Annotated in this window: 53 protein-coding genes and 1 riboswitch (1 of these 54 only partly in view); of the genes, 29 read left to right on the forward strand and 24 right to left on the reverse strand. The window is 62.7% G+C overall.

Going from position 1 to position 56,232, the window contains the following annotated elements; translation table 11 throughout:
* The 3 genes from dnaB to RCH91_RS21090 form a co-directional block, all read left to right on the forward strand.
* Nucleotides 1–940 (forward strand): replicative DNA helicase (gene dnaB / locus RCH91_RS21080; protein WP_306537412.1); only part of this gene is annotated, 940 nt, incomplete at its 5' end.
* A complete protein-coding gene (lpxA, locus tag RCH91_RS21085) occupies nt 930–1,739 on the forward strand; it encodes an acyl-ACP--UDP-N-acetylglucosamine O-acyltransferase (protein WP_306537414.1) in 810 nt (269 codons plus the stop codon). The genes dnaB and lpxA, both read left to right, overlap by 11 nt.
* 95 nt (nt 1,740–1,834) lie before the next feature.
* Complete coding sequence (locus tag RCH91_RS21090) at nt 1,835–3,142, forward strand: hypothetical protein (protein WP_306537416.1); 1,308 nt, start codon at nt 1,835–1,837, stop codon at nt 3,140–3,142.
* Nucleotides 3,143–3,230: 88 nt separating this feature from the next.
* Here RCH91_RS21090 and RCH91_RS21095 read toward each other — a convergent pair whose 3' ends face one another.
* The 4 genes from RCH91_RS21095 to dusB are packed head-to-tail and all read right to left on the reverse strand — an operon-like array spanning nt 3,231 to nt 7,354.
* Nucleotides 3,231–3,794 (reverse strand): hydrolase, encoded by a 564-nt coding sequence (locus RCH91_RS21095; protein ID WP_306537418.1) that lies wholly within the window; start codon nt 3,792–3,794, stop codon nt 3,231–3,233.
* 16 nt (nt 3,795–3,810) lie between these two features.
* Entirely contained in the window at nt 3,811–5,253 is a 1,443-nt protein-coding gene (locus RCH91_RS21100; RefSeq protein ID WP_306537420.1) for a sigma-54 dependent transcriptional regulator, read from the reverse strand.
* Between the two features lie 38 nt (nt 5,254–5,291).
* Nucleotides 5,292–6,383, reverse strand: a complete 1,092-nt coding sequence (locus RCH91_RS21105) for a nitrogen regulation protein NR(II) (protein ID WP_306537422.1) — start codon at nt 6,381–6,383, stop codon at nt 5,292–5,294.
* On the reverse strand, nt 6,380–7,354 hold the full coding sequence (gene dusB / locus RCH91_RS21110) for a tRNA dihydrouridine synthase DusB (protein ID WP_306537424.1): 975 nt from the start codon (nt 7,352–7,354) through the stop codon (nt 6,380–6,382). The genes RCH91_RS21105 and dusB overlap by 4 nt, the downstream gene beginning before the upstream one ends.
* 205 nt (nt 7,355–7,559) lie before the next feature.
* On the opposite strand from dusB, the gene RCH91_RS21115 reads away from it, so the two are divergent.
* Nucleotides 7,560–7,751: a hypothetical protein gene (locus tag RCH91_RS21115; protein WP_306537426.1), complete on the forward strand. Its 192-nt coding sequence runs from the start codon at nt 7,560–7,562 to the stop codon at nt 7,749–7,751.
* A 22-nt stretch (nt 7,752–7,773) separates the two neighbouring features.
* Here the strand turns inward: RCH91_RS21115 and RCH91_RS21120 are convergent, their stop codons facing one another.
* Nucleotides 7,774–9,435 carry an HD domain-containing phosphohydrolase gene (locus RCH91_RS21120; RefSeq protein ID WP_306537427.1) on the reverse strand — a complete coding sequence of 554 codons (1,662 nt, stop codon included), beginning with the start codon at nt 9,433–9,435 and terminating at the stop codon, nt 7,774–7,776.
* A 226-nt stretch (nt 9,436–9,661) separates the two neighbouring features.
* Between RCH91_RS21120 and RCH91_RS21125 the strand changes: the two genes are divergently transcribed.
* The 9 genes from RCH91_RS21125 to RCH91_RS21165 all read left to right on the forward strand — a co-directional run bounded on the left by RCH91_RS21125 (nt 9,662) and on the right by RCH91_RS21165 (nt 19,604).
* Nucleotides 9,662–10,432, forward strand: a complete 771-nt coding sequence (locus RCH91_RS21125) for an enoyl-ACP reductase (protein ID WP_306537429.1) — start codon at nt 9,662–9,664, stop codon at nt 10,430–10,432.
* Nucleotides 10,433–10,598: 166 nt separating this feature from the next.
* Nucleotides 10,599–12,149, forward strand: a complete 1,551-nt coding sequence (gene hflX / locus RCH91_RS21130; RefSeq protein WP_373694421.1) for a GTPase HflX — start codon at nt 10,599–10,601, stop codon at nt 12,147–12,149.
* A 92-nt stretch (nt 12,150–12,241) separates the two neighbouring features.
* A complete protein-coding gene (locus RCH91_RS21135) occupies nt 12,242–13,765 on the forward strand; it encodes a lytic transglycosylase domain-containing protein (protein ID WP_306537431.1) in 1,524 nt (507 codons plus the stop codon).
* Between the two features lie 42 nt (nt 13,766–13,807).
* Nucleotides 13,808–14,539, forward strand: a complete 732-nt coding sequence (locus tag RCH91_RS21140; protein WP_306537433.1) for a M48 family metallopeptidase — start codon at nt 13,808–13,810, stop codon at nt 14,537–14,539.
* A gap of 78 nt (nt 14,540–14,617) precedes the next feature.
* Nucleotides 14,618–15,832, forward strand: a complete 1,215-nt coding sequence (locus tag RCH91_RS21145; RefSeq protein ID WP_306537435.1) for a DUF401 family protein — start codon at nt 14,618–14,620, stop codon at nt 15,830–15,832.
* 64 nt (nt 15,833–15,896) lie between these two features.
* Nucleotides 15,897–16,766, forward strand: coding sequence for an OmpA family protein (locus tag RCH91_RS21150; protein WP_306537437.1), 870 nt, complete (start codon nt 15,897–15,899; stop codon nt 16,764–16,766).
* Nucleotides 16,767–16,797: 31 nt separating this feature from the next.
* Nucleotides 16,798–17,526: a Smr/MutS family protein gene (locus RCH91_RS21155; RefSeq protein ID WP_306537439.1), complete on the forward strand. Its 729-nt coding sequence runs from the start codon at nt 16,798–16,800 to the stop codon at nt 17,524–17,526.
* An 8-nt stretch (nt 17,527–17,534) separates the two neighbouring features.
* The gene (locus RCH91_RS21160) at nt 17,535–17,957 is read left to right on the forward strand and encodes a hypothetical protein (RefSeq protein ID WP_306537441.1); all 423 of its coding nucleotides are present in this window, start codon (nt 17,535–17,537) and stop codon (nt 17,955–17,957) included.
* A 6-nt stretch (nt 17,958–17,963) separates the two neighbouring features.
* Nucleotides 17,964–19,604, forward strand: a complete 1,641-nt coding sequence (locus RCH91_RS21165; RefSeq protein ID WP_306537443.1) for an aspartate:alanine exchanger family transporter — start codon at nt 17,964–17,966, stop codon at nt 19,602–19,604.
* Between the two features lie 6 nt (nt 19,605–19,610).
* On the opposite strand, the gene RCH91_RS21170 is transcribed toward RCH91_RS21165, so the two are convergent.
* The 5 genes from RCH91_RS21170 to RCH91_RS21190 all read right to left on the reverse strand — a co-directional run bounded on the left by RCH91_RS21170 (nt 19,611) and on the right by RCH91_RS21190 (nt 25,071).
* Nucleotides 19,611–20,813, reverse strand: a complete 1,203-nt coding sequence (locus tag RCH91_RS21170; RefSeq protein WP_306537444.1) for a methionine adenosyltransferase — start codon at nt 20,811–20,813, stop codon at nt 19,611–19,613.
* Nucleotides 20,814–20,959: 146 nt separating this feature from the next.
* The gene (locus RCH91_RS21175; protein ID WP_306537446.1) at nt 20,960–21,184 is read right to left on the reverse strand and encodes a hypothetical protein; all 225 of its coding nucleotides are present in this window, start codon (nt 21,182–21,184) and stop codon (nt 20,960–20,962) included.
* Between the two features lie 33 nt (nt 21,185–21,217).
* Nucleotides 21,218–21,451, reverse strand: a complete 234-nt coding sequence (locus tag RCH91_RS21180; RefSeq protein ID WP_306537448.1) for a hypothetical protein — start codon at nt 21,449–21,451, stop codon at nt 21,218–21,220.
* Nucleotides 21,452–21,812: 361 nt separating this feature from the next.
* Nucleotides 21,813–22,637 carry a hypothetical protein gene (locus tag RCH91_RS21185; protein ID WP_306537450.1) on the reverse strand — a complete coding sequence of 275 codons (825 nt, stop codon included), beginning with the start codon at nt 22,635–22,637 and terminating at the stop codon, nt 21,813–21,815.
* Nucleotides 22,638–22,659: 22 nt separating this feature from the next.
* Entirely contained in the window at nt 22,660–25,071 is a 2,412-nt protein-coding gene (locus RCH91_RS21190) for an Rne/Rng family ribonuclease (protein WP_306537452.1), read from the reverse strand.
* On the opposite strand from RCH91_RS21190, the gene RCH91_RS21195 reads away from it, so the two are divergent.
* From RCH91_RS21195 to RCH91_RS21245, 11 genes are all read left to right on the forward strand, one after another.
* A complete protein-coding gene (locus RCH91_RS21195) occupies nt 25,052–25,264 on the forward strand; it encodes a hypothetical protein (protein ID WP_306537454.1) in 213 nt (70 codons plus the stop codon). The genes RCH91_RS21190 and RCH91_RS21195 overlap by 20 nt on opposite strands.
* 86 nt (nt 25,265–25,350) lie before the next feature.
* A complete protein-coding gene (locus RCH91_RS21200) occupies nt 25,351–27,270 on the forward strand; it encodes an ATP-binding cassette domain-containing protein (RefSeq protein ID WP_306537456.1) in 1,920 nt (639 codons plus the stop codon).
* Nucleotides 27,271–27,409: 139 nt separating this feature from the next.
* Nucleotides 27,410–29,734 (forward strand): endopeptidase La, encoded by a 2,325-nt coding sequence (gene lon, locus RCH91_RS21205; RefSeq protein WP_306537458.1) that lies wholly within the window; start codon nt 27,410–27,412, stop codon nt 29,732–29,734.
* Complete coding sequence (locus tag RCH91_RS21210) at nt 29,731–30,492, forward strand: ABC transporter permease (protein ID WP_306537460.1); 762 nt, start codon at nt 29,731–29,733, stop codon at nt 30,490–30,492. The genes lon and RCH91_RS21210 overlap by 4 nt, the downstream gene beginning before the upstream one ends.
* A 4-nt stretch (nt 30,493–30,496) precedes the next feature.
* The gene (locus tag RCH91_RS21215) at nt 30,497–31,288 is read left to right on the forward strand and encodes an ABC transporter ATP-binding protein (protein ID WP_373694420.1); all 792 of its coding nucleotides are present in this window, start codon (nt 30,497–30,499) and stop codon (nt 31,286–31,288) included.
* Nucleotides 31,285–32,367: an MlaD family protein gene (locus RCH91_RS21220; protein ID WP_306537462.1), complete on the forward strand. Its 1,083-nt coding sequence runs from the start codon at nt 31,285–31,287 to the stop codon at nt 32,365–32,367. Before RCH91_RS21215 ends, RCH91_RS21220 begins: the two co-directional genes overlap by 4 nt.
* 35 nt (nt 32,368–32,402) lie before the next feature.
* Entirely contained in the window at nt 32,403–33,893 is a 1,491-nt protein-coding gene (locus tag RCH91_RS21225) for a pitrilysin family protein (protein ID WP_306537464.1), read from the forward strand.
* A gap of 19 nt (nt 33,894–33,912) precedes the next feature.
* On the forward strand, nt 33,913–35,352 hold the full coding sequence (locus RCH91_RS21230) for a pitrilysin family protein (RefSeq protein ID WP_306537466.1): 1,440 nt from the start codon (nt 33,913–33,915) through the stop codon (nt 35,350–35,352).
* Nucleotides 35,352–35,459: an RCKP-type rubredoxin-like domain-containing protein gene (locus RCH91_RS21235; protein WP_004514523.1), complete on the forward strand. Its 108-nt coding sequence runs from the start codon at nt 35,352–35,354 to the stop codon at nt 35,457–35,459. Before RCH91_RS21230 ends, RCH91_RS21235 begins: the two co-directional genes overlap by 1 nt.
* Nucleotides 35,460–35,477: 18 nt before the next feature.
* Complete coding sequence (locus tag RCH91_RS21240) at nt 35,478–36,662, forward strand: hypothetical protein (RefSeq protein WP_306537468.1); 1,185 nt, start codon at nt 35,478–35,480, stop codon at nt 36,660–36,662.
* Nucleotides 36,663–36,788: 126 nt separating this feature from the next.
* Nucleotides 36,789–37,379, forward strand: a complete 591-nt coding sequence (locus RCH91_RS21245; RefSeq protein WP_306537470.1) for an outer membrane protein — start codon at nt 36,789–36,791, stop codon at nt 37,377–37,379.
* A gap of 124 nt (nt 37,380–37,503) precedes the next feature.
* Here the strand turns inward: RCH91_RS21245 and RCH91_RS21250 are convergent, their stop codons facing one another.
* The 4 genes from RCH91_RS21250 to fusA all read right to left on the reverse strand — a co-directional run bounded on the left by RCH91_RS21250 (nt 37,504) and on the right by fusA (nt 42,361).
* Nucleotides 37,504–39,132, reverse strand: coding sequence for an ABC-F family ATP-binding cassette domain-containing protein (locus RCH91_RS21250; RefSeq protein ID WP_306537472.1), 1,629 nt, complete (start codon nt 39,130–39,132; stop codon nt 37,504–37,506).
* Nucleotides 39,133–39,242: 110 nt separating this feature from the next.
* Nucleotides 39,243–39,611, reverse strand: a complete 369-nt coding sequence (locus RCH91_RS21255) for a PilZ domain-containing protein (protein WP_306537474.1) — start codon at nt 39,609–39,611, stop codon at nt 39,243–39,245.
* 134 nt (nt 39,612–39,745) lie between these two features.
* A complete protein-coding gene (mscL, locus tag RCH91_RS21260) occupies nt 39,746–40,183 on the reverse strand; it encodes a large conductance mechanosensitive channel protein MscL (RefSeq protein ID WP_306537476.1) in 438 nt (145 codons plus the stop codon).
* A gap of 111 nt (nt 40,184–40,294) precedes the next feature.
* Nucleotides 40,295–42,361, reverse strand: coding sequence for an elongation factor G (gene fusA, locus RCH91_RS21265; RefSeq protein WP_306537478.1), 2,067 nt, complete (start codon nt 42,359–42,361; stop codon nt 40,295–40,297).
* Nucleotides 42,362–42,488: 127 nt separating this feature from the next.
* Between fusA and RCH91_RS21270 the strand changes: the two genes are divergently transcribed.
* Nucleotides 42,489–44,360: a DUF6600 domain-containing protein gene (locus tag RCH91_RS21270; protein ID WP_306537480.1), complete on the forward strand. Its 1,872-nt coding sequence runs from the start codon at nt 42,489–42,491 to the stop codon at nt 44,358–44,360.
* Nucleotides 44,361–44,461: 101 nt separating this feature from the next.
* A complete protein-coding gene (locus RCH91_RS21275) occupies nt 44,462–45,769 on the forward strand; it encodes a nitrite/sulfite reductase (RefSeq protein WP_306537482.1) in 1,308 nt (435 codons plus the stop codon).
* Between the two features lie 106 nt (nt 45,770–45,875).
* Here the strand turns inward: RCH91_RS21275 and RCH91_RS21280 are convergent, their stop codons facing one another.
* On the reverse strand, nt 45,876–46,328 hold the full coding sequence (locus tag RCH91_RS21280; RefSeq protein WP_306537484.1) for a cache domain-containing protein: 453 nt from the start codon (nt 46,326–46,328) through the stop codon (nt 45,876–45,878).
* A 327-nt stretch (nt 46,329–46,655) separates the two neighbouring features.
* Nucleotides 46,656–46,732: riboswitch (cyclic di-GMP riboswitch) on the reverse strand.
* A gap of 470 nt (nt 46,733–47,202) precedes the next feature.
* Here RCH91_RS21280 and RCH91_RS21285 point away from each other — a divergent pair.
* From RCH91_RS21285 to RCH91_RS21295, 3 genes are all read left to right on the forward strand, one after another.
* The gene (locus RCH91_RS21285) at nt 47,203–47,388 is read left to right on the forward strand and encodes a hypothetical protein (RefSeq protein WP_306537486.1); all 186 of its coding nucleotides are present in this window, start codon (nt 47,203–47,205) and stop codon (nt 47,386–47,388) included.
* 111 nt (nt 47,389–47,499) lie between these two features.
* The gene (locus RCH91_RS21290) at nt 47,500–47,664 is read left to right on the forward strand and encodes a hypothetical protein (protein WP_306537488.1); all 165 of its coding nucleotides are present in this window, start codon (nt 47,500–47,502) and stop codon (nt 47,662–47,664) included.
* A gap of 127 nt (nt 47,665–47,791) precedes the next feature.
* Nucleotides 47,792–47,971: a hypothetical protein gene (locus RCH91_RS21295; protein WP_306537490.1), complete on the forward strand. Its 180-nt coding sequence runs from the start codon at nt 47,792–47,794 to the stop codon at nt 47,969–47,971.
* 83 nt (nt 47,972–48,054) lie between these two features.
* On the opposite strand, the gene RCH91_RS21300 is transcribed toward RCH91_RS21295, so the two are convergent.
* From RCH91_RS21300 to RCH91_RS21340, 9 genes are all read right to left on the reverse strand, one after another.
* Complete coding sequence (locus tag RCH91_RS21300; RefSeq protein ID WP_306537492.1) at nt 48,055–48,621, reverse strand: hemerythrin domain-containing protein; 567 nt, start codon at nt 48,619–48,621, stop codon at nt 48,055–48,057.
* A 2-nt stretch (nt 48,622–48,623) separates the two neighbouring features.
* Nucleotides 48,624–49,082 carry an iron-sulfur cluster-binding oxidoreductase gene (locus RCH91_RS21305; protein WP_306537493.1) on the reverse strand — a complete coding sequence of 153 codons (459 nt, stop codon included), beginning with the start codon at nt 49,080–49,082 and terminating at the stop codon, nt 48,624–48,626.
* A 59-nt stretch (nt 49,083–49,141) separates the two neighbouring features.
* Nucleotides 49,142–49,363 (reverse strand): hypothetical protein, encoded by a 222-nt coding sequence (locus RCH91_RS21310; protein ID WP_306537495.1) that lies wholly within the window; start codon nt 49,361–49,363, stop codon nt 49,142–49,144.
* Nucleotides 49,364–49,500: 137 nt separating this feature from the next.
* On the reverse strand, nt 49,501–51,561 hold the full coding sequence (locus RCH91_RS21315; RefSeq protein WP_306537497.1) for an acetate--CoA ligase family protein: 2,061 nt from the start codon (nt 51,559–51,561) through the stop codon (nt 49,501–49,503).
* A gap of 128 nt (nt 51,562–51,689) precedes the next feature.
* The gene (locus RCH91_RS21320) at nt 51,690–52,253 is read right to left on the reverse strand and encodes a cohesin domain-containing protein (protein ID WP_306537499.1); all 564 of its coding nucleotides are present in this window, start codon (nt 52,251–52,253) and stop codon (nt 51,690–51,692) included.
* A 200-nt stretch (nt 52,254–52,453) separates the two neighbouring features.
* Entirely contained in the window at nt 52,454–53,617 is a 1,164-nt protein-coding gene (locus RCH91_RS21325; RefSeq protein ID WP_306537501.1) for a dihydrolipoamide acetyltransferase family protein, read from the reverse strand.
* Nucleotides 53,618–53,799: 182 nt separating this feature from the next.
* The gene (locus RCH91_RS21330; protein ID WP_306537503.1) at nt 53,800–54,762 is read right to left on the reverse strand and encodes an alpha-ketoacid dehydrogenase subunit beta; all 963 of its coding nucleotides are present in this window, start codon (nt 54,760–54,762) and stop codon (nt 53,800–53,802) included.
* Nucleotides 54,763–54,938: 176 nt separating this feature from the next.
* Nucleotides 54,939–55,997, reverse strand: a complete 1,059-nt coding sequence (gene pdhA, locus RCH91_RS21335; RefSeq protein ID WP_306537505.1) for a pyruvate dehydrogenase (acetyl-transferring) E1 component subunit alpha — start codon at nt 55,995–55,997, stop codon at nt 54,939–54,941.
* 30 nt (nt 55,998–56,027) lie between these two features.
* A protein-coding gene (locus tag RCH91_RS21340; protein WP_373694422.1) for an MATE family efflux transporter crosses the window boundary here: on the reverse strand, nt 56,028–56,232 show its end. Its footprint extends 1,190 nt past the window's final position; only the last 205 of its 1,395 coding nucleotides appear in the window; the start codon falls outside the window, past its right edge; it ends in the stop codon at nt 56,028–56,030.

The following is a 56,232-nucleotide window of genomic DNA, read 5'->3' on the forward strand; positions in this document are numbered from 1 at the left end:
CGAGGCCGAGGCCAAGGTATTTGCCATCGCCGAGTCGGGATTTCGTCACCAGAGCGGCTTCCAGCACATCAATCCGCTGCTGACGCAAGTGGTCGAGCGTATTCAGGAGCTGCATGACCGGGAAAACGCCTCGGACATCACCGGTGTGCCCACCGGCTACCACGACCTCGATGCGCGCACTTCGGGACTGCAGCCGGGTGACCTGCTGATCGTCGCCGGGCGTCCGTCGATGGGGAAGACTTCGTTCGCCCTGAACATGGGCGAACACGTGGCGATCGAGGTAGGCTTGCCGGTCGCTGTGTTTTCAATGGAAATGGGCGGTGCCCAGCTGGCCATGCGTATGCTGTCCTCGGTGGGCCGGCTCGATGCGCATCGCGTGCGAACGGGGCGCCTGAACGACGACGAATGGTCCCGTTTGTCCTTTGCGCTGGGCAAAATGCACGAAGCGCCGCTTTACATCGACGAGACTCCCGCGCTCAATCCGATCGACTTGCGCGCCAGGGCGCGCAGGTTGCACAGGCAGTGCGGCAAGCTCGGCTTGATCATCATCGACTACCTCCAGCTGATGTCATCGGCCAGTCAGGGAGGTGGGGAGAACCGGGCCACGGAAATCTCGGAAATTTCACGTTCGCTCAAGGGACTGGCCAAGGAATTGAGCGTTCCGGTCATCGCCCTGTCGCAGTTGAACCGATCATTGGAGCAGCGACCGAACAAGCGCCCGGTGATGTCCGACCTGCGCGAATCAGGCGCCATCGAGCAGGATGCCGACGTGATCATGTTCATCTACCGCGATGAGGTCTACAACCCCGACACGCCGGACAAGGGCACGGCGGAGATCATCATCGGCAAGCAGCGTAACGGCCCCATCGGAACAGTAAGGCTTCTGTTCAACGGCCAGTACACCAAGTTTGAGAGTCTGGAGAAACGTCATGACTACTAGCATCCATCCAACAGCACAAATAAGCCCCACTGCCACCATCGCCGACGGTGTGGAGATCGGCGCCAACGTCATCGTGGGTGATCAATCCTCTATCGGCGCCGGTACGAAAGTGATGGCCAACGCCGTGATCGGCCCCTGGACCCAGATCGGTGAGAATAACGTCATCCATTACGGCGCCATCGTGGGCCACGACCCCCAGGACTTCGGCTACAAGGGTGAGGAGAGCTGGACCATTGTCGGCAACGGCAACATCATCCGCGAAGGCGCCACCATCCACCGGGGGAACCGGCCGGGGACCAAGACGGTGATCGGCGACAACAACCTGTTCATGGTCAACTCCCATGTGGGGCACAACTGTGTGCTGGGAAACAACATCATCCTGGTCAATGGAGTGCTCCTTGCGGGGCACGTGGTGGTTGAGGACCGGGTCATTATCTCCGGCAACTGCGCGGTGCACCAGTTCTGCCGCATCGGGAAGTTCGCCATGATGCGGGGGATGTCCCGCTCCACCCGCGACGTCCCCCCCTTCTGTATCCTGGATGACACCAACACGGTGAGGGCACTGAATATCGTGGGGCTGCGGCGCAACGGTTTCGACCAGGGCCGTATCCGGGCCATCAAGAACGCCTTCAAGCTCCTCTTCCTCTCGGGGCTCAACATGCAGAACGCCCTGGCCGAAGCGGAGCGCACCCTCAATATAACCGACGACGTCCGCTATCTCCTGGACTTCATCAAGAGCTCCAAGCGCGGAGTCTGTTTCGGGCGCGGCGTGATCGTGGACGTGGAGGACAAGGAGTAGGGGCGAATCTTGTATTCTGTATTCGCCCTGCTCGCACCAATGGAAAAGGGCGATCACAAGGATCGCCCTTACAAAACCACCAATCGAGGAAAATCATGACCCCATATACACCCCTTGCACAGCTTCCTGAAGCCGCCGGCTATGGGAAAGGCGACGTCTTTGTCCTCTTCGGCGAGCTTTTCGGCCGGGGCTACGCCAACGGCATCGTCGACGAGGCCAGGAAGGCCGGCATGACCATCATCGGCGCCACCGTGGGGCGCCGCGACAACAACGGGCCGCTCCGCCCCCTCACGCCGGAGGAGCTTGCCGAGGCCGAGGCGAACCTGGGCGGCAGGATCATCAACGTGCCGCTGGAGGCGGGGTTCGACCTGGAGCCCGCCGCCGATGGCTTTACCCCCGCTGACCGCCTCAAGGGGGTGAAGCCCGACACGGTTGTGGAGACGAAGCTCGACATGGCCGCCATCGAGGAATCGCGCCGGAAGGGGCTCGCCCGCTTCCGGGAGAACCTGGCCCTCTTCGCGAAGGAGCTCGAAGGGCTCGTCCCGGCCGGGGCCAACGTTCTCGTGGCCCACACCATGGCCGGGGGAATCCCCCGGGTCCGGACCCTCATGCCGATCCTGAACCGGGTCTTCAAGGGGCAGGGCGACCGCTACCTGGCGTCGGAGCCCTTCTGGATATCCGACGTGGGGCAGCTCTGCTCCCTATCCTTCGACGAGGTGACCGCTGACACCTTCGGCGCCCTCATTGCCGCCACCGCCGGGCTCCGGAGCCGGGTGGAAGGGGCGGGGCGCCGCATCTCCTATTCGGCCTACGGCTACCACGGCTGCGCGGTGCTGATCGGCGGCGAGTACCGCTGGCAGTCCTACACCCCCTACCTCCAGGGGTGGGCCAAGATCCGCCTGGAGGAGGCTGCCACGAAGGCTTGGCAGGAGGGAGTGAAGGCCACGGTCTACAACTCTCCCGAAATTCAGACCAACTCCAGTGCCCTCTTCCTCGGGGTTGAGATTTCCCTCTACCCGCTGCTGGCGGCGCTGCGGAAGGAAGGTGTCGGCCCTGCCGCCACGGCAATCTGGGACGCCTGTCAGGGACTCCTGAAGGAGGGGGAGACCCTCGAGGCTCTCCTGGCCAGGGCCGAGGCCTACCTCTCGTCGCCGGTCCTGAAGCCCTTTGGGACCTACGATGAGTGGCCCCACCACAACACCGCCGAGCAGGCGGGCCTCATGCTCACCGTCTCCGACGAGCTCATGGCCATGAGCGCCGATTCCAAGAACGTTGTCTGTGCTGAGCTCTCGAAATCGGTCTTCCAGGTGGTGGGACGCCTCATGTTCGACCATTCCTGGAACCCCCAGGCACCGGTGCTGTGGCTGAACCACGATGTCATCGCCCGGCGGCTGGTTTCCTGACCGGCCGACGGATAGAAGCATAAGCACAAAAAAGGAGCCGTCCCGATCGGGGCGGCTCCTTTCATTATGACGGCTGTGATTCGTTTGTTTATCTCACGAGCTTCGACAGCTTCTTGAACTCCTCGGTCCCGGCCACCCGCAGCAGCTGGAAGAGGGCTGCCTCGGTGGAGGTGATGGCGGCGCCGGCCATGGCGGCGGTATTGAGGGCCACTTTCCAGTTCCCCTTCCTGCGGCTCATGACCGCGTCCTTCACCAGGTGGACGTGGTACCCCCGCTCCCGAAGCTCCAGGACCGTCTGGAGGACGCAGACGTGGGTCTCCATGCCGGTGACGATCACCTGCTTCCGCCCCAGTTCGGCCAGCCGGTTCAGGAAGGCCTCGTCGCCGCAGCAGCTGAAGGTCATCTTCTCGTAGGCGGTCCCCTCGAACTGCTGGCGCAGCTCCGGCAGGGTGCAGCCGAGCCCCTTCACGTACTGCTCCGTGGCCACCACCGGGATGCCGAGCTCTTTGGCGGCCTCCAGGAGGATGCCGGTGTTCTTCGTGAGCTGCGCCAAGACCTCCTGGTCCATGGCCATGCAGAGCTTCTCCTGCACGTCCACGACGACGAGTACCGCCTGGTTGCGATCGAGAAAAAACGTGTCCATGATGCCCATACGGTGATTCCTCCTTTCAGTCCTTCCTGATTTCGATCCCCAGTTCCTGAATCTTTTTGCGAAGCGTGTTACGGTTGATGCCGAGGATGTCGGCCCCCTTCACCTGGTTCCCCCGGGTCTTTTCCAGGACGAAGCGGATGAGGGGGCGCTCGATCTGCTTGAGGACCAGGTTGTAGATGTCGCCAGTCTCCATCTTGTCCAGGTTGGTGAGGCTTGCCCGAAGCTTCATGTCGACCAGGGCCTCCAGCGATAGCTCGTCGGTGGCCACGGCCTCGCCGGTGCGCTGGATGCGGAGTCCCGGAAAGTCGGCCGGGGTGAGGAGCGGGTCCGAGGAGAGGATCACGGCCCGCTTGATGGTGTTTTCCAGTTCCCGCACGTTGCCGGGCCAGGAGTAGGCGGTGAGGAGCGCCATGGTCTCGGGGGAGCAGGTCCTGCCGGGTACCTCCAGTTCGGCGCAGGTCTTGTGGAGGAAGTACTCCACCAGGGCCGGGATGTCCTCCTTGCGCTCCCGCAGGGGTACCAGCTGGATCGGCACCACGTTCAGGCGGTAGTAGAGGTCCTCCCGGAACTGCTTGGCGCGGGCCAGCTCCTCCAGGTTCTGGTTGGTGGCCGCCACGATCCGCACATCCACGGCGATGTTCTGGCTTCCGCCGGTGCGGGTCACCTCCTTCTCCTGGAGGACCCGCAGGATCTTCGCCTGGAGGTCCAGAGGCATGTCGCCGATCTCGTCCAGGAAGATGGTGCCGCCGTTGGCCTGCTCGAACTTGCCGAGCTTGCGCTCCACGGCGCCGGTGAAGGCCCCCTTCTCGAAGCCGAAGAGCTCGCTCTCAAGCAGTTCCTTGGGGATCGCCGCGCAGTTGAGGGCGATGAAAGGCTTGCCGAACCGCTTGGAGTTGAAGTGGATGGCCCGGGCGATGAGCTCCTTGCCGGTTCCCGATTCCCCCTGGACCAGCACCGTCACGTCGCTGGGAGCCACCTTGCCGATGGTCTTGTAGACATCCCGCATGGCCGGGGAGTTGCCGACGATGTTCTTCTCCAGAAGATAGCGATCCTTGAGCTCTTCCTTGAGGATCGACATCTGGGAGGTGAGTTCCCGCGCCCGGTTCACCTTCTCGATGATGGCATCGATCACGTCCAGGTCGAAGGGCTTGGTGATGTAGTCGTAGGCCCCCCGCTTCATGGCCTCCACGGCGTTCTTCATGCTCGCCTCGGCGGTCATGATCACCACAAGGAGGTCGCTTTTCAGCTCTTTGACCCTGTCCAGGAGGTCCAGCCCCGAGATGCCGGGCATCTTGATGTCGAGGATCGCCAGGTCGTAGTCGCCGGACTGGATGAGGCGCAGGGCCTCCTCCCCGTCCCGGGCGAGATCCACGGTGAATCCCTTTTTCCGCAGGGCCTTGGAGAGGACCCAGCGCATGCTTTCTTCGTCGTCGGCAACCAGTATGCGGTTGAGTAGCATAATAAAACCTCGGCTGAAGGCTGAAGGAGCCTGTTAATTTACTGTATCAACGGCAGCATCACCGTGAGCGTCGTCCCCTTGCCAGGGTCCGATTCTACTTTGAGCATTCCCCGGTGTTCGGAGACGATCTTCTGGCAGATGGCGAGGCCAAGCCCCGTTCCCTTCGCCTTGGTGGTGAAGAAGGGGGTGAAGAGCTGCTCGATCTGTTCCTTCGGGATGCCGGGGCCGTCGTCGCAGACATCGATGGCCACCATGCGTGAGCGCCGCTCCCCCTTCTGGGTCATGCTGTAGTCGGAGATGACCCGGCTCGCGACCCGGATGGACCCCCGCTCCTCCACCGCCTCCACGGCGTTCTTGATCAGGTTCAGGAAGAGTTGGGTCAGGAGCCCCTCGTCGGCCAGGATAGGAGGGATGCTCGGATCGAACTGTTGTTGAAACGTGACGGTTTTTCCTTCGGATGCCCGCTTTCTTAGGGTGATGATGTCGCCGAGCACCTTGTGGAGGTTCACCCTGGAGAGCTGGAGCTTCCGGGGCGATGCCAGCGCCAGGAGCTCCTCAACGATCCGGTTTACCCGGTCCACCTCCCTGACCACGATCCGGACGTTGTCCCGCAGCTCGCTGTCGGGGGGGAGTTCCATCTCCAGGAGCTGGGCCGCCCCCTTGATCCCTCCCAGGGGGTTCTTGATCTCGTGGGCCAGGCCCGCCGCCAGGGTGCCGAGAGTGGAGAGCCGGTCGGCGTGGCGCACCGCATCCTCCAGCTCACGGATGTTCGTCAGGTCCCGCAGCATGAGGATGGTGCCGATGGGCTCACCGTTCTGAAGCAGGAGCGGGAAGGTGGTGGCGGCGACAGGCGTCAGATGCTTCGCTTTCTTGATGACGATGTTCTCGTGGTCGGAAATAGTCATGCCGGTGGCGGAGGTTTTCGCGACCATCTCCAGCAGGATCTCCTTGCTGCCGAAAAGCGTCGCGAAGGGGTGTCCCAGGGCCTGGCGCCGTGAGACGGCGGTGATCTCCTCGGCCGCTGGGTTCATGAGGGTGACCCGCCCCTCCAGATCGATGACGATGACCCCGTCGCCGACGCTGTCGATGATGGTGGCAAAGAACGCTTCGTTGGTGTTTTCCGTGCTCATGGCGCCTCCGGCGCGAAGAAGCGGTGCAGCGCTTCGAGCAGGGCCTCCTTGCCCTCGATGATGTTGACGGCCTTGCGGAACTGGGCCGCACCGGCCAACCCGTGGGAATACCAGCCGAAGTGCTTGCGCATCTCCCGCAGGGCCACCCGCTCGCCGCTCAGCTCCGTGAAGAGCTCCAGGTGCCGGAGCGCGGCCCGGAGCCGCTCTTCGGGGGCGGGGGGGGCCGGCTCCCTGCCGTCGAGCATGGCGAGGGCCTGACTGAAGATCCACGGATTCCCCAAGGCGCCCCGGGCCACCATGACCCCGTCGCAGCCGGTTTCGGCCAGCATGGCGGTGACGTCGGAGGCGGTGAAGAGGTCGCCGCTGCCGATCACGGGGATCGTCACGCTCAGCTTCATCTCCGCGATCTTGCGCCAGTCGGCGTGCCCCTCGAACATCTGGGACCGACTCCGGGGGTGGAGAGAGATGGCGTCGCACCCTTCATCCTCGGCAATCCGGGCTATTTCCAGGAAGTTGGCCTCGTCACAGGCCCAGCCGCTGCGGATCTTGACCGTGAGGGGGAGGCGCGTGGCACGGCGCGTCTCGCGGATGATGGCCCGGACCTTTGCCGGCTCCCGCAACAGGGCGCTGCCGGCGCCGGTGCCGACCACCTTCTTGACCGGGCACCCCATGTTGATGTCGATGAGGTCGCCGTGCTCCTCCACCATCCTCGCCCCTTCGGCCAGAAGCTGCGGGTCGTCGCCGAAAAGCTGGATGCCGAGGGGGCGGTCCTCCGTCACGCTCCGCAGAAGCTCGAAGGTCTTGCGCCCTTCCCGCACGAGGCCGTTTACGCTCACCATCTCGGTGAAGCAGAGGCTTGCCCCCTCTCTCCGGGCCAGAAGCCGGAAGGGGAGGTTCGTGATCCCCGCCATGGGGGCGAGGATCAGGTTGTTAGCCAGTGTCAGAGAGCCGATGCTTATAGGTTTGAGCATTGATGATAATTCTTCGCGTGGACGATGGTGTGCTTAAAATTTAAGCATGGTACCACGGGGGGCGAAAAAGGCAAGGAAAATCTCCCGCGGAGGATGGGGGTGTCAAGCCGCGGCAATTGACATTTGGCGCGGCGGGAATTACCCTTTGGGAGCCGATTGTGTGCGGTGTTCCGCGTTGAAAGGCGAAGGTTTAAAGGGGGAGAGCATGGAAATCGTTGGTGGCTTCATGGTGATGATGTCGATCCTCGGCCTGTTCCTGACGGTCATCTGGCTCGTCATGCCGTTCGTGCTCTATGCCGTGAAGGAGAAAGTGGCGCAGAACCACGCCCTTCTGGAGTCCATCGACCGGAGGCTCGCCGCCATCGAAGAACGGCTTCGGGAGAGTGACCAGCCATGAAAGGCCTGGGCACGGGATCGCACTATTCTCCCGACACCTTCCGGAACGCTTGCGGAAAGATCGCGTAGAGTTCCCTCCCCATGGTCCGTTCCACGTAACGGGCGAAGCACTCCACCACCTTGGGATCGAACTGGTCCCCGGCCCCTCTGCGCAACTCGGCGATTGCCTCGCTGATGGAATACCCCTTCTTGTAGGGCCGCTCCGATACCATGGCGTCGAAGGAGTCGGCCACCGCCACGATCCGCGCCGCAAGGGGGATTTCCTCCTCCTTCAACCCCGTCGGATAGCCTCCTCCGTCATATCGCTCGTGGTGGTGGAGGATGGCGGGGAGAATGTCGTTAAGCTGTGCGATGGGGGAAAGGATGGCGACCCCTTTTTCAGGGTGGGCCCGCAGCGGAGGGAATTCGTCATCGGAGAGGACCGCCGGCTTTTCGAGGACCGCTTCGATTACCCCGATCTTGCCGATGTCGTGGAGGAGGCCGCCGAGCCGTACCCGCTCCACTTCCAGTTCCGAGAGACCCATTTCCTTGGCGATGCGGGCCGCGATGTGCATGACCCGCTCCGAATGCCCCTTGGTCCAGGGGCTCTTGGCGTCGATGGCGTTGGCAAGGCTTGCCACGGTGTTGATGAAGAGGCTTCGCATGTCCTCGTAGAGCCGCGCGTTTTCCAGGGCAACCGCCATCTGGGAGGCGATCTTCTCGATGGTGAAGGTTTCTCCACGGGCGAATTTCCCCGCCTCCGTATCACCCAGGAGCAGCACCCCCTTTACCTCGTCCCTGACCACCAGCGGGATGGCCAGAACCGACCGGATGCCGAGGGAGTAGAGGGCCCGGTCCACGGCGGCCAGGCTCTCGGCCTTTTCCATGTAGACTACACTCGTGCTTCGCCGGTTCCGGTAGGCGTTCCAGGCGGCACAGCGCCCCCGGGGGAGCCGCGCGCCGGTGCGCAGGGCGTCGGGAACCGGAAGCTCCCCCGCGTGGGATGCCATGACCGCCAGCTCGTTCCCCTCCACCTGGAGGATTGCTACGAACTCGCACCGGGTTATCCGCTCCACGTGCTCCATGGCGGTTCCCAGGATTTTGTCGCGGGAGAGGGACGAGGAGATCGCTTTGTTGATCTCGTCGAGGGTGAGGATCACGTCGATGCGCCCCGCAAGGTCCAGGGCCATGTCGAGGGATTCATCGAAGATCTGGATGTGGGAAACGATCAGGGCCGCGTGTGAGACCATGTCGCGGATTACCGCCACTTCGTCCGGGGAGAAGGGGGGAAGCTCCCTGGTCCGGGCGACGAAGACCGCGCCGATAACCTGATTGCGGGCCACCATCGGCACCGCCAGGAGCGTCAGGTTCCGCAGAAGTTTCCTCAGTTTGGGGGGGAGGAGGTCCGATGCGCCGGGGTCGGACAGGAGCAGATGCTGCTTCTTGCGGAGCATCCCCTTGAGAAGGGGGATCTTGTCGGGAACGAGGGGCATCTCCCGGAAGACGGGGACAAAGCGGGACGGGAGGCCATAGCTGCGGGCCGGGGCGAAATCTCGCCGCTCCCGGTCGAAGAAGTAGACGGCGATCCACCGGCTCTTGACGAGCTTCTTGAGGAGCCGGGACAGGTCCTTTACGACTTCATCCACGTCGGCAAGGCCGCTCAGGCGCTCGCTCCCCTCGATGACCTCATTGAACGTGTCGACCATGGTGCTCACCTCTTTGTGTAGTTTGCCACCAAATACCCCATATGTCTTGCCAAAAAAAGGTTTTTTTATTACTATCCTTCAGTTCTTCCGGCGCCGTGTCGGCAAAGGAAGATACTCCACGCCGAATCACCGGGCCGCTGCGGCCGGCCCCCGGATTCGCCACGCACGGTCAGCACGAAGGATGGCGCCATGATGCGCCGTCTCTGTTTTTCAGGAGGAATCTGTAATGGGTCTATTGGACGGCAAGAAGGCGGCCATTTTTGGCATCGCCAATGAGAAGAGCATCGCGTGGGCCATTGCCCAGGCGTTCCGGCGCGAGGGGGCCGAGCTGGCCGTAACCTACGCCAACGAGACGGTGGCAAAGCGGGTTATTCCTCTGGCGGAGAGCATTGGGGCATCGCTCGTGCTCCCCTGTGATGTGCGGAACGACGCAGAAATAAAGGATGTCTTCGCCGAGATAGAAAAAGCGTGGGGCGGAATTGACACCCTCGTCCATTCGATCGCCTTTGGCAGCAAGGAGGAGCTGAAGGGCTCATTCCTTAATACAACCCGCGAGGGGTTTGCCCTTGCCCTGGATGTCAGCGCCTATTCCCTCATCGCCCTCATGAAGGAGGCCCATCCCCTTATGGCGGGGAAGGGAGGGAGCGCCATCACGCTCACCTACTATGGGGGCCAGAAGGTTTTCCCGAGCTACAATGTCATGGGGGTAGCCAAGGCGGCCCTGGAGATGAGTGTCAGGTACTTGGCAGAGGCGGTGGGGGGGGATGCCATCAGGGTCAACGCCATTTCGGCCGGACCCTTGAAGACCCTGGCTTCGGCCGGCGTGGGGGGATTCAATCAGATTGCCGGTCATGTGGCCGAAAAGGCGCCGCTTCGCCGCAATATAACCCAGGAGGAGGTGGCCGGGGCGGCCGTCTACCTGGCAAGCTCCCTTTCGAGCGGTGTCTCCGGCGAGGTCCACTTCGTGGACAGCGGCTATAACATCATCGGGCTGTAACGAACCGGGACCGGGGATCCGGGACCGGGAAAGGCGGAGAACGAATATCAAGCAGCTGCACGGCAACCTCATCGGCCTGAAACCGAACCAGATCGCATCGCTGGAGCGGCTCTACCGGCGCCGCGTCCCCCCCGACGAGCTCCTTACCACCGAGCTGGCAGGGAGGATGATTGAGATCTCGCGGGAGATCCGGCGGCAGATCGGTGTTCTCATTGACCGTCACGGAGCCGTAGAGTACGTGATCGTCGGCGACGAGAGAGGGATCTTCATCCCCGAGCTCTCCGACTATCCCCTGGGGCGCCGCTTGCTGCGGGGGCTACGCTACATTCACACCCACCTCAAGGGAGAGTCCTTCTCCGAGGACGACCTGACTGACCTGGCGCTCCTGCGCTTCGACCTCATGGCGATCCTCCAGCTCCACCCCGACGACCGCCGCGTTGCCATCCAGACCGCCGCCCTCACTGCCGTCGTCGGCGCTGTCCACCCCTACCGGGTGGAGGCGTCCCAGCCTCTTGCCACCTTCCGGATGGACTTCGGTTTCTTCGTGTCACACCTGGAACGGGAGCTGGAGAAGGCTGTCGCCACCGAGGCCCGAGAAGTTGCGGCGGCGGGGGAGCGGGCGATTCTCATCTCCGTCACGAAGCAGTCCCGGGAGGAAGCCGAAGACTCCCTTGAGGAGCTCAAGGAGCTGGCCCGCACCGCCGGGGTTGCCGTCCTCGATGCGGTGATCCAACGCCCCCGGCAGTTCAACCCCCGCTACCTCATGGGTGAGGGGAAGATGCGGGAGGTGGTGATCCGGGCGCTCCAGCTGGGTGCCACGATCCTCATCTTCGACCAGGAGCTCTCCCCTGCCCAGGTCCGCTCCATCTCCGAGATGACCGAGCTCAAGGTCATCGACCGGAGCCAGCTCATCCTCGACATCTTTGCCCGCCGGGCCACGAGCCTCGACGGAAAGGTCCAGGTGGAACTGGCCCAGCTGAAATACATCCTGCCGCGCCTTACCGGACGGGGGGTGCAGATGTCGCGCCTCATGGGGGGGATCGGCGGCCGGGGTCCCGGCGAGACGAAGCTCGAAACGGACCGGCGGCGGATCCGCGACCGGATCGCCAAGCTGGAGCGGGAGTTGGAGGAGCTCTCCCGGGGGCGCCAGCAGCGCCGCCAGAAGCGGGTGCGGGCCGGGCTCCCCATCGTCTCCATCGTCGGCTACACCAATGCTGGCAAGTCGACACTTCTCAATGCCCTCACCCGGAGCCAGGTATTCACTGAAAACCTCCTCTTCGCCACCCTCGACACCTCGACCCGCCGGCTCCGCTTTCCCCGGGAGCGGGAGGTCATCATCACTGATACGGTGGGCTTCATCCGCTCTCTCCCCAAGTCCCTCATGGGGGCCTTCAAGGCGACCCTGGAGGAGTTGCAGGATGCGGATTTGCTGCTCCATCTTGTCGACTGCGCCAACCCTCGCGTGGATGAGCAGATCCACCAGGTGGAGACGATTCTGGAGGAGCTGAAGCTGGGGGACAAGCAACGGCTCATGGTCTTCAACAAGGTGGATCTGCTGCCGGAGCTCAAGAAGAAGAGTCCCCTCGACTTCATGAAGGTCCGCCAACTGGCTCGCCGCTTCAATGCCATCACCGTCAGCGCCGTCGATCAGGCAAGCCTCGAATCGCTCCTCCAGGAGATGGAGCGCCGTTTCTGGCCTTCACCCCCCCCACCTTGACACCGTCGCCCTAATCACCTATACTGCCCCCTCCATCCGGCACCGACTTCCCACATCCGGCCGCCTTGGCCATGCGCGGAAGGTATTCCCCCATGAAAAAAGCACTGCTCCTCCTGTCCATAAGTCTCTTGCCGGTATTCCCCGCCCGGGCATCGGAAACCCGCCTCTCACCCCTCAAGGAACTGGCTGCGCTGGGCAATACCGCCTCGCTCCCGGACCTCTCGGGTGTTGTTCCCGCGGGGTTCGACTCCCGGTCGAAGGGTGAAGCAGCCGGCAGTTCCGGCCGCAGATCCGGATACCCCGATCCGTCCATGGGCGAGTTGATTGTCATCGAGGATCAGCTCGCCTCCGATGGCGACTTTGAGCTGAAGCTCCCCGAAGAGCCGCTCCCCGATTCGGACATACCCCTTACCCTCAACGGCCAGGTGGAGTACTTCATCCGCTACTTCCAGACTTCCGGCCGCAAGGGCTTTGCCAAGTGGCTTTCCCGTTCCGAACGCTACATTCCGATGATGAAGGAGGTTCTGAAGAAGCACGAACTTCCCGAGGATCTGGTCTACCTGGCCATGATCGAGAGCGGCTTCACCCCCCATGCCGTGTCGGTGGCGAGCGCCGTGGGGCCGTGGCAGTTCATCTCCGGCACCGGCAAGCGGTACGACCTGCGGATCGACCAGTGGATCGACGAGCGGCGGGACCCTCTGAAGTCTACGGTGGCGGCCGCTCTGTACCTCAAAGAGCTCTACGCCATGTTCAACAACGACTGGTACCTGGCGGCGGCGGGATACAACGCGGGGGAGAACAAGATCCTGCGAGCCATCGATCGGTACAATACGCGTGACTTCTGGGAGATCTCCAAGGGGTCGTACCTGAAGCGGGAGACCAAGGAGTATGTGCCTAAACTCCTGGCCGCGGCCATCATCGCCAAGGAGCCGGCCCGCTACGGCTTCGCTGATGTAGCCTACCTCCCCCCCATCGAGTTCGACACGGTTGCCATCCCCTCGCGCACCGATCTGGAGGTGGCGGCGAAGCTCTGCAATGTGGACTATCAGGTTGTCAAGGAGCTGAATCCTGAGCTGCGCCGCTGGTGCACCCCGCCGGGCTACCCCGGCTACGAGCTGAAGATTCCCAAGGGGAAAAGAAAGGTCTTCGAGCAGGCCTATGCGCAGCTCTCCGAGGACCAGCGTTACGCCGAGCGGGTAGTCTACGCCCGTTACCGGGCCAAGAGGAAGGACACCCTCGCGGCGATTGCCCACCGTTACGGCACCACCCCCCATACCCTGGCCGAGGTTAACAAGCTGAAGGTCACCGCCAAGGTGCGGGGGCGGACCCTCCTTGTGCCGGTTGCAGCTGAGAAAGAGCCGGAGGTTCGGACCGCGAAGGCTGAGGCTCCCCGCAAGGAGAGCTCCAAGGAGTTCAACAAGTACTATACCGTGAAAAAGGGCGACACCCTCACGTCGCTTTCGAAGAAATTCAATATCTCATCCCGCATCCTTACCGCCTGGAACAACCTGAAGGATAAGATGGCGCTCCGCCCCGGCAAGCGGATCATCGTTGCAAAGTACGTGGAGAAGAAGGGTTCCATGGTGCCGGTGTCCGGCGGCAACGACAAGGGTTAATGGGCACCACGCTCCACCCAGCACGAAAGGACTGACTATTTCATGTATAATTTTCTGATTTCCGGCGGCATCGCACTTGCCTCGATACTCATCATTTTCCTCGTTGCAGGGCCTTCGTCCTGGTGGTGGGCAATCCTCGTGGGCCTCGTCCTCTTCGGCGCCTCATTCCTCCTCATTTCCCGGATTGTCATGAAGAAGATCCTGGTGATCATGGAGACTGCCAACCGCGACATACAGGCCCAGCGGGTAGACAAGGCCATCCGCGAGCTGAAGGAGGCATTCAAGTATGCCAAGTGGCAGATGTACGTGGAGGGACAGATCAACTCCCAGATCGGGATGATCTACTACCTGAAGCGGGATTTCTCCACCGCGTTTCCCTACCTGGAAAAGTCCTTTGCCAAGAACTGGGTCACCATGGGAATGCTGGCCGTCAGCTACATGAAGCGGAACAAGCGCGACAAGATGAAGGAGACTTTCGAGAAAGCGGTCCAGTGGTCCCCCAAGGAGTCGCTCCTCTGGGCGCTCTATGCCTACTGCTGGACCGAGTGCGACGACATCGGCCAGGCGAAGGCGGTTCTGGAGCGGGGGCTCAAGAAGCTTCCCGGCGACGAGAAACTGAAGACGAACCTGGAGTCGCTCCAGGAGACAAAGAAGATGAAGATGAAGGTCTACGGCGAGATGTGGCTCCAGTTCCACCTGGAGCGCCAGGGAGTCATCATGAAGCAGCAGATGGCTGCCATGGGCGGGGCTAAGAGGCGGGTGGTCAGGAGATAGGCCGCTATCGTCGGCATGCAGCGAGGTACGGAAAGGGACGGGTGTTCGTCCCTTTTTCAGTTTTGATCGGGGCAATGCATGATTGATCTCCTGAAAACCCTCGCCGTTCTCGCCGCCGTGGTTATCATGCTGCGCCGCAGGTGGCACCTGGGGATGGTCATGGCCCTGGGGGCGGTGCTCCTGGCGTTCTCCTACCTCACTCCGCCGCTCCGGTTCCTGGCCGGGGCATGGACTGCCCTCACCTCGGCCAAGGCCCTTGAAATGACGGCCACCCTCGTTTTCACCATGATCATGGAAAACATCCTCCGCACGACCGGCACCCTCAGGCGTATGGTGGCGAGCCTTTCGGAGATCCTCCCCGACACCCGGCTCATCATGGCCGCCATGCCGGCCATGATCGGGATGCTCCCCTCGCCGGGGGGAGCGGTCTTCTCGGCGCCCATGGTGCGGGAGTCGTCGGCCCACCTGGCGCTCCCCCCCGACCAGAAGGCCTTCATCAACTACTGGTACCGTCACATCTGGGAGTACGTCTCTCCCCTCTATCCCGGCATCATCCTGGTTGCGGGGCTCTCCCGCATCCCCTACCAGAAGATCGTCATGGCGAACGCCGTCTTCGCGGTGTCGGTGGTCGTCTGGGGAGCCCTTTTCTGCTTCCGGGGAGTCGGTCCTGCGCCGGTGCCGCGGGGGGAGACGGTCGGCAAGGGGCGGGCGCTTCGCACCTTCATCCTCTCGGTAGCGCCGATTCTTGCAACACTCGTCCTCGTGGTGGTGCTGCGGGTCAACCCGGTAGTGGCCATGGGGGGGATGACGGTGCTTCTCTTCATGGCCCACCGCTATGGACCGGCTAAAATCGTGACGACACTCCGGGAGAGTGTCTCCTTCAAGGCCCTGTCGCTCATCTTCGGCATCATGATCTTCCAGGAGACCCTGCGGCTCACCGGAGCCCTGGACGGCATTTCGCATTTTTTCGCGGCAAGCGGCCTGCCGACGCTCGTCATCATCACTGCCATTCCGTTTCTGGCGGGAGTCATGACGGGACTCACCGTGGCCTTCGTGGGGATTACCTTTCCTATCCTGATGCCGCTCATGGGGGGAGACATTCCGTCGCTGGGACTTATCTCCCTCGCCTTCGGCAGCGGTTTTGCCGGGGTGATGCTCTCGCCGGTCCACCTCTGTCTTGTGCTGACGCGGGAATACTTCGAGGCCGATATGGCAAGAGTCTACCGCCGTCTCTGGTTTCCCCAGGCCCTGGTGCTTGCGGCGGCCGCGGTGCCGGTGTATATTTTCTCGTAGCCGTGTATGCCGGGATGCGGTTCGCATCGCGGTTTTTTTTCTGTAATTGAAGGAGGTTTTCATCATGGCAAGACGGATCGTGTTTCTGATGTTGGTGGCGGTCACGGGTCTTTCCCTTTCCGGGTGCCTCGTGGCCGAGAGCAAATACCTGAAGAAAGTGGAGGAGGCCGATACCCTTGGGAGGGAGGCTGCCACCCTCCAGGAGATACAGCGGGAGCTGGCTACCGAGAACGGCGCCCTGAAGGCACAGCTTGCCAAGGTGAAGGAAGAGGCGGCCGGGCTTGCAAAGGACAAGGAGAAGCTCGGTGCCGACAACAAAGAACTGGAGCAGTCACTGCGGGCCAATACCGATTCCCTTTCCCAGAGCGTCGCCGACCTGAGGCAGAAGGTTGCGGACCTGGAGGCCGAGAACGTCCGGCTCAAGGCAGAGATTGCCTCCACCCAGATGGCCAAGGAGGAGAAGGTTCGCGAGGTGAGCAAAACCTATGAGGATCTCCTCGACCGTATGAAGGGGGAGATATCCCGGGGGCAGGTGACCATATCCGAGCTCAAGGGGAAGCTGACGGTCAACATGGTCGACGCCATCCTCTTCGATTCGGGCAGGGCGGAGGTGAAGCGGGGGGGGGAGGAGGTACTCGCGAAGGTGGTCGATATCCTGAAAGGTGTTCAGGACAAGGCAATCCGGATCGAGGGGCACACGGACAACGTCCAGATTGTCGGCAACCTGACCAAGCGCTTCCCTACTAACTGGGAGCTCTCCGCGGCCAGGGCCATCAACGTGACCCGCTACCTCCAGAGCCAGGGGATCGACCCGGCGGTCCTTGTGGCGGTGGCCAACGGCGAGTTCCGTCCGGTGGCTCCCAACGACACCGACGAGGGGCGGGCGAAGAACCGCCGGATCGAGATTGTCCTTGTCCCTCGGGACGCGCCGTGACGAGCCTTGAGAGGATGAAAACCGTTAACCCATGAAAAAGAAGAGTCCAAAAACCGAACAGAAACCAAAGGAGTTCGCGGCGCGTCCCTTTGCGGCCCTCAAGGGGGTCAGGGCCGATGATGCCCCCCCGCGGGAGACGGCACAGGCGAAGGCTTCCACCCCTGCACCGGCGAAACGTCCCGCCGACACGGACGATATCTCCCTCTTTTTCCGTGAAATGGCCGACGTGCGACGGCTCCAGCCGGCGGAAGAGCCGTTACGGAAGACGGGCGGTCAGAAGGTGCCGGACAGCTCCGAACTGGCAGAGGCAGCGGAAATCCGCCGTCGGCAGGAGGCCGAGGAGCTTCGGCTCTTTGCCGAAGCCATTACGAACCTGCGGCTTGACGTGACCTTCAGCGACCATGTTCCGGAAGGCGACGGGGAGCACCCCCGGCCGGTCAGCCGGCTCCGGCAGTTGAAGAACGGTCAGATCAGGATCGGCCTCGAACTGGACCTCCACGGCCTCACCCGGCAAGAGGCGCTGGAGAGTCTGGAACAGTTCATTGCCGGTGCCCACCGTCGCGACCAGAAGGCGGTTCTCGTCATCACTGGCAAGGGAAACAATTCACCGGGGGAGCCGGTCCTCCAGGGCGCTGTCCTTTCGTGGCTACGGGAGCGCGGCAAGGGGATGGTGGCCGAGTTTACTCCCGCGCCGCGGGAACTGGGAGGGGGGGGCGCCATCGTCGTCTTCCTCAAGTCGCCGGGGAAAAAGACCGGCTAGGAGACGCCATGTTCGGGCTGTTCAGAAAGAAAACCGGTGAGCCGATTGAGTTCGGAAGCAACGAGGCGGCTTTTGACTATGCCTGCCGTAACCTTGAGAACCTGATTCTTCTGGAGGCGGTCGTTCCAGCCCTGGTGGAGGAACGGCGAGGGACCGGCACGGAGGGAGAACAGCTTTTTCGTATTCGCCTGGCCAACCGCGAGGGGGGCAAAGTGATTGAGGCCTGTACCCTGAAGGAGTCGCTGCGGTATCCCGCCGCGGGGGATTTTGTCGGCTACCGGGTGGTGAAGGTCGAGCCCGAACTGCCTGAGCCCTTCGATCTCCTTGGCTTCATCGCCTACCGGCTCGAACCGGTATACGTACCGGGGAGGGGATGGCGGATCGCCGAAAGCTTCGTCCCCGACAACATCAAGCCGACATTGCGGATGTGACCTTCCATGATCAAGCTCCTTATTGACAATCCGCTCCTCCTCCTCTTCGTTGTCGCTGCCATCGGCTATCCCCTCGGCCGGATCAGGATCCGCGGGTCGAGCCTCGGCGTCGCGGCGGTTCTCTTCGTGGGGCTTGGCATCGGCGCACTCCACCCGGAACTGAAACTCCCTGAGATCGTCTACGTCCTCGGGCTTGCCCTTTTTGTCTATACCATCGGGCTGTCCAGCGGGCCTGCCTTCGTGGCTTCGTTCAGGCAGGACGGGGTGCGGAACAACCTCCTCATACTCAGCGTTCTCGTGTTCGCAGCGGCCCTCACCGTGACGGCCCAGCGGTTTCTTGCACTTCCAGCCACCGTCACCGTCGGACTTTTTGCCGGAAGCCTCACCAATACCCCAGCCCTTGCCGGCGCCCTGGAAACCATCAAACACCTGGCACCGCAGAATCTCATGGAACAGATGCTGGCGGAGCCAGTCGTGGGTTATTCCATCGCCTATCCCATGGGGGTGATGGGAGTCGTGCTTGCCATAAGCTTCGTCCAGAAGCTCTGGCGGATCGATTATGCGGAGGAGGCGAAGCGGTTCAAGATTGCCGGCGCTGCCACCGAGTCCCTGCGGTCGAGGACTATCCGGGTCACCTGGCCCCAGGCCTCACGACTCACCGTGGCGGCACTCTCCCTGCAGGAAAAGTGGGACGTGGTATTCGGCCGGATCAAGCGGGGAGAGGACTATCTCCTGACGGGGCCCCAGGTCCGTTTCCAGTCAGGTGACCTGGTGATCGTGGTGGGGACCGATGCGGAACTGCAGCGGGTGGCGGAGGTTCTTGGCGAGGTGAGCGAAGAGGAAATAACCGCGGACCGGAGCGAGTTCGACTACCGGCGCATCTTCGTTTCAAATCCGAGGGTGGCTGGCCGGCGGCTCGGGAGCCTGGAGCTCTTCGAGCGGTTCGGGGCCACGGTGACCCGGGTACGGCGGGGTGACGACGACTTTCTACCCCATGACGACATGGCGTTGGAGTTGGGGGACCGGGTCCGGGTGGTTACCCATCGGGACCGGATGGGGGAGGTGACGGCCCTGTTCGGCGATTCCTACCGGGCGGTATCTGAGGTGGATATCCTCACCTTCAGCCTGGGGCTCGCCCTCGGGTTGTTGCTCGGCATCGTGCCGATTCCCCTGCCGGGCGGGGTGACCCTCAAGCTCGGCTTTGCCGGGGGGCCCCTCATCGTGGCACTCATTCTCGGGACCATCGGCCGCACAGGCGGAATGGTCTGGAGTCTCCCCTACAGCGCCAACATGACGCTGCGCCAGATCGGATTGGTGCTTTTTCTGGCCGGCATCGGCACCCGGGCCGGTTACGGCTTCGTCTCCACCCTTGCCAAGGGGGGAGGTTTTGCCATCTTTGCAGCCGGGGCCGTGGTCACCTGCTGTGCGGCGCTTGCCACCCTCTGGGTCGGCCATCGGGTCCTTAAGATACCTATGGGGATCCTCATCGGCATGGTGGCCGGTCTCCAGACCCAGCCCGCCGTTCTCGGCTACGCCCTGGAGCAGACCGGCAACGACCTTCCCAACATCGGCTATGCCTCGGTCTATCCGGTTGCCACCATCGGGAAGATTCTCATTGTTCAGGTGCTCCTGTCGATGCTTATGTAATCTCCTTCAGCAGACCGGATATCGTCCCGCAGCAAGTTCCATGCAGAATCCGTTGATCCCCGCCAGCCTCCGGCCGATGATATCCTCGGCCTTTGCCGACACATCCCCGAGCCGCTTTCCCTTTTCCAACAGAAGCTGCGCCGCCGCCATGCGGGGGCGGTCAATGGGGGTTCCGATCCGGCTCAAGAGCAGAACGTGGGCTTCCCTGACTCCTTCCAACTCCTCGCAGATCTCCCGTGCAAGCCGGTGGGCGAGGATGTTGTAAATCTTTCCCACATGGCTCACCGGGTTCTTGCCGGCGGCGGCCTCGGTGCCGAGGGGGCGCCCCAGGGCGATGATTCCGTTGACCCGGTTGCCGCGCCCCACCTGGCCCGAGTCGGCGTCCTCCGCCGACGTGCCCAGGAGGCTCAGGTAGACGCCGCCAAGCCCTCGTCCCGGTTCGTCAAGGGCGTTGAGGCGGGCCTCCTTCCGGCCGAAACCCGGAATGCCCGTCAGAAATTCACCGATCTCCCTTTCCACAACCCCCTTGCGGGCGAAGTACTCCCCTTCGGATTCGATGAAGCGCGCCAGAAGCGGCATAGCCACGGTCACCTCAAGATCGTTGCCTGAGCGGAGTCCCATGACCTTGATGTCCTCGCCGGTTTCAGGGAACCGCTCCTTGAACTCGCGGGAGTTCAGGTGGTGCTCCAGGGAAAGAACCGTCAGTTCCGTCGGTGACAGGGGCCAGTAGCCCACGGCCGCCGAGGTGTCGTTGGCCGCCATGACCGCCCCCGGTCGGGCGAAGATGTCGGTCAGTTCCTCCGACCCGGGGGCGAGCACCACCCGGAAATCCACGTGCAGTTCCGGGTCCACGAAGCGGAGGTTCTCCCTGAACCATTGCCGGGCGGCACCCACGGCGATCTCCGCCACCGGAATCTGCCGATCTCCCACGGAAAAAGTAGCCCGGTCACCGATGATGAGCTCCATGGGACGGATTACCCGGCCGCCGCCGAATCGCTTTTCCACGCTTCCGGCGGCAAGGAGGCTCTTGTCGATGTTGTGGTGGAGGATGCGGCCGAACAGCCGGAGATATTCCTGGGACAGGGCCACGGAGACGGCGTCCATGGCCGCGTCGCAGATATAGTCGGGATGGCCTTTTCCCTTGCGCTCCACGATTTCCACCTGCTGGTCCAGGATGGAGTTTCCCTTGAATGTTTCAATGGTTATCATGGCCTATACTGTACCATATCCGGGCGGAATGTCATGGGGCGGAGAGAAGGAGCGAAAAAAGGGCCGTCCTCCGCGACGATTCTGGTGGCGACCAGATCGGTGGCAGTGGACGGCCTTGGGGACCGCGATCGAAGGGGATATCTGAGTCAAGCCTCCTGGCTGTCGACAGCCTCCTGTTCGGGCTCTTTCCTTGCTTGGCCCATGAGGGAGCTGATGGCAGCGCAGGCCTGTGCCACGACGATGATGGAGCAATAGCCGCAGAATATCCAGAGGAAGACGCCGCCGAATCCTTCGGCGATGCCTGACGAGGCGAGGGCCGGGGATGCGCCTCCCAGAACGAGAACAGATGCCTTGACGATGGTTTTGTCCATGATTCCCTCCAACTCGCGTCCTGGCGACGCGTTCTATTCTCCTCCTTCGACAGACGGTGCCATATCGGTGCGGGTACAGAAGAACATGCTCCTGACCATGGATATGAGCAGGAGGACTCCGGGTACCAGTTGGCAGACGACTGCCATGGTTCCAACGCCGGCGAAAAAGACCAGAAGGAACTCCTCCATGCCGAAGCCGCTCAACAGAAGCGGTGAGGAGAAGTCCTCAAGGGGGGGGAAGCTGATGGTCAGGTAGTCAGGAGACATGATTGTCCTCCGATTGTCCTCTTCTGTTATGGATCTGTAACGCCTGTTGAACGCTTTCCTTACTTGCACCGGCTGTACCAACGAAAGCGTGTGGAGTGCATTTAAGGCAAGTAGCCGATATCGTGGGTAAAATTAAGGGGCGAGAGGGTGCGTCCGGAGGAGGTGTAAGGAGTAGCGTATGTTTTTCCTATACGCACCATGGGGGGTAACGGGGTGGAGGTATGAAGGGGTTATGGTGTAACGCTTTGTAAGTGCGTATTTTTGTACGATGCGGCAGGGGGTGCATGCGGGAAGTATACACCAGGGAGTAAAAAGAACGGGGCTTCTCGCGAAGCCCCACTCGGTCGGAGGGGGTAGTTATCTAGCGGAAGATATAGGCGAAGGAAATGCCCACAATGTCCGACTCGGACTTGGGCTGCCAGATCAGGTATCCGGCCTTCTGTTCGTTGTGGGAACGTTTGAAGCGGAATCCTTCGTAGAAGATGCTGGGGCGGAACGCCTTGTGGCGGAGGCCAAGTTCGGCGAAGGCCGACCAGTCGGAACGGGGCTCGATGGTGACGTCGCCGACGGAGGTGTCCTTGGCCTCGTTGCGGTTGTAGAGGGGGTACTTGGCGCCGGCCTCCAGGAAGAGGGCCGTTTCGTTGCCCATTGGGACTTCACCCTTGAGGCCATAGCGGGTGTAGATGGTGTCCCAGTACTCGGTGGCTCCCCCCACCGGGAAGCGCATACCTGCTTCGGTGGTTGCGGAGGAATTGTCGATGTCTCTGATCCATGTCCGGTAACCGAGCCCGAAGAAGGGTTCCAGTGACCCGCCGTCGAAGGCGAAACGCCACCCGAGATCCCCTTCGAACTTTGCGCCGAAATAGCGCGTATCAGAGTCGACAGGTCGGTTATTGAAGTCACGGTCGTCTGATTGCGTCTGGCCTTCATAGTTGACTACTGTGCCGAACAGTTCAGCCTTGCCGTGGAGGATGAGAGATCTTTGGTGGAGGTCCACCCGCGCGGCAGCACCGGCACCGAAGATGGGGCCACTTTCCTTCAGTAATCGGCTGCCGCTATCGTCATACTCCTTCCAGGAGAAGTATCCGCCATACCCGTAGGCACTGATTTCCTCAAGTCCCTCTGCGAGGCAGGGTGAGGCCATAAGCAGGGCGGCAAGCATTGATATCGCAAACAAATGGCTCATGGTCGCGTCTCCCGGGACCTCGTCAGGGTGTTTCGGTTTCGTGTGGAGCTTCGGCGGCCTCTTCTTTCTTCTTGCGCGGCGCCCGCTTGCGCTTTGGGGCCTCGGCTCCCTGCGTGGGCTCTGCCGGTTGTGCTTCCGTGGCGACGATTTCCTCCGCTACGGCCGCCTTCTTGCGTGGGGCACGCTTGCGCGCAGGCTTTGCCGGTGCTTTCTCGGTGGGCGCCGGTTCGGCGGCTACGGCGTCTGCCGTCTGGGGTCCCGTGGGTTCAGGTGCAGCAACAGCGGTCTTTTTGGTGCGTGGGGTGCGCGGCTTCTTCGGCTTCGGCTCCGCCTGCTCCGGAGAAGGCTCGACCGGGTGAACCAGCGCAGGTTCCGGTGCCTCGGCGGGCGCCTCCGCTTCTTCGGCAGACTCCCCTTCCTCTCCCCGCTTGCCGCTGCGGCGTTTACGGCGCCGACGTTTCTTCTTCGCCTCTTCGGCAGCCGTTTCTCCCTCTTCTGCGGTTTCCGCCACGGCTTCCGCTTCCGGGGATGCGGGGGCTTCGGACTCGGGCGTCATCTCTTCTTCGCCGGCCTCGGCTGCCTGAACCTCTCCGGCTTCACCGGTGCGGGGTTTCTTGCCCCGGCGCCGCCTGCGCCGCCGCTTCTTCTTCGCTTCCTCGCCCGGGGCCGTCTCGGCGCTTTCCTCGTTCTCCAGAGGTTCCTCTCCCGTTTCCGGTTCTTCGCCAGTCTCCTCGTCGAGCTGGCTCTCGTCGGCAAGGGCGGCGGCTGGAGCCTCTTCCCCCTTTCCTTTCTTCCGGCTGCGGCGGCGTTTGCGCTTTTTCCCCTCAGCCCCTTCCTGGGGCGTCGTCTCTTCGGCCTCAACCGCCTCGACAGTTTCCTCGATCGCTTCGGGTTTCCTTCCCAGCGGTTCCACGGTTTCGGCTGGAAGCTCGATATGGGCCGGCTTTTCCCGCTTGACCGTCTCCAGTTCCAACTCGTTCATGAGGAAGGAGGTGCGCCCCTTGACCGTGACCACGATGTCGTAGTCGTCTTCGATCCGGGCCAGCTCCCGCTTCTTGCGGTTCAGGAGGTAGTAGGCAACCTCCAGGGGGAGCCCGCCGTGAACCTCGGCAATGTTCCCCTTGGCTGCGGCGGCGTGGACCTTGCGGAGGAAGGAGAGGGCCATGCTCTCCACGTTCTTCACCTTGCCCCGGCCGCTGCAGTGGGGGCATTCGAGAGTGCTCCCCTGCTCCAGGGTCTGCTTGATCCGCTGGCGGGACATCTCCAGCATGCCGAACTGGGAGATGCGTCCCACCTCGACCCGGGCCTTGTCCTCCTTGAGGGCGGCCTTGAGGGCCTTCTCCACGGCGTTGTTGTGCTTGCGGTCCCGCATGTCGATGAAGTCGAGGACGATGAGCCCCCCCAGGTCCCGCAGGCGGAGCTGACGGGCCGCCTCTTCGGCCGCCTCCATGTTGGTCTTGAAGGCGGTGTCCTCGACCCCCTTCTCGCCGGTGGTCTTGCCGGAGTTCACGTCGATGGAGACCAAGGCCTCGGTGGGCTCGATGATGAGGTATCCCCCCGATTTGAGCGGCACCTTCTTCTCGTAGATCAGGTCGATCTGCTCCTCGATCTGGTAGCGGGAGAAGATGGGACGCTTCTCCGTATGGAGCTTCACGAGATTCTCGTATTTGGGCATGGTCTGCTTGAAGAAGTCACGGGCCTCTTTGTAGACCTCCTTGCTGTCCACGAGCACTTCGTCGATCTCGGCGGTGAAGTAGTCGCGGATGGTCCGGATGACGACATTCATCTCCTGGTAGATGAGGGCAGGGGCCTTGGTGGCGGCCGCCTTCTCCTGGATCGACTGGTGGAGGCTGAGGAGGTTCTGGAGATCCTTGGCCAGCTCGGTCTTGGTCTTGCCGAGGGCCTCGGTCCGGACGATGTAGCCGATCCCCTCGGGAATCTCCATCTGGCTGAGTTTCTCCTTCAGCTTCTTGCGGTCGGCATCGCTTTCCACCTTGCGGGAGATGCCGGCGGAATCGCTCCCCGGCATGAGGACCATGTAGCGTCCCGGAAACGACATGTAGGTGGTGAGGGCCGCCCCCTTCATGTCCCGCTCCCCCTTTTCCACCTGGACGATGAGCTCCTGACCCCGGCGGACCACCTCCTGGATGCGGGGGCGGCGGTTGCGGTTCTCGGGGGGGACGTCGTCGCGCCACTGCCAGAAGGAGGGGTGGATCTCACCCATCTGGAGGAAGCCGAGCCTCTTGGAGCCGATGTCGACGAAGGCTGCCTGGAGCCCCGGTTCCACCCGGACCACCACCCCCTTGTAGACGTTGCCGCGGGTCTGTTCGCTCCCCGCAATTTCGATGTCCAGATTGTCCAGCTTGCCGTCTTCGACGATGGCTACGCGGGCCTCCTCTGGATGCATCACGTTGATGAGCATCTTCTTTGCCATTGGTTCCAGTCCTTTTGGGCAGCGGGGCACACCCCGCGCCGCTGAAATGTCGGCCGCCGCCGGCACGAAGCCGGGCAGCCCGATTCTTGATATCCAAAATACCCGCAGCCATGGCGAACGGGCCTTGAAGTCGCGTAAAACCTGTAAACTATACCAGAGTTTTTTGCCATTAATAAGAAAAAACTGGCTTTGATGGGTATTTAGACAGGAGTGGAGATTGACAAGGCCGTTTTGCCCCCCCTACAATGGCTCTATCTCACAAACACGGAACGGAACTCCATGCTGCATCTCAAAAACCTCTCCAAGGACTTTGCGGGAAGAGCCCTCTTCACCGGCATCAACTGGCATCTGAAAAAAGGGGAGCGGGTCGGCCTCGTGGGGGAGAACGGCGCCGGCAAGTCGACCCTCATGAAAATAGTCGCCGGGCTCGTGGAACACTCGGCCGGCGAGCTGATTTTTGCCAAGGGAGCCACGGTCGGCTACCTCCCCCAGGACGGCATCGTCACCCGGGGGAGGGTGCTCCTGGCCGAGGTGATGACGGCCCTCGACGATCTCCAGGAGATGGAACGGGAGTTGGCCGTGCTCACCCGGCGCCTGGAGGAGGTTCCCCACGACGCGCCGGAGCACGATGCCCTGCTTGACCGCTACGGCCGCATCCAGGAGGAGTTCCGGCTCCGGGGCGGATACGCCATGGAGGCCGAGGCATGCCGGGTGCTGGACGGTCTCGGCTTTCTTCCCGCCGACCGGGGCCGCGACTGCGGCGAGTTCTCCGGCGGGTGGCAGATGCGGATCGCCCTGGCCAAGCTCCTGCTGCAAAAGCCCAACGTGCTCCTCCTGGACGAGCCCACCAACCACCTGGACATCGAGGCCCGCAACTGGCTGGAGGGGTACCTGCAGGAATACCCCCATTCCGTGATCCTCGTCTCCCACGACCGCTTCTTCATGGACCAGGTCTGCCAGCGGATCACCGAGGTCTGGAACAGCGTCCTGACCGACTACCACTGCTCCTACAGCCGCTACCTCGTCCAGCGGGAGGAGCGGGTTGCGGCCCTGCGGGAGGCGAAGCGGCGCCAGGACGAAGAGGTCCAGAAGATCGAGGACTTCATCAGCCGCTTCCGCTACAAGGCCGATAAGGCCGCCCTGGTCCAGTCCCGCATCAAGCAGTTGGAGAAGATCGAGCGGATCGTCCTTCCTCCCGAGCGGAAAAAAATTCGCTTCCGCTTCCCCGATCCCCCGGCCAGCGGCCGGATCGCCATGGAGCTTGCCGGGGTGGTGAAGGCCTACGGCGCCAACGTGGTGCTCAACGGCGTCGGCCTCACCGTGGAGAAGGGGGAGCGGATCGCCCTGGTGGGGCACAACGGGGCCGGCAAGTCAACTCTCATGGGGATTCTGGCCGGCAAGCCCTTCGATTCGGGTGAGCGGATCGTGGGGCACAACGTTGCCCTCGACTACTTCGCCCAGGACCAGGCCCAAGTCCTTGACAGCGAACGGACCGCCTACGACGAGCTCCTGGCCGACGCCCCCTTCGCCATGGTGCCCCAGCTGCGGGACATCCTCGGCGCCTTCCTCTTCTCGGGGGACGACATCCACAAGCGGGTGGCGGTCCTCTCCGGTGGCGAGCGGAACCGCCTGGCTCTGGCCAAGATGCTTCTGCGCCCCTCGAACCTTCTTCTCATGGACGAGCCCACCAACCACCTGGATCTCTTCAGCAAGGATGTGCTCCTGGACGCCCTCAAGACCTTTGCCGGCACCGTGGTCTTCGTCTCCCACGACCGCTACTTCATCGACGCACTCGCCACCCGGGTGGTGGAGGTGGAAGGGGGGCGGCTCACCAGTTACCACGGGGATTACGAGTACTACCTGGCGAAAAAGGCGTCGGCAGATTCCGTGGTCGTCCCGCTTTCCCCAGTCCCCCCATTCCAGGCCTCAATCCCTGATTCCAAGGATACGCGGATGCGCCAACGGGAGGAGGAGAAGCTGCGTCAACGGGATGAGAAACGGCGCCAGAAGCGTCTTGAGGAGCTGGAGGCGGCTATTGCCGCGGAGGAAGGGCGTCTCGCCGAACTGGAAGCACGGATGGCCAACCCCGCCTTCTTCCAGGATCTGGAAGCCGCCCGGCAGGGTGGCGAAGAGCACGCGGCCTTGACGGTACGGATCGCCGGGTTGTATGAGGAGTGGGAAACGGCCGCCACCGAGTAATGGGGCTGGCTCCCGGCGCTATCCCCGCGATGGGGCTCATTTCCCGCGCCGTTCCTTGACAGGAGCGGCTTCGGCGGCTACTCTCATTACTATACCCTTACGCCACCCCAAGCTCCTTCGACCCGAGGACCCGAACCCCATGTCCGAATCCGTGTCGATATCGATGCCTTCCATCCTGCCGCTCTACCCTATCCGGGAGATCGTGGCGTTTCCCTACATGATTTTCCCCCTGTTCCTCAAGGATGAGGAGCTTGCCCGCTTCGAGGAGATGCTCGGCAGCGAACAGCTCGTGGCCCTCGTCCGCCCCCGGGAGGAGGCCGCTCCTGACAGAATTCCTCCGCTCTTCGAGATTGGTACCCTCTGCAAGGTCAACCAGATTCAACGCCTTTCCGAAGGCGGGGCCAAACTGGTCCTCGAGGGGGTCTCACGGGTCCGTGTGACGGAGGTGATCGAGACGAACTATCACCTCCAGGGCCACTGCGAGCCGGTACACGAGTTCGTGGAGCGGTCCATGGTCTCCGAGGCCCTGGTCCAGAGCCTCAACGCCCTCCTCAAGATCGCCCTTTCCTACGGCCGGCCCCTCCCCGAGGATGTCATGAAGATGATCGACCTCATCGACAACCCGGCGCGGCTGGCGGATCTGGTGGCCCTTTACGTCAATCTCCCCCTGGACGAGCAGCAGGGGATACTGGAAACCGTCGACCCCCTGGAGCGGCTCAAGAAGGTCTACATGCACCTGACGAGCGAGGTGCAGCGGCTTCAGGTGAAGGGAGAGGTCCAGGCGGAGGTGACCAAGCGGGTCGGCAAAAGCCAGAAGGAGTACCTGCTGCGGGAGCAGATGAAGCAGATCCAGGAGGAGTTGGGCGAAGAGGATACCCGCGCCGCCGAGATGATTGATCTCAGGAAGAAGATCGACGCGGCCGGCATGCCCGCCGATGTGCGCAAGGTCGCCGACAAGGAGCTGAAGCGGGTCGAGCGGATCAACCCCGCTTCCCCCGAGTACACGGTGTCGCGCACCTATCTCGACTATCTGGCCGGGATGCCCTGGAAGAATGCCACTAGGGACAATAACGACATCAACCAGGCCGAGGCGGTGCTGGACGAGGACCACTACGACCTGAAGAAGGTGAAGGAGCGGATCCTCGAGTACCTGGCGGTCCGGACGCTCCGGGAGCGGATGAAGGGTCCGATCCTCTGTTTCGTGGGGCCGCCGGGGGTGGGGAAGACGAGCCTCGGCAAGTCCATCGCCCGGGCCCTGGGACGCAAATTCATCCGCATGTCCCTGGGGGGGATGCGGGACGAGGCGGAGATCCGCGGCCACCGCCGCACCTATATCGGCGCCCTCCCGGGCCGGATCATCCAGGAGATCTACCGCTGCGGCACCAACAATCCGCTCTTCATGCTGGACGAGGTGGACAAGATCGGCCTCGACTTCCGGGGGGACCCGGCCAGCGCGCTCCTGGAGGTTCTCGATCCGGAGCAGAACAACAGCTTCACCGACCACTACCTGGATGTCCCCTTCGACCTCTCCAACGTGATGTTCATCACCACGGCGAACCAGCTGGACCCGATCCCCGCGGCCCTCAAGGACCGGATGGAGGTGATCCGGCTCTCGGGCTACACCGACGAGGAGAAGGAGAAGATCGCCGTCCGCTACCTGGTTCCCAAGGAGATCGAGGAGAACGGCCTGGCGGGCACCCCGCCCGTCTTCGCTGACGACGCCCTCTACAAGATCATCCGCGACTACACCCGGGAGGCGGGGGTGCGGAACCTCCAGCGGAGCATCGCCTCGGTCTGCCGCAAGGTGGCCAAGGAGATCACCCAGGGGAAGCCGTTGCGGGAAACCATCACCCCTGCTGTGGTGGAGGAGCTTCTCGGCCCCCGCACCTTCTTCAACGAGGTGGCCTCGGAGCAGGACCGGGTGGGGGTCGTCACGGGGCTTGCCTGGACCGAGACCGGCGGCGACATCATCTTCGTGGAGGCGACCCGGATGAAGGGAAAGGGGGAGCTGATCCTGACCGGTTCCCTGGGGGACGTCATGAAGGAGTCGGCCCGGGCGGCCCTCTCCTTCGTGCGGGCCAACGGCGACGAGTGGGGGGTTGGCGAGACGGCCTTCGCCGACACCGACATCCACATCCACGTGCCGGCCGGCGCCATCCCCAAGGACGGGCCGTCGGCGGGGATCACCATGGTGATTGCCATCGTGTCGCTCCTGTCGGGGCGGCCGGCCCGGCGCGACGTGGCCATGACCGGGGAGATCAGCCTCACGGGGCGGGTCCTGGCCATCGGCGGGCTCAAGGAGAAGGTGCTGGCGGCCCGGCGGGCCGGGGTGAAGACGGTGGTGGCCCCCGGCCGCAACCGGGAGAACCTGGAGGACATCCCCGACGACGTGAAGGAGGAGATTGCCTTCGTCTTCGCGGATGACGTGCGCGAGGCCATCGGAGCGGTTTTGCAACAGGTATGAACCCCGAACGCACCGTCAAATGGTTCCTCCAGGAATTCCAGGCATACTTCGCCCTTGCGGCCCGGGCCGTCGTGCGGATTTTTCGCAGGCCCCGCTATTACCGGGAGTTTGTCACCCAGCTGGACAAGATGGGGGTCGGCTCCCTTTTCATCGTCAGCCTTACGGGGTTCTTCACCGGCATGGTGATGGCGCTCCAGGCCCTGATCCAGCTGAAGCCCTTCGCCGCCACCAGCTACGTGGGGGCGATGGTGGCCGTCACCATGGTGAAGGAGCTGGGACCGGTCCTCTCCGCGCTCATGGTGGCGGGTCGGGTCGGCTCTTCAATCACCGCCGAGCTCGGCACCATGGTCGTCACCGAGCAGGTGGACGCCATGCGGGTGGAGGGGACCGACGTCATCACCCGGCTTGTTACCTCGCGGCTCAAGGCGATGCTCGTGGCCATGCCCCTTCTGGCCGTGATCACCGACGCCCTGGCGCTCCTGGGGGGGTACATCATCGCCTCCGGCTACGACATCAACCTCCTCATGTACTGGAAGTCCCTCTCCCAGTTCATGGTCTTCCAGGACCTCATCGAGGGGGTGGCGAAGCCCCTGGTCTTCGGTTTCCTCATCGCCACCATCGGCTGCTACGTGGGGCTCAACACCCGGGGCGGCGCCGAAGGGGTGGGGGCCGCGGCCAAGCGGGCGGTGGTCGTCACGTCCATCATGGTGCTCGTGTGTGATTTCTTCATGACGAAAATCTTTATTGTCTTCAGGTGATGATGTGACTGACACGCGGGGCATACGGATGGATCAGGTCTCCTACACGGTGGGGGGGCGACGGATCCTCGACGGGTTCGACCTCCATCTGGAGCCGGGGGTGAACCGGACCATCCTCGGCATGAGCGGGGCCGGAAAGACCACCATCCTGAAGCTGATGCTGGGTCTCCTGAGGCCCGACGGGGGGACCATCTCCATCGACGGCGTCTCCATCTGTGGGCTGAGGGAGCGGCAGCTGATCGAGGTCCGGAAGAAGATCGCCATCGTCTTCCAGGGGGGCGCCCTCTTCGACTCCATGACCGTGGGGGAGAACGTGGGATACCGTCTCCTGGAGGAAGGGTGGCTGTCCGAGAAGGAGATCGAGGAAATCGTGCGGGAAAAGCTCTCCTTCGTGGGGCTGGAGCAGACCATCGACCTCTACCCGGCGGAGCTTTCCGGCGGTATGAAGAAGCGGGTCGCCATTGCCCGGGCCCTGGCGGCGGACCCGGAGTACATCTTTTTCGACGAGCCCACAACGGGCCTCGACCCCATCGGGGTCTACAACATCCAGAACCTGATGCTGAGGCTCCAGGGGGAGGGGAAGACCACCCTCATGGTGACCCACGACCTGGAGACCGCCTTTGCCGTCTCCCAGCGCTTCTCCTTCCTCCACCAGGCGCGGCTCGCCTTCGAGGGGACGGAAGCTGAGATGAAACAGTGCCAGCTGCCGGAAATCCGCGAGTTTCTGGCACCCACGGACCGCTCCCTGTTCACCTACGAAACCAACAACATCCAGACGGAAAACAGAACCCTATGAAACGAAGCGACAACGTATCGTGGTCCCAGCTCAAGGGGGGGATCTTCATCCTGGTGGCCCTGGCCTTCTTTGCCGGCGGCGTGCTCATTATGGGGGACAAGACCAAGTTCTTCGTCCCCAAGGGGAGGCTCTCGGTCATCATGACCGACGTGGCGGGGCTCAAGGTGGGGGCACCGGTCTGGCTCGCGGGGGTCGACGTGGGGATCGTGACCAATATCGAGTTCGAGCGTCCCGAGGCCACCAACGAGGTGGAAATTGTCCTGGAGGTGGAGCGGGAGGCCCTCAAAAAGATCGGCGCTGACTCGGCCGTGACCGTCAAGACCCGGGGGCTCCTGGGTGAGAAGTACGTGGACATCACCCCCACCAGCGAGATCGTGGCAAAGCCCGTGGAGCGGCTTCGGGGCACCACCATGCCGAAGCTGGACGACGTGGTGCAGAAGGCGGCCAGGGCCTTCGACCGGGTGGACGCCATCGTGGCCAAGACCGAGCGGGGGGAGGGGACCCTGGGGCGCTTCGCCAACGACCCGAAGCTCTACGACAGCCTGGTGCGCCTCACCACCGAGCTGAATACCGTCGCCGCCTCCGTCAACCGGGGTGAGGGGACCCTCGGCATGCTCAACAAGAGCCGGGAGCCCTACGAGAAGCTCATGAGCATTCTGAGTCGGGCCGACGACACCCTCACCGACATCCAGTCGTCGGAGGGGACCATGAGCAAGCTCCTCCATGATCGGGAGCTCTACGACAAGCTCGTTGCCGTGGCCAGCAAGGCCAGCACCGCTGCCGACGAGGTGAGGGAACTGAACCGTAAGCTCCTCTCCAAAGAGGGAACCTTCGGCATGCTCATGGCCGACCGGGAGGTTTACGACAAGGGGCTCACCCTCATCAACCGGGCCGACACCTCCCTCAAGTCTCTGGAAGAAGTAACCGCCCGGCTTGAGCGGGGAGAGGGGACCGCCGGCAAGCTCCTTTCGGACCGGGAGCTCTACGACCGGCTCAACCGGACCGTGGACGATCTGGATCTCCTGGTGAAGGACATTAAGGAAAATCCCAAAAAGTATCTGAAGTTTTCAGTGTTTTAGTTTGAACGATTCCCATGCACAGTGCGAGGTTACTGATGAAAAAGCTGTACCCCATTTTACTCCTCACGCTTCTCGCCTCACTCCTCACGTTGCCTGCCTTCGGCGCCGGCCTGGAGGAGCGGGTGCGGGAGCACACCCTGAAAAATGGCATGAAGCTCCTCATGGTGGAACGCCACACCTCCCCCACGGTGGCCGCCTGGATCCGCTTCCGGGTCGGGAGCGTGGACGAGCGGAGCGATGAGCGGGGTATCGCCCATCTCCTGGAGCACATGCTCTTCAAGGGGACCACGACCCTCGGTACGAAGGATTTTGCCGCGGAGAAGCCGCTCCTGGACAAGATCGAAGAGACGGCACATCTCCTCGTGGCGGAGAAGACCAAGGGGGAGAAGGCCGACCCGGCAAAGGTGGCCGACCTGCAGAAGAAGCTCAGTGACCTGGAGGCCGAGGCGGCCAAGTTCGTCATCAAGGAGGAGTTCGCCGAGATCTACGCCCGAAACGGCGGCTCCGGCTACAACGCCTTCACGAGCAAGGACGGCACCACCTACCTCATCAATATGCCGGCCAACAAGCTGGAGCTCTGGGCCGCCATCGAGGGGGATCGGATGCAGAACGCCGTGCTCCGCGAGTTCTACACGGAGCGGGACGTGGTCATGGAGGAGCGGCGCCGCTCCTACGACACCGAGCCGGGGTCGAAGCTCTGGGAGAACTTCGTGGCCACTTCCTACCACGCCCACCCCTTCGGCCAGCCGATCATCGGGTGGATGTCCGACATCGAGAACCTGACCCGCACGAAGGCGGAAGGGTTCTACACGAGATACTACAAGCCCAATAACGCCATCGTGGCCCTGGTGGGGGACATCGACCCCGAGAAGATCATTGCCCTGGTGGAGAAGTACTTCGGCGCCATTCCTCCCGGCACCCCAGTGGGGCCCGTGGCGGTGGTGGAGCCCGGGCAGCAGGGGGAGCGGCGTCTGGAGATCGTGGCCGACTCGGAGCCGGAGCTCCTCATCGGCTTCCACAAGCCGAGCCTCCCGGCCGCGGACGACTACGTCTTCGACGTCATCGACATGATCCTGGCCGACGGCCGCACTTCTCGTCTCTACAAGAAGCTCATCGTGGAGAAGCAGCTGGCCACCGAGATTTCCAGCTTCTCGGCGCCGGGGAGCCGCTACGCGAACCTCTTCGTCATCGCCGCCACCACCCGCGCCCCCCACACCGTGGCCGAGGTGGAGGCCGCCGTCTACGAGGAGCTGGAGCGCCTGAAGAAGGAGCCCATCACCGACCGGGAACTGCAGCAGATCCTGAACCGCCTTGAGTACGAGGAAAGCCGCCAGATGCTCTCCAACGGCGGCCTTGCCCGCAACCTCACCGAGTACGAGGCGGTGGCCGGCACCTGGCGCTACATGATCGAGCACCGGAGCAAGGTGGCCAAGGTGACTTCCGACGACGTGATCCGCGTGGCGCGGAAATACTTCACGAGGGAAAACCGGACCGTGGGGTTCATCACGAAGAAGACCGAGAACTAGAGAGTAACGGGGACAATCCATGATCATCGTGAAACGATTCGTACTCATCATTCTTGCCGCACTGCTGCCCGTTGTCGCCCTCGGCGCCGAGGCGAAAAAAGCCGATCCCCGCACCATGACCTTTGCGCCCCTCGTCTTCGAGGTGCCGAAGACCGAGCGGGTCGTGCTGAAAAACGGCATGGTCGTCCACATGCTCCCAGACCGGGAACTTCCCCTGGTGAGTCTCACCGCCTACGTGAACGTGGGGAGCGTCTACGAGCCGGCCGACAAGGTTGGGCTCGCCGGCCTCACCGGTGCGGTCATGCGGAGCGGAGGGACAAAGGAGCTTCCCCCCCAGGCCCTCGATGCGGAGCTGGAGTTCATGGCCTCGGGGGTGGAGTCGAGCATCGGCGCCGACGCGGGGAGCGTCTCCCTCTCCTGCCTCAAGCGGAACCTCCCCCGGACCCTGGAGCTCTTTGCCCAGGTGATGACGGCCCCCGCTTTCAGCGAAGACCGGGTGGCACTGGCCAAGAAACGGACCATCGAGGCTCTGCGCCGCCAGAACGACGACTCCAAGGCCATCGCCGACCGCGAATTCCAGAAGGCCCTCTACCCCAACCACCCCCTGGGCCTGGTTCCTACCATCGAGACGGTCACGGCCATCACCCGTGACGACATGGTGGCCTTCCACGGCCGGTATTTCCGCCCCAACAACGTGATCCTTGCCGTCTCCGGCGACTTCGACAAGAAGGAACTCGTCCCTCTCCTGGAGAAAACCTTTGCCGGCTGGAAGCAGGAGGATATCGCCTTCCCCGCCGTTCCCGAGCCGGCCAAAGAGGTGAAGCCCGTCGTCCTCCTGGCCAGAAAAGAAGTGCCCCAGTCGGCCATCCGCATGGGGCACCTGGGGATCGACAAGAACAACCCCGACCTCCATGCCATCCGGGTCATGGACTACATCCTGGGGGGGGGCTTCACCTCGCGGCTCATGACCGAGATCCGCTCCAACCAGGGGCTTGCCTACAACGTCCATGCCGCGTTCGACATCGGGAGGCGATTCATCGGCACCTTCGAGGCCGAAACCGAAACCAAGAGCGACTCCACTGCAAAGGCCATCGGCCTCATGCGCGCAATCATCGCCGGCATGACCAAGGAGCCGGTCAGCGACGCCGAGCTGGCCCTGGCCAAAGACGCCATCGTAAACTCCTTCATCTTCGGCTTCGCCCGCACCGACGCCGTCGTCACCCAGCGGGCGCGGCTCGAATTCTACGGCTACCCCGAGGGGTACCTGGAGAACTACCGGGCCAACATCGCCAAGGTCACCAAGGAGGACATCCTCCGGGTGGCGTGGAAGTACCTCAAGCCCGACCAGATGGTGATCGTCGTGGCTGGGGACGACAAGACCTTTGACAAGCCGCTCTCCACCTTCGGCACGGTGGAGGAGATCAAGCTGGAAAACGGAACTGCGAAAGGAGACAAATGATGGCAACCTGGAAATGCAGCACCTGCGGCTTCACCAAGGAGGGGCGGTGCAAGCCGCAGAAATGTCCCCAGTGCCAGGAGAAGGGGAACTTTGAAAAGCAGGAGTGAAGGGATAAGGGAGGTCCCATGGATACCCCCACCAGCCCCACCGTTCCCACCCTTGCCGAGGTGGAACGCATCGCGACCCTCGCGGATCCGGTCATTCGCAACCTTCAGATAACCCAGTGTTACCACGAGCTGTCGGCGGTTCATGCCGGCCGCTGTTCGCCGGGGGCCAACTGGTGCACCTTCGCCACCTGGGCATCGCGGCAGGCGGGACAGACGATCCGCAAGGAGGACCTGGCGCGGACCATCGAACGCCTCACCGGCTCCGGGTCACTGGCGGAGCGGGCCGCCCGGCGGCTGGCGGCGGTTGCCCGGCGCTTCGGTTCCCGGCTCCAGGCCGACGAGATTTTGAAGATCCTGTGGGAACTGGTGGACCCCGAGGCGGTCGTGGAGCGAATAAGCGTTGCCGTTGCCCGGGGGAATAAAAAGGTCTTCGAGGAGATCGGGTGGGAGTTTGCGCGGTTTTTCGCCGCCTGTCTGAACGATGCGGCTTTCGACGCCGCGAAGATCGAAAGGTTCTGCGCGGCGCTCCGGGACGGTGATCCGCCGGAGGGGCAGGGGTACCTGCGTCGTGCCTTCAACCACTACTACCGGGCTTTGTTCACCGCCGATGCCAAGGAGAGGGCAGAGTTTCTGCTCATGGCGAACATCGAGGTGGGGTTCCACGAGCAGACGCGCCTGCAGCCCGAGATCGCTGCGGCCCTGAACGCGGCGGTCATCGACCCGACGGCGTTTGCCGAGCGGCTCATTGTCGCCATCTTCCCCCACGGCGGCCTGCTGGTGGCGGGACGCCGGCTTCTCATGGGGCTTGCCGGTCGGCCGACCCCTCTTCAGGTGGCGATCAACGCCTTCGTGGAGACGGTGCGCCAGGAGCTTCGCCTGATCATCACCGACCACCTCATGACGTTTGAACTTCCCGATGGCGTCATCCTCAGGCTCGGGGAGGACGTGACCGGGGAGTTCCCTCCGCTCCTGCGGGAGATCGCCAATGCCGAGCTGCGCGCCCTCCTGGCGTGCGTTGACCCGACCCCGAACAGCCTGTGTCGGTCCGGTGCCGTGGACTGGGCCGATTTTCCCGACCGGGTTCACTTCATCGTCGACCTGTTCCGAAGCCGCCACGGGGCGCCGGAGCTCTTCGATCCCCCCTATACTCCGGAGCAGGTGGCCGACCTGAAGGCGGGGCGCATCCCTGTCGGTCGGCTCTGAGGCGTCGTGTAACCCTGCGTTGTCAGAAGCTGTGCGGATATTTTTTGACAGATACAATTGACAATTTTTTAGGGTGAGGGTAGCTTTCACTTCGGCTGATTGCTATTTAATGGTAAGGAGGATGTCGTGGTTCGTGGAATTGCTGCTGTAATGCTGGTTGGTGCTACGCTTTGGGCAGTCCCTGCCTTCGCGGTCGAAGGAAAACCGTACGCAAGCATGACCACTGGCGTCACGTTCTTGGAAGATTCGGATTTGACCTCTCCAGGGGTCAGGGATAGTGTGGATTTCGAATCCGGATACAACCTCGGAGCTGCGTTGGGGTACGATTTCGGCCCAGGCCGGATGGAAGTGGAGATCGCCTACCGGGATAACGAGGCCAACAGAATCTCCTCTCAGGGGACAACAACTGAGGTGGATGGCAATTTTTCAGCCCTCTCCTTTATGGTGAACGGGTACTACGATTTCAGGAATCGAAGCATCGTCACCCCGTTTGTCACCGCAGGTCTGGGATATGCGAACGTGCACTTTGAGGAATTTGATGATCACACGGGCTTCGCCTATCAGGTGGGAGCTGGTGTGGGGATTGCCCTGAACAAGCAGGTTTCTCTGGATCTGGGCTACAAGTATTTTGCGACTGCCGACACAAAGTTCGATGAAGTTGAAGCTGACTACATCTCGCACAGTCTCACCGCCGGGCTGCGGTTCTCCTTCCAATAAACCAAACCTTACAATGGTTCCACACTATGCCCCGGCTCCTTGCCGGGGCATTTCCATTTATGGTCGTTGACGTAGTCGAAGCCGCCACGGAAGCCTGTCGGCTCCCTCGGCGAGAAGGCCTTCCTCAGCCATGCAGCTCGTGGCTCTTGTGGAGGTAATAGGAGTAGTCCCCCTCGTAGACCCGCATCTCGCCGTGGTCCACCTCGAACACCCGGTTCACCAGGGAGCGGAGGAAGTGGCGGTCGTGGCTCACGAGGACCACGGTGCCGGTGAAGTTCTTGAGAGCGTCCAGGAGGATCTCCCGCGCCCTGATATCCAGGTGGTTGGTGGGTTCGTCCAGGACGAGAAAGTTGACGGGACGGGCCAGGAGCGTCGCCAGGACCACCCGGCTCTTCTCGCCGCCGGAGAGGTTCTCGATCCGCTTGTCCACGGCATCGCCCGGGAAGAGGAACGCCGCCAGCAGATTGCGGATGACACCGATGTTCGCCAGGGGCATGGCCTCCTGCACGGTTTCGAAGACGGTCTTCCTGGGGTCAAGGACCTCCATGGCGTGCTGGCTGAAGTAGCCGAGCTCCACGTTGGCGCCGAGGGCCACGGTGCCGGCGGTGGGCTCGGTCTGCCCCGCCAGGACCTTGAGGAAGGTTGACTTACCCGCCCCGTTCACCCCGACCACGGCGATCTTGTTGAGCCGCCGGATGATCCCCGAAACGCCGCTGAAGACCGGCTTCTCCCCCCCGTCCGGGGTCTGCCAGACCTTCCCCAGGTCGTTCATCACCACCACGTCCTCGCCGCTTCTGGGGGGCTCGCTGAACTCGAAGCGAACCACCCGCTCCTCGGGGGGGATCTCGATCCGGTCGATCTTATCCAGCTTCTTCACCCGTGACTGGACCTGGGCCGCATGGGAGGCCCGGGCCGCGAAGCGGGCGATGAATTCCTCCTCCTTGGCGAGCATCTCCTGCTGGCGCTTGTGGCTGGCCAGGAGCTGCTCCCGCCGGATGTCGCGCTCCCGCTCGTAGAAGTCGTAGTTGCCGCCGTAGGTGGTGACGGTCCTGTTGGCCACCTCGATGATCCGGGTCACGATCCGGTTCATGAAGTCCCGGTCGTGGCTCGTCATGAGGAGCGCCCCGTCGAATTCGTTGGCGAGCCACTCCTCCAGCCAGATGATGGACTCCACGTCCAGGTGGTTGGTGGGCTCGTCCAGCAGGAGCACGTCGGGCTTGAGGGTGAGGATTTTCGCCAGGGCGATCCGCATCTTCCAGCCGCCGCTGAAGGATTCCACCGGGTGGTGGAAGCGGTCGGGGCCGATGCCGAGGCCGGTGAGCACCGTCTGGGCCCGGGTGTCCAAGTCGTAGCCGCCACGGTGCTCGAACTCCTCCTGGGCAGCGCCGTAGCGCTCCAGGAGCGCCGCCATTTCGTCGTCGGACTGGGGCTCGCACATGGCCGCCTCCATCTCCTTCAGTTCGGCGGCGAGCCTCACCGTCTCTCCAGAGCCGGCCATGACCTCCTCCAGGGCGGAACGGCCGGACATGTCACCCACGTCCTGGGAGAAGTAGCCGATGGTGGTCTTCCTGGCGCAGGTCATCTCGCCGGCGTCCACCTCCTCCTCGCCGGTGATGATCCGGAAGATGGTGGTCTTGCCGGCGCCGTTGGGGCCCACGAGGCCGGTGCGGGTGCCGGGAAGGATCTGGAAGCTGGCGTCCCGGAACAGGACCTGGGCGCCGTGCTGTTTGGTGATGTTCGAGAGGTGAATCATGGAGTTGGGCTCCCGTGCGTGAAATGGAAAGGAAAAGCTGTTAGCACGGGAGCCCCGGGTGAGCAACTTAAAATTTATCAAGGAGGGGAGGCGGGGAAGCGGAGATGGATCTAATCCTCGCTGTAGAGAAAGGAAAGCTCCTTGCGAACCTGTTCGGGATCGGCGGTGTTGAGCTCCACGATATTGCGCAGGTGTATCATGGAGTCGATGTCAATTTTCAAAAGTTTGACGCCAAGGAACTGGTCACGGAGGTGGGCGACCTCCGCTTCGAACTGGATGGCGATATCCGGACTGGCGAGGGTGATGAAGACGGTGCAGGTATCTCCCCTCTGGCAGGTGGGGGGCTCTGAAAGCTTGAGCAAGGCGCCTTTGAGGCAGACATCTACCACTTCTGCGTCATGGCCTTCCCCCCGAAATTGAACGGTGGATCCCGTGGCGAATGGCACCCTCTGGAAATGCCTCTGTTCGGTCACATCCATCACACCCCCCTGTGACGTAGCATTGAATGAAGGTTTCCATGCACAGTCGATGCCTTTATGGGCAATCCCCCACGAAAAAAGGCGACACCCTCGGAGGGGGCATCGCCTAGGTCTGAGCGATGAAGCGGCGATGCTTACTTCAGGTCAGAGGTGCAGAAGCCGCATTTGGTGGCGTTGATGGGGATTGCCGACAGGCAGTGGGGGCAGTCCTTGGTGTTGGGCGGCGCTGGAGCCGGCTCCTTCTTCATGCGGTTGATCTGCTTGATGACCAGGAAGATGACGAAGGCGATGATGATGAAGTCGATCATCGTGTTGATGAAGACGCCGTAGCTGATGACCGGGGCGCCCGCGTCCTTGGCGGCCTTGAGGCTGTCGTAGGGTGTGTCGGAGAGGTTGATGAACAGGTCGGTGAAGTTAACCTTTCCCATCGCCATTCCGAGGGGGGGCATGACGATGTCGCTGACAAAGGAGGTGACAATTTTGCCAAACGCACCGCCGATAATGACGCCGACTGCCAGATCAACCACATTCCCCTTTACTGCGAATTCCTTGAACTCTTGCATCATTCCCATGGCTTAACCTCCTTGTTGATGTGTGCTCAGTATTATTGCTGCACAAATATTAATTAATACTAGCAGCCGTTGCACTGCAAGTAAAGCAGGTTGCCGAATTTTTAGACATATTCATGACAGGCCGAATTGCTGGAGCACGGCCACAGGCGCCTGGTCAAAGCGGGAGAATTCCATGGTGTAGCTGCCGCGCCCCTTGGTGGCGCTGCGCAGTTCGCTCATGTAGCCGAACATCTCGGCCAAGGGGACGAGGGCCCGGATCGCCTCGGTGGTCCCCTGGGAGGCAATCCCCTCCACCCGCCCACGCTTCTGCTGGACCGAGCCGAGAACCTTGCCGGCATACTCGGTGGGGGTGATGATCTCCATCTCCATGAGTGGTTCCAGGAGGGTGGGGGCGCCGTCCCGGGCGGCGTGCATGAGCCCCCGGCCGGCGGCGGCCCTCACTCCGGCTTCGGTGGTAACGCCCGGCTCCACCGGCACGGCGGTCACCCTCACTTCTATGTCGGTGAGGGGGTAGCCGGTGACGCAGCCGGTGGACGACGCCCGGGTGAGGCTCTCGGCGAGGGCCCCGTGGAGCTCCCGGGTGATGCCGAGCACCTCCGCCGGCGGCACCACGAGCCGTACCCCCTCGCCCCGGGGGAGGGGGGTAAGCCGCAGGTGCACTTCTCCCCCCTGCACTTTCCCCTCGAATTCGGTCCGGAAGAGCTCCTGCCGCTCCGCCGGGCGGGTGATGGTTTCGCGGTAGACCACTTGGGGGCGGCCGGTCTTCACCTGGACGCCGAATTCCCTCCCGAGGCGGTCGGTGACCACCTCCAGGTGGAGTTCTCCCATGCCCGTGAGGATCGTCTGGCCCGTCTCCTCGTCCTCGTGGACCCGAAAGGTTGGGTCCTCCCACTGGAGCTTCTCCAGGGCAGGGAGGAGTTTGTCCCGGTCGTCGACCCCCTTGGGCTCCACGGCCAGGGCCACCACCGGCTCCGGCACCGTGAGGCCGGCGAGGACCACCTTGTGGGCCGGGTCGCAGAGGGTGTCGCCGGTGAGCACCTCCTTGAGCCCCGCCGCGGCCACAATGTCACCGGCGAGAGCCTCGTCGATCTGCTCCCGCTTGTGGGCGTGCATCCGGAAGAGGCGCGCCGCCTTCTCGAAGCAGCCGCGGCTGCTGTTCCAGAGGGCCCCCCCGGCCTTCACGGTTCCCGAGTAAATGCGCAGATAGGTGAGTTTTCTCCCCTCGTCCGACTGGACCTTGTAGGCCAGGGCGCAGAGGGGCCCCGCAGGATCGCACGGCAGGGTGTCAACGGTTTCGCCGTCCGGGCGTTGTCCGGTTACAGGAGGAACGTCGAGGGGGGAGGGGAGGTAGGCGGCAATGGCATCAAGAAGTGGCTGGATTCCCTTGTTGCGCAGGGCCGTTCCCAGAAGGACCGGGACGATCCGGCAGGTGACGGTCCCCTTTCGCAGGGCGGCCCGGATGCGTTGCGTCGCGATCTCCGTTCCTTCAAGGAAGTCGGTGAGGATCCCGTCGTCGAAATCGGCTGCCGTCTCGATGAGTGCCTCCCGGGCCGACCGGGCTTCCTTGGCAACCTCCGCCGGAATCGGGTGGCGCTCAACGGTGCGCCCCTGGTCGTCATCTCTGAAGGTGAGGAATTCTTCGGCAAGCAGGTCGACAACCCCGGCGAAGGAGGCCTCGGCCCCCACCGGCAGCTGCAGGAACACCGGCCGGGCCCCCAGTTTCACCTCCATCTGCCGGAGGGTCTCCCGGTGGTCGGCGCCGACGCGGTCCATCTTGTTGATGAAGCAGACCCGGGGGACCCGGTAGCGGTCGGCCTGGCGCCAGACCGATTCGCTCTGGGGCTGCACCCCCTCAACGGCGCTGAAGATGGCCACGGCGCCGTCCAGAACCCGCAGGCTCCGTTCCACTTCGATGGTGAAGTCGATGTGTCCCGGGGTGTCGATGAGGTTGATCCAGTAGCCTCCCCAGCGGCAGGCCGTGGCGGTGGCGGTAATGGTGATCCCCCGCTCCTGCTCCTGGGGCATCCAGTCCATGACCGCTTCGCCGTCGTGGACTTCACCCATCCGGTGGGTCTCGCCGGTGTAGAAGAGAATCCGCTCGGAGACCGTGGTCTTGCCGGCGTCGATATGGGAGATGATGCCGATGTTGCGGATGGAGTCGAGGGGCGGGTGCTGCATGGGGCCTCCGGTGGCGCGGATTTCCCGAAAGTATAGCGAAACGGCGCGGCGAGGCAAGGAGTGTTGTGTCGTCGGATGTGAACGGTACACTGAGAACAGCGTATGCGTGGATAGAGGGAGGTAGATCATGAACATACTGAGAATGGTCCTGATGGTACTGCTGATGGCGGTTCCCTGCTCGGCCTGGGCCGCGGAGCTGGGGCTTGTGAGGCTTTCCCTCGTTAGCGGCGACGTGCAGGTCCAGGCCGAGGACGGCGACGAGTGGGTGCCGGCAGTGGCCAATATGCCCCTTGCCGACGGGGACCGGATCTGGGTCCCTGCAGGCGGGCGGGCCGAGTTGCAGCTGCAGTACGGGGTCTACCTGCGGCTCGATGCTCGCACTGCCCTCGACATCGTGGAGTTGCAGGAGGAGTCGTTCCAGTTTTATCTGGCCGAGGGACGCGCCTACATCAATAACCGGAAAGGGGGAATCGACCACATTCAGGTGGACACCCCCCATGCCTCCGCGGGTATCTTCGACAACTCCCTCGTCATGGTCGATGCGGGGCAGGACGGCGTCACCGACGTATCGGTCATCAAGGGGTATGCCCTCGTGGAGACGGAGCGCGGCAGGACCCGCGTCTCGGCGGGAAACGCCCTGCGCCTCACCGATGGCACCGGGGCGGTGATTGCCCCCATCGAGCCCCCTGACGGGTGGGAGACCTGGAACCGCAGCAGGGATAATCGGCTTGTGGATGGGGCGGAGAGTCTCCGCTATGTCCCCGACGAGCTCGACGACTACGCCCGGGACCTGGACGACTACGGCCGCTGGCACTATGTTCAGGAATACGGCTATGTCTGGGCGCCGCGGGTTTCCCTTCCCGCCAACTGGTCCCCCTATCGCCAGGGCCGGTGGGCCTGGGTCCGGGGGAACTACGTCTGGATATCCTACGAGCCGTGGGGGTGGGTGCCGTACCACTATGGCCGCTGGGCCTTCTCCTCCCGGATTGGCTGGTGCTGGGTGCCCCCTTCTCGGGGCGCGGTCTCGTGGGGCCCCGGCTACGTGGGATGGGTTTACACGCCAACGTCCGTCGCCTGGGTGCCGCTGGCGCCGGGTGATGTCTACTACGGCTACGGGAGCTTTGGCCCTCTCAGCGTCAACATCACGAATGCAGCCATTCCCCGCACCATTGTGCGGGATTATCGCAATGTCCATGTCCGCAATGCTGTGACAATCATTCATCGTGACACCTTCCTCACGGGGAAGAAACAGCGGGTGACCGTGCGGAACCCCTTCACCGTCGGCGATGCGAGCGTGGGGCCGCCCCGTTTCAAGCCCGAGCGGGAAACGAGGCGGCCGGTCATCAAGGCGATTCCTGCTGGACACAGGCCCCCGGAGCGGGTGAATCGCGTTGGGGTGGAGGAAATTCGTCGCGAACGAAGGCTTGTCCCCAGCGAAAAGGGGTCGGTTTTCACCCCGGGGCGCCAGCCCGACAATCTGCGTGTCTTACGGCGCGAGGCGCCGAGACGGACCGTCGTGAACCCACCTCTCCCTGCGGTGCGAGATCAGGCCGTACAGGGGGCGCGACCTCAGCAGGACCGCACGAAGGATACGATTGAACGGAAACGCAGGAGCCCCGGCGGACCCGAGCGCGTCCCGGGGAGGCGGTTGGAGGAGCGGCCGGTGAAGCCGCCGCCCGCAACGCAAAGACAGATCCGTCAGGAGCGGCCGGTGACGCCGTCAACGGCACCGCCTCCGGTGACGCGGAGTCAGTCGCAACCGGTAACAGTGCCGCCCGCAACGTCAACCCCGCCGCGTCAGGAGCGGCCAGCGGCCGTCGGCCCGCATGCTGGCAGGGGGGAGGGACGGCCGCCGTACAGGGGCGGAGAAAAACGGGGGAAGAGAGAGCAGGGCGCAACGACCGCGCCGGCGCCTGCCCCCCCACAAAAACCGGTAAATGCCCCACCCGACGGCGCGCGAAAGATGCGGGAAAAGGGGGGAAAAGAAGAGCGGCAATGATTGTCTCAAGGGTTAATGAATTTTCTTCGGTTGTATTATTGCCTAATATAGTGTAGATTGAGTTCTGAGGAGTGGGTTATTTAATACAAACGAGGTAAACAATGACATTCGACCCGCAGAGTGTGCGGATAGACGGGGTGTACGAGCAGCGTCAGCCGGGCAATTTCATGCTCCGGATCAAGGTTCCGGCGGGAATCATCTCCACGGAGCAGGCTCTCAGGGTGGCGGAGACCGCCGACCGGTTCGCCGGCGGTTCCATCCATCTGACCACGCGGGGGAGCATCGAGCTCCACTGGCTGAAGCAGGAAGACTTGGCCCCCGCATGGCGGATGCTGGCGTCGGTGGGTCTCACGACGCGGGGGGCCTGCGGCGGTGCGGTGCGCGGCGTGGTCTGCGCCGTGCCGGGCGATGCCGGTTATGGCACCGCCCAGTTCCTGGCACGCCGGTTCCTGACCCACTTTACCAATAATCCCCGCTTCGAGGGGCTCCCCAAGAAGTTCAAGATCGGCGTTTTCACCGGCTACGGTGACGGGCGGCACCTGATTCAGGATCTTTCTGTCGTCCTCAGGGAAGGGGACGACGGAGACCAACGCTACGACGTCTGGGTTGCCGGCGGTCTGGGCCGCGAACCCCACTCATCCTTCCTCCTGGAAGAGGGAATCGCCGGCGACCGGCTCCTCCCCCTGGCCGAGGCGATCATAACCATCTACCGGGAACTGGTCCCCAAGCCGAAGCGGCTCAAGCACCTCGTTCGGGAACGGGGCCGGGAGGAGTTCGTGGGGCTTGTTCGGGAGCGGGTGGCGGTGATTCCTTCACTTGCACTCGGAGAGGGGCTCGCGACCCCCCTGACGCCTACCCCTGCAGAAGGAGCGGCCGAGCGGCTCACGGCGGGCATCTTTGCCGGCGAGCTGAGCACAAAGGGGGTTGCGGCCTTAGCGGAGATCGCCCGTCAGTACGCGGGTGGCTACATGGTCGTTACCTCCCGACAGGATATTCTTTTTTGTCTCGACGCGGGAGTGAGGCGGGATGATGCGGTTCGTGCCCTTTCTGCGGCCGGGTTTGGCAACGGCTCCCGGGAGGAGCGGGTCACCTTACGGGTCTGCCCCGGCAACCACGAGTGCAAGATGGGTCTCGCACCGACCCGCGACGTGGCCCGGGCGCTCATCGGAGCGCTGGGGGAGGCGGGCGAAGACCTATCCTGGTCCATTTCCGGTTGTCCCAACTCCTGCTCCCACCCCCAGCTTGCCGATGTGGGGATTGTCACCGTGAAGAGCGTGAAGGACGAGGCCGGCGAGAGGCATCCCCTCTTCGACCTCTACCGACGTTACGGCACCGAGGGGTTCGGCGTGGTTGTCCGCGCCGGCATCGGTTACGATGAACTTCTTGAGGCGGTGCGGGAGATCGAGTAAGTCGGGGTTCGTAACGCATAAAGGGAAAAGGCCGGGGGATCCAGTCCCACCGGCCTCTTTGCGTGAGGGAGGCGGCGTTTATTCCGCCTCGATTCCCATTGCCTCGTTACTTGTGTACCCCGCAGCCGACGATGATGTCGTCAACCGCTTCCACGTAGGAAGTCTTGGGAGTCACTTGCTTGGTTTTCGGGTGCGGCCATTTATAGTCAACCCAGCCGCCCCCTTGTTTGCCGACTTCCACGAATTTCGCGATGTACGGAACGCCATCGGGGTCTTTGGCATCCATCATGTTCTTGCCGATAAGTGTCTGGTTGGCGCCGTGGGCCACCATGACGCCATTAAAATCAACGGCGAAGACGTAGAGATCACCCCGTACGAACTGTCCCTTCGGATTGCTGAACTCGGCCAAGGCCTTCTCCTTGCCGTTGGCCTTCGCAAAGGCTACCGCCTCTTTGACGAGCGCCTTCGCATCGTCCGGCGTGCCGCCGGCGAAGCTGAATGTTGCGATTCCCAGTACGAAGAGTCCTGCGAGAATGAGCGACAAAATCCGTTTCGTCATTGATTCCTCCTGAAAGTCGATTTTTGATGGTGCTGCAGTACTGGTTACAATAACTGACTTATAAATAAAGTGCGTATCTCCTCCTTTCCTGGGTAGTGCGAGGTGAGATGGGTCGTTACAGGCCAGTAAAATATAGCGCAACTAACAGTGCTATTTAATGGGTGACTTCGAGTCTGGCTGCCGTATTCTCCCCTCGAAACGGAAACTGCACCTGCAATCAAGTGAGGGAGCTGGTCCCTGAATGGAATGCTCATCGTGTAACCTCCTGCCCTCCTCGGAGCGGAAATAAAAAAAGCCGGGTGGCCAGAATATCTATTGAGCAGATATTTCGGCCACCCGGCTGTCTCTGTGAGACCCTATAGGCTTTCCGTCCCACCCTCGCGGATGGTTTAGTACTTATCGTTATCGCTTGCAGGCTGATGACTATTCAGTTTTGGCGCATCATATTCATTCTGGCCTCAATGTCAACAAAAAATTCCTTTCACCGCTGTGACAACAACTCTTTGCAAGTCCCACAGATCATTCAAAATTCTGATTAGTGCTGATCTTCAGCCAGTCCCTTCTCCCATAGGGAGAAGGTGCCGAAGGCCGGATGAGGGGACAAAGAGTGTTAAAAATCACCCATTTCTCCCTCACCCTAACCCTCTCCCTTAGGGAGAGGGGACTTTTGGGTACGTTAGCTGAAGATTGGCGCTAATCAGGTTCAAAATTGAGTTGCGGTCTGTGGATGTGCATGTGGTTACGTGGACCATCATTTCCTGTATGAATACCGTTATGGAGGAGCAACTCTGCAATGACCCGCCCCGCATTGACCGGGACGGGCTGCAGCGGATGCTCGGCCTTGTGCTCGACAGCGTTGCTGCGGGAGGTGGCGATGAATAGGTTGTGGTTCTTATGGCGCTTGCGCTCGGAGCGGGAGTCCTCTCCGGTTGTTCGAAGGAAGACAGGGCGAAGAACTCCCCGGCAGCAAAGCCGCCAGTGGCGGGCCCGGCGCGACTATCTGGTGGCCCGGGTGAACCTTGAGCGGATCATGGGGGTGTTGGAGGAAGGGAATATCTGACTTGTTGCTGGTAAATGTTTCTCTCTTGTTTCTGGTTTGAATTTATCCTGAATTATGCTTTAATGTAATTAGGACAACTGGTTAACCTTCACCTCAAAGGAGGTGTGAACCATGAGAAAACACGAGATGCTCTGCAACATTGAGGATGCACAAACGATCCACTGCTTGACGGCCAATGCGACCGTTTCCTGCAGCAAGTGCGGAGTTAAGGCCCACAATCCTGCCGACGTGTGCGACCCGGTACAGCTTCCGGAACCAGGCATGATCGGTGACTAGCTTCATAAGAGTGACAAAAATGCCCGGGGAACCGGGCATTTTTCGTGGCGCATCGATCAGTTGACGGAGTAACTTGAGTTGTTTTTTGGTCGGAAAGAGCAGAGTCGCCGATAAGGAGGATACGATTATGAACGGAATTTCGGGAGTGATGACCTTTGTTTTCCTGATTGTCGTGTCGCCGGTCATTCTCATGATGATTGCCAACCCATGGACCTTCCCGGTCGAGCTGGCGGTCGGGTGGGCTGTGCTGGCGGCCGTAGTGACGCCGGTGGGGTGGTCATGGTTCAGGCGCCACAACGTGACCTGAGTCGGAAGCCTCAACTGTGAGTAATGAAGAAAGGGGAGATCATTTGATCTCCCCTTTCTATTTGAGTGACTCGTAGAGCCCCCTCAGGCGGCCCGGGCAACCTCTTCCGCCTCGTACCGCTCCACAAGCTGCCGGTAGCGCTCTGCGAAGTCGGCCGGCGTGCGGCCCTCCGCCGCTCGGTAACTTGTAATGATGCCGTCGCGCAGCTCCTCCGGAATGACCCGCTCGGCCAGGGGGTAGAGGATGGTGTCTTCCTTGTCGATATGCTCCCGGAGCATGGTCAGGTAGGCGAGGGCGTTCTCGGCCAGGGCGTCGGTGCGGGTGGCGTCGCCTCTCTCGGCGGCCAGGGCCGCCTCTTCCATGGCCTTCACGTAGGCCCGGCCCCGGTCGTGCTCCATGAGCATGGCCGCCACGGGGCTGTTCTCCCGAGGCATGCCGTTGGTTATGAGGGCCTCGAAGAGGATGTCCTCTTCCTTGGCATGGTGGAAGCGGTCGGCGTAGCTGCGAATGAAATCCACCGCGTCCCGGTAGAACTGGTAGTTGGTGTAGCGCCCCGCCGCAGTGAGGGGGGCGTTCCGCTCCAGGAGGGCGAGCATTCTGAGAATCAGCCGGTGCTCGTCCACCAGTGCCCGGGTAATATCCCGTTTCATGGTCAGTTCCTCCGTTCGCCGTCAATCCCGATGATGATCGTTTCCAGGGGGATATCCTTTCCCGATTTCGCCAGGGCCTGCTGCACCATGAGGTCAAGGCCGCGGCAGCAGGGGACTTCCATGATGGCGACGGCGATGCTCTTCACGTCGTTGTCCCTGAAGATGGTGGCCAGCTTCTCCACGTAAGTGCCGGTCTCGTCAAGCTTGGGGCAGGCGATGGCCAGGGCCTTGTTCTTCAGCAGGTCCTGGTGGAAGGAGCCGAGGGCGAAGGCCACGCAGTCCGCCGAGACGAGGATGTCGGCGTTGCGGAAGTAGGGGGCCGATGGCGGAACCAGGTGGAGCTGGACCGGCCACTGGCGAAGCTCCGACTGGGGCTTGGCGGTGGTTTCGGTAGTGACGGTTTCTTCTCTTTCGATGACGCGAGCCATGCTGCCGGGGCAGCCGCAACCGAGATTGGACATGATCTGTTCTCCTTTTCGTGTTCTTTGTGTGTGAGCCGCTGTGGGATTCGTCTGAGTGTCTATGCCGCTTTTCGGGTCAGGTAGTTGTTGATCTCCAACTCGATCTGGGCCTCGTCCTCCTTGGAGAGTCCGTGGATGGAGACCACGTCCTTCAGGAGGCAGATACCCACCTTGCAGGTGACACAACCGATATCATAGCGCTGCAGGATCTCGCCGATTTCGGGGTATTTTGCAATGACGTCCTGGATCGCCGTGGTGCCAAGATCGTTTTTCAGTTCCATGGTTCGCCTCCCTCGTTCGTGATGGTTGTACCCTACACCCATCACGTCGAAAAAATTATGATGTGGGTCAAAAAATGGCGATTGACGGGGATGTCGAAAAGGGGAGGGAAAACTGGGAGAGGGAACGGCAGATGGGCTCAGGATGCGGGATTGCGCCGCTTCAGCTTCGCGTCGAGGATAGTGACGCCACGGGGGTAGACGACAACGGGGTTCAGGTCAATTTCTTCCAGAAGCTCAGTGGCAATCATCTCCGATACGGCGACGATAACCTCGGCCAAGGCATGTCGATCCGCCGGGGGGCTTCCCCGGAAGCCGCCCAGGGGGGTATCGAGCCTGGTCCGCTCCAGGAGCCGGAGGGCCTCCCCGTGGGTTACGGGAGCCAGGGAAAAGGCCACGTCGTGGAGAAACTCGGTCATGACCCCGCCGAGCCCCGCCATGACCACCGGCCCGAAGCTGGGGTCCACGATGCCGCCGACAATGGCCTCCACGCCGGGAGGGACCTCCTCCTCCAGAAGGATCCCTTCCGCACCGCCGATGCGCCCCAGCTCGTCCAGTGTCTTCAGCAGCGCTTCCCGGCTGAGGATGCCGGTCCGGACACCCCCAACGTCGCTCTTGCCGGTGATGCGCGTCGAGGCCACCTTGGCCACCAGGGGGAAGGTGAGGCCACGGTCGCCGGGGAGGGTCCCGCCGAAGGGAACAAAGAACCGGCGTGGTGTTGCCAGACCCAACTCGTCCAGAAGCTCCTTGACCTCGTGTTCCATGAACCGGTTAAGCCCCGGCCGGCGGGCAAGGAAATGCTTCAGTGCCGCCGCCGCAACAGGCTTCCCTCTCTCCTCGCCTCTCTCAGGCCCTGAACGTTGCTCCTCGCCACTGTCGAGAATTGCTGCCAACCCCTGCACCGCCCGCTCAGGCGAAGGGAATGCCGGGAGCCCCGCCCGTTCCAGCCGCCGGGTGAGCCGGGCAGCGATCCCCCCCTGCTCCACGTAGAGGGTGACCGGCTTGCCGCTTCTGCGGTGGAAATCCTCCACGATTGCTCCAAGCTCCAGCGTCACCCCGGCCACGCCCGTGAGGGCGATGACGATAAAACCGTCGTAGAGGTCGGCCACCTCATCCAGGACGCGCCGGTAGTCGTCGTCGCGCACCTGTCCGGTCAGGTCGGTGGGGTTGCCGATGGCATAGAAGGGGGGAAACGCCTCACGGAGTCGGTGCCGCACCGCGTCCGGCAGCGGCGGCAGGTCGAGACCCAGGCGGGCGCATGCGTCCGCCGCCAGAACCCCCGGCCCGCCGGCGTTGGTGAGGATGAAGACCCGCCGTCCCGTGGCGGAGCGGCAGGAGGCGAGGGCGTGGGCCGTGTCGATGAGGGTGTCGAAATCATCCGCCTCCCGGATCCCGGCCTGGGCCAGGATGGAGTGGAACACGTCGTAGCGCCCGGCGAGCCTCCCCGTGTGGGAGAAGACCGCGCTTCCGCCCCTTTTCCCCTTTCCCCCCTTGAGGATCAAGAGGGGTTTCCGCCCCGCCAGGCGCCGGGCCGCCTCAATAAAACGCCGACCGTCCCCCACCGACTCCAGGTACGCAATGACCACGGACGTATCAGGGTCATCGGCCAGGTGATCGTAAATCTCCGGGGCGTCGATGTCGACGGCATTTCCGTAGTTGACCGCGGCGGAAACGCCGATCCCGCGCCGGGCCAGTGCTTCCATAACGGTGATGAGGACCGCCCCGCTTTGCGAGACTACTGCCATGGCCCCCCGTTTCGGCCGCCTGAGCCGCTCCGTCGGGAGGAAGAAGGTGTCGAGCCGCCTGGCCGGACTGAAAACCCCGAGGCAGTTGGGGCCAAGGAGCCGCACCCCCGCCTCCCGGCCGGCGGCCGCCACGTCCTCCTGGAGGGATGTTTCTCCCACCTCGGCAAAGCCGGCGCTCACGATGACGGCGCAGCGGGCCTTTCCCTTCAGGGCGCGCACGAGGCCGGGGATCTCCGGTGCCGGCCGCACGATCACCGCCAGGTCCACCGTCTCGGGGAGCTCCTCCGGAGACCGACAGACCATGAGGCCAGCCAGTCCTGCCCCCCTGGGCGTGACGGCGTAGAGACGTCCCCGGAACCGGCGGAGGTTTCGCAGGACGATGCCGGCCAGCTTACCTTCGTCGGCGGAGGCGCCGATGAGGGCAATGGTTCGTGGCGCAAAGATACAGGGAAGCATTGTGATGGTCCGGAGAAGCCGGGAATGTGGGGTGCCGCCGCCCCGGCGGGGCGGCGACACGTCATATCTGGATGAAGCTTAACGCGGGAGGGTGGAAAGTCAAAAGGGGGTGGAGCCGGCGCCCGTTCTCAGGAGTGCCTGCGCCGCCAGACGGCAAGCCCGGCCAGTCCGGCGCCAAGGAGAATCAGGGTGCCCGGCTCGGGGACGACGTTAACAGCGGCGCCTTCAGTGGCGATGTCGGTGATGAAGAACGAAACTATTTCATTTTCGCCGGTTTCCGGATTGGTAAGGATAATATCCCCAATGAGATCGTTCACGAACAGATCCACGATGCTTGTTCCGTGGGCAATGCCCGTGAAGGAGAAGGTCGCCAGCTCACTTGGCGTAACAAAAGAGGGGGCTAACCCCAGCAGATTGAGGGTGCCCGGCACATGGGAACTGAAATCAACATAATTGCCGACTATGGCCAGGTCGTCGTTGTAGTCAAGAATAGCCGGGTCATACTGGACGTCGATGTCGAATCCGCCCAGACCGATTCCCTGGTCGAGCCCTGACAGGAGCAGGCTGAAGCTGGCGGTGTTGCCAAGGTCGATGGTCTGGTTTTGCGGGATCAAGGACAGTGTCACGGCTTGCGCCACGGAGCCGATCATCAGGGTGCATGCGAGAATGATCAAGGTCAGGGTTCGTTTCATCGGTTCCTCCTTTGGGATGTGCGCGTTGCGCGGTCAACCGATTACTTCAACAATAAACATGCCAAAAACTAACTGTCTAACATTTATATGTTTTTTGAAGAAACGGGGGGATTAATCAGGTGTTTGTGTAAAAAAAATCGACGGTAGGTGTAAAGATGACTTTGCAGGATGTTCTGTGACCGCAGTTTCGGGAGGGCCGCTCAGGTGCTCTCGATGAAGAGGAGCGCCGGGTCTTCCAGGTAGGCGACCACCTTTTGAAGAAACTGGGCCGCGTCGGCTCCGTCGGTGACCCGGTGGTCGAAGGTGAGGGAGAGGGGGAGGATGCGACGGATGGCGATCTGGCCACGGTGGACCCAGGGGCGCTCGCTGATGCGGCCGAAGCCGAGGATGGCCACGTCGGGCCAGTTGATGATGGGGGTGGCGAAGACGCCGCCGAAGTGGCCGTAGTTGGTGAGGGTGAAGGAGCTCCCCTTCAGCTCGTCGAGGGCAATGGTCCGTTCCCGGGCTTTCCTGCCCAGTTCCTGGATCTCGGCCGCCAGTTCGATGATGCTCTTTTTGTCCACGTCGCGGATAACCGGCACCATGAGGCCGTCGGGGGTCTCCATGGCGATGCCGAAGTGGTAATGGCGCTTGAGGACGATGGTCTCGGCCGTGTCGTCGATGGCCGCGTTCAGGTAGGGGTGCTCCCGCAGGGCGTGCTGGACCGCCTTCATGAAGAAGGGGAGGAAGGTGAGGTGGGCGCCCCGTGATTCCACGGCCCCCTGCTCCCGCTGCCGAAGTTCCCAGAGCTCGGTGATGTCCGCCTCCTCCATGCCGGTGACGAAGGCGGTGTTCCGCTGGGAGGCGATGACGTTCCGGGCGATGGCGCGCCGCACCCCCCGCAGGGGAACCAGCTCTACCGGGCCGAAGCTCTGCGTGGGCTGGGCTGGTGCGGGGGAAACCTTCTGAAGGTCGTCAGGTGTGATGCTCCCCCGGGGGCCGCTCCCCCGGACCGTGGACAGGTCGATCCCCTGCTCACGGGCCAGTTTCCTCACCAGGGGGGTGGCGATGATCTCGTGCTCCTCCTCCACTTCAGGAAGTTCTCCCACGATCCCCACCGACTTGGGCCGCTCCGGTGTCACCTCGCCTTCCTCAACAATAGTGAGAAGCGTCTCCCCCACCGCCACCGTCTCACCCTCGTGCCGTGTCAGTCGGCCGACCCGTCCGCCGCGGGGGGAAGGTACCTCCACCACCGCCTTGTCGGTTTCCACCTCGGCCACGGGCTGGTGCTCTCGGACGGCGTCGCCCTCCTTCACGAGCCACTTTCTCAGCTCGGCTTCGGTGGTCCCTTCACCGAGATCGGGGAGTTTGAAGTCGAAGGGCATGGGTTTCTCCTGTCGATTTGAAAAAGTCATTAATAACACGGAGCAACGGAGCAACGGAGAAATCAAAACCTATCCATTCAAGATGCAGTGAAAACCGTGCGTATGCTTTGGTAAAGCAATGGATTCAGGGTTTTCTCCGTGTGCTCCGTTGCTCCGTGTTATTCCAATTGCTGTTTCCAGGTTTAATACTGCAGCACCTCGTCCAGCGCCGCCTGGATCCGCTCCGGCGACGGCAGGTAGTGGTCGATGAGCTTCGCCAGGGGAACTGGCACGTTGGGACCGGTCACGCGGATGACCGGTCCCCGGAGATGGAGAATCGCCTCCTGGGCCACGGTGGCGGCTATCTCGGCGCCGAGGCCGCAGGTGAGGGGGGCCTCGTGGACCACTACCAGCCGGCCTGTCTTCCGTACCGAGGCCAGGAGCGTCTCCCAGTCAAAGGGAGAGAGGGTCATGGGGTCGATCACCTCGGCGTCGTACCCCTCAATGGACTTCATGACCCGCTGGAGCATGCTCCCCCAGGCAACTACCGTGACAGCGTTCCCCGGCCGGGCAATGCGGGCCTTCCCCAGGGGAAGGGTGTACTCACTCTCCGGCACCTCCTCCTTCACCATCCGGTAAAGGCGGGTCGGCTCCAGGAAGAGGACCGGGTCCGGGTCGCGGATGGCGGCGGTGAGGAGCCCCTTGGCGCTGTATGGCCCCGAGGGGACCACCACCTTCACCCCGGGCATGTGGCAGAAAAAGGCCTCGGTGCTCTCCTCGTGGAGCTCCGGCGCCTTGATGCCGGCGCCGTAGGGGGTGCGGACCACGAGCGGCGCAGTGAAGCGCCCCCGGGAGCGGGTGCGGATGCGGGCGGCATGGGCGAAAAGCTGGTCGAAGGCGGGGTAGATGAACCCCATGAACTGGATCTCCGCCACGGGCCGAAGCCCGTAGGCCGCCATCCCCACCGCCGCGCCGACGATGGCCGACTCCGCGAGGGGGGTGTCGATGACCCTCTCCGGGCCGAACTGGTCAAAGAGTCCCTCCGTCACCCGGAAGACCCCGCCGTCCCTCCCCACGTCCTCTCCGAGGACCACCACCCGGTCATCCCGGGCCATCTCCTCCCGGAGGGCGAGGTTTATGGCTTGGACCATGTTCATTTGGGGCATCGTGAATTAACACCTTTCATCCAAAGACAATTCGAATAACACGGAGAGACGGAGAGCACGGAGCAGTCAACCCAATGAACTTACTTGTTTTGCAACCAAGAAGGAGAAATGGCTCAGATTGTTGTTTAAGGATAACTTCTTGATTTTCCTCCGTGTCCTCCGTCTCTCCGTGTTATTCAGGAACGTGTTTCCCGCTGCTGCCGCTGTCTTGCCGACAACTCCCCGCTCACGAAATCGAACATCTCCCCCGGCGCCGGCGGCGGCACCGCTTCGTAGCGCCGAACCGCCTCGTCGATCTCCCCTTCCGCCTTTCCCTTCATCTCGGCGGCGTAGTCCTCGTTCCAGAGCCCCCGCTTCGCCAGGAACCGCTCGTAGCGCAGGATCGGGTCCCTCTCCCGCCATTTTTCCGTTTCCTCGGGGGAGCGGTACCGGCTCGCGTCATCGGAGGTGGTGTGGTCGGACATCCGGTAGGTAAGGCATTCGATGAAGGTGGGTCCGGCGCCGCTTCGGGCCTTCTCCAGGGCCTCCCGGGTGGCCCGGTAGACGGCCAGGACGTCGTTGCCGTCCACCTGGAGGCCGTCAAAGCCGTAGGCCAGTGCCTTCTGGGCAAGGGACTGGGAGGCGGTCTGGGCCGAAAGGGGAACCGAGATGGCCCACTGGTTGTTCTGGCAGATGAAGACCGTCGGGAGCCCCAGGACCCCCGCCAGGTTGAACCCCTCGTGGAAATCCCCCTTGGAGGTGCCGCCGTCGCCGAAATAGGCGATTACGGCGATCCGGTCCCCTCGAAGTTTTGCGGCCAGGGCCGCCCCGGCCGCGTGGGGGATGTGGGTCCCCACGGAGACGCAGATGGGGAAGATGTTCATGCCGTCGGGGGTGCGGAGTCCCCGCTCGTCCCCTCCCCAGTACTGAAAAAGCTGGTGGGCAGGATAGCCGAGGGTGAGGTGCACCCCCATCTCCCGGAAGGAAGGGAAGACCCAGTCCCCTTCATGGATGGCGAAGGCGCTCCCCACCTGGGCCGCCTCCTGCCCCAGGACCGACGGGTAGGTGCCGATCCGCCCCTCCCGCTGGAGGGCCAGGGCGCGGCCGTCGTAGGTGCGGGTGAGGAGAAGGAGGTAGTAGATGCGCCGCAGTTCGTCCCCCGAGAGGTCCGGGACGAGGGGTTCGTCGGCTGACCCGTCTGGGGCGATGATCTCCAGACGTCTGACGGAAAAGGTGGCGAGGATCGATTCGGGCATGGGTAAAGGGTAGCGGGAACCGGCCCGGAGTCAAGGGGCGGGCCCGTTGCCGCCGTTCTGCATGATCGCCGCATCGGCCTCTTCGGTCACCAGCCGCAGCACCCGGCGGGTATAGAGGAGCGACACCGCTGCCGCGCTCCAGGTGACGAGAAAGACCCCCCACCAGATGCCCGGGAGCCCCCATCCGAGCCCCACGGCCAGGAGCCAGAAGACCGGCACCGGCAACAGGATCTGG

It is taken from the genome of Geobacter sp., from assembly GCF_030834625.1.
Lineage (GTDB): Bacteria > Desulfobacterota > Desulfuromonadia > Geobacterales > Geobacteraceae > Geobacter.

Bases quoted from the DNA above. Each gene is read 5' to 3' on its own strand.
- pdhA (WP_306537505.1), bottom strand. From the start codon at position 55,997: ATGCCCGAATCGATCCTCGCCACCTTTTCCGTCAGACGTCTGGAGATC.
- RCH91_RS21300 (WP_306537492.1), bottom strand. From the start codon at position 48,621: ATGAAACGGGATATTACCCGGGCACTGGTGGACGAGCACCGGCTGATT.
- RCH91_RS21190 (WP_306537452.1), bottom strand. From the start codon at position 25,071: ATGGCAAAGAAGATGCTCATCAACGTGATGCATCCAGAGGAGGCCCGC.
- RCH91_RS21115 (WP_306537426.1), top strand. From the start codon at position 7,560: ATGGAAATCGTTGGTGGCTTCATGGTGATGATGTCGATCCTCGGCCTG.
- lon (WP_306537458.1), top strand. From the start codon at position 27,410: ATGTCCGAATCCGTGTCGATATCGATGCCTTCCATCCTGCCGCTCTAC.
- RCH91_RS21290 (WP_306537488.1), top strand. From the start codon at position 47,500: ATGAGAAAACACGAGATGCTCTGCAACATTGAGGATGCACAAACGATC.
- RCH91_RS21280 (WP_306537484.1), bottom strand. From the start codon at position 46,328: ATGACGAAACGGATTTTGTCGCTCATTCTCGCAGGACTCTTCGTACTG.
- RCH91_RS21220 (WP_306537462.1), top strand. From the start codon at position 31,285: ATGAAACGAAGCGACAACGTATCGTGGTCCCAGCTCAAGGGGGGGATC.
- RCH91_RS21140 (WP_306537433.1), top strand. From the start codon at position 13,808: ATGTATAATTTTCTGATTTCCGGCGGCATCGCACTTGCCTCGATACTC.
- RCH91_RS21150 (WP_306537437.1), top strand. From the start codon at position 15,897: ATGGCAAGACGGATCGTGTTTCTGATGTTGGTGGCGGTCACGGGTCTT.
- RCH91_RS21195 (WP_306537454.1), top strand. From the start codon at position 25,052: ATGAGCATCTTCTTTGCCATTGGTTCCAGTCCTTTTGGGCAGCGGGGC.
- RCH91_RS21160 (WP_306537441.1), top strand. From the start codon at position 17,535: ATGTTCGGGCTGTTCAGAAAGAAAACCGGTGAGCCGATTGAGTTCGGA.
- RCH91_RS21120 (WP_306537427.1), bottom strand. From the start codon at position 9,435: ATGGTCGACACGTTCAATGAGGTCATCGAGGGGAGCGAGCGCCTGAGC.
- RCH91_RS21170 (WP_306537444.1), bottom strand. From the start codon at position 20,813: ATGATAACCATTGAAACATTCAAGGGAAACTCCATCCTGGACCAGCAG.
- dusB (WP_306537424.1), bottom strand. From the start codon at position 7,354: ATGCTCAAACCTATAAGCATCGGCTCTCTGACACTGGCTAACAACCTG.
- lpxA (WP_306537414.1), top strand. From the start codon at position 930: ATGACTACTAGCATCCATCCAACAGCACAAATAAGCCCCACTGCCACC.
- RCH91_RS21295 (WP_306537490.1), top strand. From the start codon at position 47,792: ATGAACGGAATTTCGGGAGTGATGACCTTTGTTTTCCTGATTGTCGTG.
- RCH91_RS21135 (WP_306537431.1), top strand. From the start codon at position 12,242: ATGAAAAAAGCACTGCTCCTCCTGTCCATAAGTCTCTTGCCGGTATTC.
- RCH91_RS21180 (WP_306537448.1), bottom strand. From the start codon at position 21,451: ATGTCTCCTGACTACCTGACCATCAGCTTCCCCCCCCTTGAGGACTTC.
- RCH91_RS21320 (WP_306537499.1), bottom strand. From the start codon at position 52,253: ATGAAACGAACCCTGACCTTGATCATTCTCGCATGCACCCTGATGATC.
- RCH91_RS21230 (WP_306537466.1), top strand. From the start codon at position 33,913: ATGATCATCGTGAAACGATTCGTACTCATCATTCTTGCCGCACTGCTG.
- RCH91_RS21100 (WP_306537420.1), bottom strand. From the start codon at position 5,253: ATGCTACTCAACCGCATACTGGTTGCCGACGACGAAGAAAGCATGCGC.
- RCH91_RS21125 (WP_306537429.1), top strand. From the start codon at position 9,662: ATGGGTCTATTGGACGGCAAGAAGGCGGCCATTTTTGGCATCGCCAAT.
- RCH91_RS21235 (WP_004514523.1), top strand. From the start codon at position 35,352: ATGGCAACCTGGAAATGCAGCACCTGCGGCTTCACCAAGGAGGGGCGG.
- RCH91_RS21250 (WP_306537472.1), bottom strand. From the start codon at position 39,132: ATGATTCACCTCTCGAACATCACCAAACAGCACGGCGCCCAGGTCCTG.
- RCH91_RS21155 (WP_306537439.1), top strand. From the start codon at position 16,798: ATGAAAAAGAAGAGTCCAAAAACCGAACAGAAACCAAAGGAGTTCGCG.
- RCH91_RS21175 (WP_306537446.1), bottom strand. From the start codon at position 21,184: ATGGACAAAACCATCGTCAAGGCATCTGTTCTCGTTCTGGGAGGCGCA.
- RCH91_RS21105 (WP_306537422.1), bottom strand. From the start codon at position 6,383: ATGAGCACGGAAAACACCAACGAAGCGTTCTTTGCCACCATCATCGAC.
- RCH91_RS21210 (WP_306537460.1), top strand. From the start codon at position 29,731: ATGAACCCCGAACGCACCGTCAAATGGTTCCTCCAGGAATTCCAGGCA.
- RCH91_RS21330 (WP_306537503.1), bottom strand. From the start codon at position 54,762: ATGCCCCAAATGAACATGGTCCAAGCCATAAACCTCGCCCTCCGGGAG.
- RCH91_RS21090 (WP_306537416.1), top strand. From the start codon at position 1,835: ATGACCCCATATACACCCCTTGCACAGCTTCCTGAAGCCGCCGGCTAT.
- RCH91_RS21095 (WP_306537418.1), bottom strand. From the start codon at position 3,794: ATGGGCATCATGGACACGTTTTTTCTCGATCGCAACCAGGCGGTACTC.
- RCH91_RS21200 (WP_306537456.1), top strand. From the start codon at position 25,351: ATGCTGCATCTCAAAAACCTCTCCAAGGACTTTGCGGGAAGAGCCCTC.
- RCH91_RS21225 (WP_306537464.1), top strand. From the start codon at position 32,403: ATGAAAAAGCTGTACCCCATTTTACTCCTCACGCTTCTCGCCTCACTC.
- RCH91_RS21270 (WP_306537480.1), top strand. From the start codon at position 42,489: ATGAACATACTGAGAATGGTCCTGATGGTACTGCTGATGGCGGTTCCC.
- mscL (WP_306537476.1), bottom strand. From the start codon at position 40,183: ATGGGAATGATGCAAGAGTTCAAGGAATTCGCAGTAAAGGGGAATGTG.
- RCH91_RS21185 (WP_306537450.1), bottom strand. From the start codon at position 22,637: ATGAGCCATTTGTTTGCGATATCAATGCTTGCCGCCCTGCTTATGGCC.
- RCH91_RS21315 (WP_306537497.1), bottom strand. From the start codon at position 51,561: ATGCTTCCCTGTATCTTTGCGCCACGAACCATTGCCCTCATCGGCGCC.
- RCH91_RS21240 (WP_306537468.1), top strand. From the start codon at position 35,478: ATGGATACCCCCACCAGCCCCACCGTTCCCACCCTTGCCGAGGTGGAA.
- RCH91_RS21325 (WP_306537501.1), bottom strand. From the start codon at position 53,617: ATGCCCTTCGACTTCAAACTCCCCGATCTCGGTGAAGGGACCACCGAA.
- RCH91_RS21145 (WP_306537435.1), top strand. From the start codon at position 14,618: ATGATTGATCTCCTGAAAACCCTCGCCGTTCTCGCCGCCGTGGTTATC.
- RCH91_RS21255 (WP_306537474.1), bottom strand. From the start codon at position 39,611: ATGGATGTGACCGAACAGAGGCATTTCCAGAGGGTGCCATTCGCCACG.
- RCH91_RS21305 (WP_306537493.1), bottom strand. From the start codon at position 49,082: ATGTCCAATCTCGGTTGCGGCTGCCCCGGCAGCATGGCTCGCGTCATC.
- fusA (WP_306537478.1), bottom strand. From the start codon at position 42,361: ATGCAGCACCCGCCCCTCGACTCCATCCGCAACATCGGCATCATCTCC.
- hflX (WP_373694421.1), top strand. From the start codon at position 10,599: ATGATTGAGATCTCGCGGGAGATCCGGCGGCAGATCGGTGTTCTCATT.
- RCH91_RS21310 (WP_306537495.1), bottom strand. From the start codon at position 49,363: ATGGAACTGAAAAACGATCTTGGCACCACGGCGATCCAGGACGTCATT.
- RCH91_RS21275 (WP_306537482.1), top strand. From the start codon at position 44,462: ATGACATTCGACCCGCAGAGTGTGCGGATAGACGGGGTGTACGAGCAG.
- RCH91_RS21285 (WP_306537486.1), top strand. From the start codon at position 47,203: ATGAATAGGTTGTGGTTCTTATGGCGCTTGCGCTCGGAGCGGGAGTCC.
- RCH91_RS21165 (WP_306537443.1), top strand. From the start codon at position 17,964: ATGATCAAGCTCCTTATTGACAATCCGCTCCTCCTCCTCTTCGTTGTC.